Raw genomic sequence first — 54,713 nt, 5'->3', positions numbered from 1 at the left:
AGCACCTGCACCCGCGCTTCCACACCAAGACCGTGCAGAGCGGGCTGCTCATCGCGGCCAGCGGCGGCGCCCCCGTGGCGGCCGTGGCCGACGGCCGGGTGGCCTTCGCCGACTACTACCAGAGCTACGGCCCCATGGTGATCCTCGAACATGGCGGTGGCTGGTTCACCCTCTACACCCACCTGCTGGGTCTCCAGGTCGCCAAGGGCCAGGTGCTCAAGGCCGGTGAATCCGTGGGCGCCGTCGGCGATACCGTGGATGGCCCCCGTCTCGGCTTCGAGATCCGCCATCAGGCCCAGCCCCAGGATCCGCAGAAGTGGCTGAAGCGGAAGTACCGGTAATGCTCCGGGGGTTCCGCGCTGCGCGCACACCCCCGGACCCCCGCGCTCGGCCCGGCTGAGCCGTGCCTCGCTTCCGTTCTCCCGAAGGTTCCGCGCTGCGCAGGGCCTACCGCACCACGCTGCTGGCGTTGAACAGGGGCACGTAGATGGCCAGCAGCAGGGCGAGGACGACCACGCCCATGAAGAGGATGAGGATGGGGCCGATGAGGCTGGTGACGGCGGTGGTGGCCTTTTCCACTTCCTGGTCGAAGAAATCGGCCACGTGGTCGAGCATCTCGGGGAGGGCGCTGCTCTGCTCGCCCACGCGCACCATCTCGACCGCCAGGGGATCCAGGATCTTCGCCTGCTCCAGGGCCAGGTTCAGGCTGCTGCCGGCGCGCACCTTCTCGGTGACCGTGGCGAGGCCCGCCTTCATGCGCTCGCTGGGGCTGGTGCGCTGCACCACCTCGAGGGCCTGCACCACGGGCAGGCCACCGGAGAGCAGCACGCCCATGGTCCGGGAGAACACGCTGGAGTGGTACATGCGGTAGAGGGTGCCGATCTTCGGTATCACCAGCAGCAGGCGCTCCGCCAGCTTGCGCCCGGCTTCGGAAGCTGCCATCCAGCGGATGAGGACGGCCAGCCCGGCGAGGACGAGGCCCTGCAGCCAGAGGGTGGAGCTGACCACCTTGCCCATTCCCAGCAGGATCCGCGTGAACAACGGCATTTCGATATCGCCGCCCGCATAGAATTCCGCGAAGCGGGGCAGCACCACGTTGAAGATCACGCCCAGGGCCAGGATCAGCACCAGCACCAGGAAGGCCGGATAGAACAGGGCCTCGATGATGCGACGACGGCTGTGCTGGGCGAACTTCTGGAACGACAGCCAGCGGGCCAGCACGTCCGGCAGGGTGCCGCTGCGCTCGCCCGCCACCACATTGCTGCGGTAGACCGGCGGGAAGGTGCCGGCCTGTTCCAGGGCATCGGAGAAGGACATGCCTTCGCGGACCAGCGCCACCACCTGGGCGAGGCCGCGACGCAACTGGGGATCCTTGCCGTGGCCCACCAGCAGCTCCAGCGACTGGAGCAGGGGAATGCCGGCCTTCAGCAGGGCCAGCAGCTCCTGGTTGAAGAGCACCAGGGACTCGGTCTTCAGCTGCCCGCGGCTGCGGAAGGCCGTGTCGGTGCGGGTGATTTCTAGCGGGAAGCCACCTTCGGCCAGCACGCGGGTCCTCAGGGCCTCGACGCTCTCCGCTTCGAAGTCCCGAACAAGGACTTCGCCGTTGGAATGGGTGAGCCGGACCGTGAATCGCATGGGCACCTGGGACCTTTGAGGATAGCGGGTTGCGCGTCTGGAGTCTGGAGTCGGGAGGCTGGAGACCATCGGCAGGATCCGGGTAGCCTCAAGCGATGCCCCGGAGGCCTCGTGCCACGTCGCCCGTTGTTCCTGCTGCCCGTCCTGACCCTCGCCCTGGCGGCCCAGGCGCCACCCGCCGCGCCCCTGCGCACTGGCGTGCCGGAACCGGCAGTCCTGGATCTGCGCGCCGTGGAGGGGGTGTTGCTGGTGCCGAAGGACAACCGCGATGCGGCCCAGGTGGAGGCGGCCCGCCAGCACTGGATGCCTCTGGTGGTCGAACTGAAGGGAGCCCCCGCTGTGCGGCTGCGGCTACCCTCCGGCGAGGGACGGCTCCCCCTCCTGCTGGCGGCGGCCCAGGCCTTGAAGGCCCAATCGCCGGACCAGCACCTCTACGTGGCCTTCGATCCCGCGGCAACGCCGCTTCTGGATGAAACCGCCTGGGGCGCCGTGGATGGCGGGGCCCTGGTGCCGGCGGATTTGAACCTGGATCCCTCCGCTTGGCGAAGCCAGCTCACCCGGGCCCAGGATTCGTTCCCGGGCCGACCCTGGACCCTCTGGCTGCCTTCGGACCCCGGGGCCCTGGTGTCGATCCTTCTCGGCGATGGCGGGCGGGTGGTGGTGCCCGCCGGTGGCCCCGGAGCCCGGCTGGCCGAGGCGCTGCCCGCAGGCTTCACGGAGGTGGAGGGCGGCCTGGGCGACCTGACCCTGCGGAACCGGGCCGGGGCCATGCGGCGCTGGACCTTCGCCGAGGGCGTCTGGTCGGCCGTGCCCCTGCCCAAGGACCGGACCGAGGTGGCCGTGAGCGCCGCGGATGCCTACGACGTGGGCGCCCTGCTGGCCAAGGTGCGGGCCACCCAGCTGCGGTCCCGGGCCGCGGCGCGGACGATCCAGGCGAAGGCGGAACTGGATCTGCATCTACAAGGCCCCACGGGAGGCGGGGGCGATCTCGGCTTCAGCTTCGGCTATTTCGAGAAGGCCGGCGAGTGGCCGGAGCTTCTTCAGAAAGCCGTCCGCTTCAACGGAGTGACCGCCAAGCTCGATGGCGAGGTGCAGCTGCCGCTCATCGAAAGCCGCCAGTCCATGTCCCTGCCCGTGGCCCTGGGCATGACGGAACGCTACCGCTACCGGGACGGCGGTCCAGCGGGACCGGGCCGCCGGCGGCTGCGGTTCGAGCCCGTGGATGGGGACCCGCTCCTGTACTCCGGGGATCTGGAGGTGGATGAGGCCACCGGGCGGATCCTGGTGGAGCACCGGGAACGCACGAACCTGCCCGGCACCGTGAAGAGCGAGCGGGAGATCCTCACCTACGGCGAGGCGATGCCGGGCCTCTGGCGGCCGGTCGGCGTGCAGACCTTCGAGCGGTGGGTGAGCGCGAGCGGCGTGGTGCAGGTGCAGCGGCGCTTCACCTACCGGGATTTCCAGGTGAATGGGGAAGGCTTCGAGGCCGCCCGCGAGGCGGCCCGGGCTTCCAGTTCCACCATGGTCAAAGTCACGCCGGACGGGGCCCGCTACTTCACGAAGCAGACCGATGGCACGCGGAAGATCGAGGAGAAGGCCAAGAGCAGCGGCCGGGCCCTGGCCGGGGTGGTGCTGGTGGATCCGGGCCTCACGCCAGCGGTGGTGCCCCTGGGTGGACTCCTCTACTTCGACTACAACGCCTTCGGGAAGGGCGTGCAGCTGAACGCCCTGACGGCCATCCTCTTCAATACCGCCAGCCTGGCGATCCCCCGGGGCCTGGGCAGCTTCGACGTGAGCGCCGATGCCACCACCCTGCTGATCAAGAGCACCGAGCGCCCCGTGGTGAACGGGCGCCTGTCGGATCAGGAGGGCGTCGGCCGCCGCTTCGGGAAGGTGGGACTGGAACTGGGCCGGGACCTGGGTCTGGGCTTCCGCCTGGAGGGCCGAGGCGATTTCCAGTACGACGACTTCGGCGAAGGGGACAGCAAATACCGCACGCCGGGTTTCCAACTGCCACCCTCGGGCCTGACGCGCATCGGCACGCTGCAGGGCTCCTGGTTGTTCCGGGGGTTCCAGGTGCGGGCCTACCACGGCTGGGGTCGCCGTCCTGAGGGCACGTACGGATTGGCCTCGGCCCCGCAGGAGGTTCCCGAGGACGGCGCGTTCCGACGCTGGGGCGCCAGCCTGGGGCTGGACCGGGAGGTGGTCCCCGGCTTCTGGTTCCATGGCGAGGCCGGCTGGGCCTCGGGCCGGGCCTTCGACCGTTTCATGGCCCTGGACTCGGGGGGCATGGGCGGAGGGGTGCGCATCGCGGGCATCCGGGCCAATGCCATCACGGCGGACCGGCTGACCTACGGGAAGACCGCGCTCGCCATCCCCACGGGGCCCAACCTGCGCCTGTCCCTCAGCCTCGAGTACGCCCGCGCCCGCAGCCTGGACGATCAGAAGACCTATGGCATGAGCGGGGTTGGCATCACAGGCGACCTGCCGGGCTTCTGGGTCTTCACCGCCGTGCGCGTGGATCTTGGCGTGGGGGTGCAGAGCGACATCGCGGGGGTCCGCACCGTAAATGGGTATGTGGCCTTGCTGAGAGTGTTCTGAAACACTTAGACCTAAAGATCTATATCTTTAATTGATTGAACTTAAATGTAATTTTTTATATTGCGAAGACAACCCTCCGGGACCATGATGGCTGTCCCGATGCCTATCTCAGGGGCATTGATTCGGAGGCGAACATGCTCAAGTGGCGCACGACCTTCCTGACGTTGGCCGGCCTGGGTTTGGCCCTTCTGATGGCCTGCAGCGGATCTTCCAGCTCTGGTGGCGGCAGCGGCAGCATGAATGTGCACCTGGTGGACGGTCCCATTTCCGGCTACCAGGAGATCAACGTCAACATCCAGACCGTGGAGATCAACAGCAACGGCAGCTGGATCACCCTCGGCACGCCCAACAAGACCCTCAATCTGCTGAGCCTCGTGGGCGGTGTGGACGAGACTCTGGTCGCGGGCGCCACCCTCCCGGCGGGCCACTACGGGCAGATGCGCCTGATCCTCGGTCCCGGCAACACCGTGAAGCTGGCGGATGGCACCGTCGTACCCTTGAAGGTGCCGTCGGGCCTCCAGAGCGGCATCAAGCTGATCGTTAATTTCGATGTGGTCGCCGGCACCACGAAGGATGTGTGGATCGACTTCGATGCGAGCCACTCCATCCAGGTCGTGCAGGCCGGCATGTCGGGCCAGTACATCCTGCGGCCCACCATCTGGGCTTTTGACAAGATCGCCACGGGTTCCATCCACGGAACGCTGACCGATGCCACCACCTCGACGGGATTGCCGGGTGCCACGGTCTACGCCGAAACCCTGGATGGGTCCGGGAAGGCCCGGATCGCCCGCAGCACGGTGACGGATGCCAACGGCGCCTACACCTTGGATCTGCTTCCTGTGGGCACCACCTACTACGTGGTGAGCCAGCCGCTCACCGGCTCGGCGGCGCCCTTCACGGCGTATGACGCCAAGGCCAGCGAAGCCTTCGCCCTGACCGACACGACTCCGATGTTCACCTACAGTGCCGCGTTCACCGCGAACGCCTCGACTGGCGGTGTGGGGGGCGGCCTCACGCCGGTGGCCACCAGCAGCCAGAACGACCAGGTCAACCTGCTCCAGTCGCTCGTGACGTCCTCGGGCACCTTCAGCTTCATCGTGCGCACGACGATGGCCACCGTGGGCACCTCCACGGAGACCTACGCGTTCACCACCGTCCCGATCGGCACCTTCAGTGTCCAGGCGGTGCGAGCCACCTTGAACCTGGATGGGACCACCACCACGACCACCTCGACCGTCCAGCCGGCCACGGTGACCGCGAGCACGACGACGACCGTGAACCTGGGGCTCTGAGCCCCACTGCACCAAGGTCCGGAGGCCCTGGCACCAGGGCTTCCGGGCCTTGCTCTGTCTGCGGCCGGCCGCAGCAAGAGCTGTATCTGCTTTGAAGACACGCCCGGGTTGGGAGTAGCATGGGCCCAACCGATCTCGGCCCATCTGATGACGAGCCCCCTTCCCAGGGTGGCCCCAGCCAATACCTGATCCGCCGGGGTCGTTTCCTGAACCCGGAGCGTGCAGATGCTGGATGTGGCCTTGGTCCTCGCGTCCTCCGGATGCTGGTTCGCAGGGGCCCTGCTGTCCGCCTCCTCGCGGCCACCCGAGCGCCTGGCCACGGGCCTCGGCCTCCTGGGCAGCCTCCTGGCCCTGGGGGCAGCGCTCCACCTCCTGCTCGGGGGGGCCACCTCGGGCCTGGTCTTCCAGGTCTGGGGCCTGCCGGCCCGGTTGGAGTTGGATGCCCTGTCCGCGGCCTTCCTGCTCCCCCTCCACCTAGTCGGGGGGCTCGGCCTGATCTATGGACAGCGCTATTGGCCGATCCAGACGCCCTGGGGCTCGGGCCGTTCGCTGCGCTTCTTCTATGGGTTGCTCGTGGCGGCCATGACGCTGCTGTTCATCGCCCGGCATGGGCTGGTGTTCCTGGTGGCCTGGGAGCTTATGGCGGTGTCGGCCTTCTTCCTGGTGGGCACTGAACATGAGCGGCCGGAGGTCCGACGGGCCAGCTGGGTCTACCTGGCCTGCACCCACACCGGCACCCTGCTGCTGACGGCCATGGTGATCCTGATGGCCCAGCGGATGGGCGGGCTATTGTGGATCGCCCTGCCGACTGCCACCTCGCCGTTGTTCGAGGGCGGCATCCTCCTCCTGGCCCTGGCGGGATTCGGCTTCAAGGCGGGAGTGCTGCCTCTGCATTTCTGGCTGCCCTCGGCGCATGCCAGCGCGCCCAGCCACGTCTCCGCCATCTTGTCCGCGGTCATGCTCAAGACGGGCATCTACGGCCTGCTCCGCGTATCGAGCCTGCTGCCGGGGATTCCCCGGGGCGTGGGCGGCGCGCTCCTGGCCCTGGGCGCCCTCACGGCCGTCTACGGCGTGGGGAACGCGCTGGCGCAGCGGGACTACAAGCGGCTCCTGGCCTATTCCAGCATCGAGAACCTGGGGATCATCCTCATGGGCGTGGGCCTGGGCTGGACGGGCCGGGCCACGCACGACCCGTGGCTGACGGCCCTGGGCTTCGGCGGCGCCCTCTTCCACCTCTGGAACCACTCGCTCTTCAAGAGCCTTCTGTTTTACGGGGCGGGAGCCATCCTGCACGCCACGGGCACCCGGGACATGGAAGCGCTGGGCGGCCTGGCCCGGCGGATGCCCCGCACGGCCCTGGTGCTCTTCCCAGCGGTGCTGGCGGTGACGGCGCTGCCTCCCTTCAATGCCTTCCTCAGTGAATGGTTCCTCTACCGGGGCCTCTTCAGTTCCCTCGCCCGGGGCTATCCCTGGTCCGCGGCCCTGGGCCTGGTGGCCCTAGCCTTGGCGGGGGGCCTGGCGGCGGTGGCCTTCGCACGCTTCTTCGGCACGCTGTTCCTGGGCTCGCCCCGCAGCGAGGCCGTGGAGCATGCCCACGACCCCGCCGCCTCCATGCTGCTGCCCATGGCTGTCCTCGCAGGGCTCTGCCTGGCGGTGGGGCTGGGCTCCTTCCTCCTGCTGCCCCTGCTGGACCGCGCTGTCGCCGTGGTGGCCCCCGGGACGCCGGCCCTGCTTGCGCCGGGCCTTCGCGCGGACCTCCACCTGCTCGCCGGCGTGGAACTGGGGCTCCTGGTGCTGGTCGGGGTGGGCCTCGCCTGGCTCCGCCGACCGGAAAGCCAGATCCCGGACGCCGCCCAGGCGGACCTGCCGACCTGGGGCTGCGGTTACGCCGCGGCCGCGGTTCGGGCTCAGTACACCGGCAGCTCCTTCGCGGATGCCTGGGCTCCGATCCAACCGGGGCTGCGGAGGCGGCTCCCCCATCTGCGGGGCCTGTTCCCGGGTGGAGCCTCGTTCCGGCAGGCCTTCCGCGAACCCTTCGGCGAGGTGTTCCTGGCGCCACGGGTGGCCCGCCTTGCCGAGCGCCTGCTGCGGTTCCGCCGCTTGCAACCGGGCCACCTGTCGGTCTACCTCCTCTACGTGCTGCTGACCCTCCTGGGCGTCTTCCTCTGGATGCTGCTGAGGGCGAGGCTGCTGGGATGAGCCTCTTCCTTCTCGCCCTCCTGGCCGCGGCGGCCTCCGGTGTGCCGGGGCTGTTCCTGCGGCGGAGGGGCGGGGAGGTGGCGGCCGGGTTGCTGGGCCTGGCGGCCGTGGCGGGTCTGTGGGCTTCGCTGCGGGTGCTGTCAGGCGGCCCGGGTGGAGCGGTCACCCTGCGCACGACATCGCTGGGCTCTTCGGGGCTCCTGGTGCTCGATCCGCTGGCTGCCTTCTTCTCGGTGCCGGTCCTGCTGCTCTCTGCCTGTGGGGCGCTCTACAGCCTGGGCTACTGGGAGGGCCGCCGGGGCAACACGCCGGCCCTGCGTCTGATCTACGGGCTCCTGACGGCCTCGCTGCTGATGCTGGTGATGGCCTCCCACGCCCTGACCTTCCTGCTGGCCTGGGAGGGCATGGCCATCGCCGCCTTCCTGCTGGTGATGGCCGAGGATCGCGAAGCCGAAACCCGGCGGGCCGGCTGGATCTACCTGGTCGCCACCCACACCGGCACCCTGCTCCTGTTCGCGGCCTTCGCGCTGCTGGCCAAGGTCCAGGGGCATTCGGCCTTTGCGGCGCTGCCGGCGGGCCTGGCCGCCACCCGTGGCGGCACGGCCCTGTTCGCGCTGTTCCTGCTGGGCTTCGGCTTCAAGGCCGGCGTCCTGCCGCTGCACTTCTGGCTGCCGCCGGCCCACGCGGCCGCCCCCAGCCACGTCTCCGCGCTGATGTCCGGCGTGATGCTCAAGATGGGCATCCTCGGGATGGTGCGGTTCCTGTCCTGGGTACCGGATCCGCCCATCTGGTGGGGCGGGGCCCTGGTGGCGCTGGGCGCCCTGTCGGGCGTCCTCGGCGTGGCCTTCGCCCTGGGCCAGCACGACCTGAAGCGCCTGCTCGCCTACCACTCCATCGAGAACATCGGGATCATCCTGCTGGGCCTGGGACTCGGCGCCCTCGGCAAGAGCCTGGGGAACCCGGTGATGCAGACCCTCGGCTTCGCTGGGGCCCTGCTCCACGTGCTGAACCACAGCCTCTTCAAGGGGCTGCTGTTCCTGTCGGCGGGCTCGGTGCTGCACGCCACGGGCACCCGCGATCTGGAGCGGCTGGGGGGGCTCGGCCAGCGCATGCCCTGGACCTCCGGGGCCTTCCTCGCCGGTTCCTGGGCCATCTGCGGTTTGCCGCCCCTCAACGGGTTCGTGAGCGAATGGCTGATCTACCTGGGGGCCTTCCGGGGGCTAGGACCGGATCTGGGGCCTGGCCGACAGGGCTGGCCCGTGGTGATCCTCCTGTCCCTGGCCCTCATCGGGGCCTTGGCCCTGGCCTGCTTCGCCAAGGCCTTCGGTGCGGTCTTCCTGGGCCTGCCTAGAACCGGGATGGCGGCCCGAGCCCACGAAGCCCCGCGCACGATGCTCCTGCCCATGGGGCTGCTGGCCCTCGCCTGCCTGGCCATCGGCGTGGCGCCCATCCTCTTCGCACCCGCCCTCGGCCGCGTCGCCGATGCGATGGGCCCCGCGACCGGCGCGGCCCTGCCCGCCCTGGCCGGCCTTCCCATGATCTCCATGGTGGCCCTGGCCCTGGGACTGCTGGCCCTCCTGCTCTGGCGCTGGCTCCGCCCCATGCCGCGGGGGGACGACCGGCCCACCTGGGATTGCGGCTACGCGGCGCCGGAGGCCCGCATGCAGTACACGGCCTCGTCGTTCGCCGGTGGCCTGGTGCGAGGGCTCCGCTGGGCCTTGCGGCCCGTGGTGCATCTCCCCAGGGTGTCGGGCTGGTTCCCGCTTCCCACGCGGTACGAAAGTCATGTGCCCGATCCGGTTCTCGATCGCACGGCGGTTCCCGCGCTGCGACTTGCCGTCCGCGGTGCTTCCCTGCTCCGCGTGGCCCAGGGCGGGGCGCTGCCCGTCTACCTGCTGTACGTCCTGCTCACCCTGCTTGCGCTCCTGGTCTGGATGGTGGCCTGACATGATTCGATCCCTGCTCCCGACGATGCTCCAGTTCCTGCTGCACGGACTCACCGTGCTGCTGCTGCCGCCCCTGATCCCCGGCCTGATCGCCAAGACCAAGGCCCTGATGGCCGGGCGGAAGGGACCGCCCGTATTCCAGCTCTACTACGACCTGGCCAAGCTCGCCCGCAAGCAGGCGGTCTTCAGCCGCACCACCACCTGGGTGTTCCTCGCCGGTCCCGTGGGGGGCGTGGCCGCGGGCCTGGCCGCCTCCAGCCTCGTCCCCTTCGGGCATACGCCCGCGCCGGTCTCGTTCGAAGGGGATGTCATTCTCTTCGCCTACCTCTTCGGGCTGGCCCGGTTCCTCACGATCCTCTCCGCCCTCGACACGGGCTCCAGCTTCGAAGGCATGGGCGCGGCCCGGGAGGCGACCTTCTCGGCGCTAGCGGAGCCCGCGCTGTTCCTGGGCTTCGCGGCGCTGGCCAAAGCCACCTCCAGCCTGTCGCTGGGGACCATGCTGGCCTTTCCCGGAACGCTCACGGCGCGGTTCACGGGGCCCCTGATTCTCGTCCTCGCGGGTTGGGCCATCGTCTACCTCACGGAAAACTCGCGCATCCCCGTGGACGACCCCAATACCCACCTGGAGCTCACCATGATCCACGAGGTGATGGTGCTTGATCACTCGGGCCGCCCCCTCGCCCTGGTGCTCTACGGCGCCAGCCTCAAGCTCCTGGTGCTGGGCGCGCTCATCCTGACGCCGGCCCTGCCCCGCGCCCCGCACGCCTGGCAGAACTGGCTGGCGTTCTATGCGGCCCTGGCCGGCCTCGCACTGGGGGTGGGTCTGGTGGAGAGTTCCATGGCGCGGTTCCGCATGACGAAGGTCCCGCAGTTCCTGGTGGCCGGGGTGCTGGCCACCGGTTTCGCGTTCCTGTTGATGCTGGTGTAGCCATGCTCCCCGACCTGCTCATCGCCCTCACCATGCTGTCCAACTTCAGCCTCGTGGCCACCAGCCGCGTCAGCAAGGCCATCCAGTTCGCCGTACTCCAGGGCGTGCTGCTCGGTCTGATGCCCCTGGCCATGGGCCTGGGCCGCCACTTCCACATCGTCCTGCTCGCCATCGCGGCCGTAACGGTGAAGGGCTGGTTCATCCCCTTCCTGTTCCGCCGCGCCCTGCGCCAGGTCCACATCCAGCGCGAGGTCGATCCCTACATCGGCTACACCGTGTCGCTCATGCTCTGCGCTCTGGGCACGGGCCTCAGCCTGGTGCTGGCCCACAACCTCCCGCTCAAGGCGGGCACGGAATACACCCTGCTGGTGCCCGCCTCGCTGGCCACGCTCTTCACGGGCTTCCTGCTGCTGGTGTCGCGCCGGAAGGCCCTCACGCAGGTGGTGGGCTACCTGGTGCTGGAGAACGGCATCTACCTGTTCGGCCTGCTGCTGGTGGAGGACATGCCGGCCCTGGTCGAGGCGGGGATCCTGCTGGACCTCTTCGTGGGCATCTTCGTGATGGGCATCGTCATCAACCACATCCGCGTGGCCTTCGATTCCACCGATACCCGGCACCTGGCCGAGCTGAAGGACTGACCCATGGTGTGGCTCCTCATTCTCGTCCCCCTCCTGGCCGCGGTCGTGGCCTTCGCTGTCTCCTCGCCCGCCCTCCGCGCCTGGATCCTGCCGGCCGTGGGCCTCCTCCACCTCGGGATCCTGCTCGTGGCGCTGGCCGGCTGGCGGACCCTGCCGGCCACGGCCTGGTTCGGGCTCGACGCCCTGGGTGGCTGGGTGCTGCTGGTGATCAGCGTGCTGTTCTGCATCTGTGCCTTCTACGCCCCGGCCTACCTGGCCCTGCGCCCAGAGCGTGACCACCGCGTGCTCTCCACCTGTCTCCTCGGCTTCCTCGGCCTGGCTTCGCTGCTGGCCCAGGCCCGCCATCCCGGCATCGCCTGGGTGGCCATGGAGACCACCACCCTGGTCTCGGCGCCCCTCATCTACTTCAACCACAACCGCCGCTCCCTGGAGGCCACCTGGAAGTACCTGGTCATCGGCTCCGTGGGCATCGCGCTGGCGCTGCTGGGCACCCTGTTCATCGCCTACGCGGCGCACATGGGCGGACTGGAGGAACCCCTGCGCTACACGCGGCTCATGGAGAACGGCGCCCTCCTGTCCCGCCCTTGGCTGCGGGCCGGCTTCGTGCTGACTCTGGTGGGCTACGGCACCAAGATGGGTCTGGCGCCCCTCCACACCTGGAAGCCGGATGCCTACGGCGAGACGCCGGGTCTTGTCGGAGCTCTCCTGGCGGGCGGCGTCACCAGCTGCGCCTTTCTCGCCCTGCTGCGGATCTACGCGGTGGTGGCCGCGGCCGGCGAGGGGGCCTTCGCCCGCGAGCTGCTGGTGGCCTTCGGCATGCTCTCCATGGCCTGGGCGCTGGTCTTCATGGTGCGGCAGACGGACATCAAACGCCTGCTGGCGTATTCCAGTGTCGAGCACATGGGCATCCTGGTCTTCGGCATCGGCATCGGGGGCCTGGCCGCGAAGTTCGCCCTCTTCCACTTGGCCGCCAACGCCCTGGTGAAGAGCGTGCTCTTCCTGTCGGCGGGCAACATCCACCGCAGCTACGCCAGCAAGCAGCTGCCCTTCGTCACCGGCGCCCTCCGGCGGACGCCGGTGTCTGGCTGGCTCTTCCTCCTGGGGTTCCTTGCCATCACGGGCATGCCGCCCTTCGCACCCTTCCTCAGCGAGTTCAACATCGCCTCGGGAGCGCTGAGCACCGGCCACCTCCTGGGCGGATCGGCCTTTCTCATCCTGCTGGGCGGCATCTTCCTGGCCATGAGCGAAACCGTGGTCCAGGTGGTCTTCGGGACGCCCAGCGCCCAGCGGGTCCGCACCCCCTACAAGGACGCACCGGCCACCACGGCGCCCCTCATCGTCGCCCTGGGACTGGCCCTGGTCCTGGGGATCTGGATGCCGCGCCCGCTCCAGGCCATGCTCGACCACGCCAGCACCACCGTGGATGGCGTCCTGACCGCCCGGATGGAGGTGCAGCGATGAGTGCCGATCTGCCGATCCTCCGCAACGGCCAGAGCCTGCCTCTGCGAGAGGTACCCGAGTTTCCCGTGGGCGACTTCCGCGACATCATCCTGCGGCGCATCCAGGAAGGGGATCGACTCGCCTGCCTCTGTGCGGATGTCGATCTGCATCTCTACGCTGTGCTCGCTGATGATGCGGGGCACGCCCTTCGCGTCCTGCGGGCCAGGCTGGACGCCCCCCGCTATCCCGCCCTCACGCCGGACTGCCCCCAGGCCCACCTCTTCGAACGCGAGATCGCCGAGCAGAGCGGCATCATCCCCGAGGGCCATCCCTGGCTGAAGCCCGTGCGCTTCCACCTTCCCTGGAACGGCGCGCCGGATCCCTGGAGACGGGGCGGAGTGCCCGTTCCCGGTGTCGCCGATTTCTTCCGCGTGGAGGGCGAAGAGGTCCACGAGGTGGCCGTGGGGCCGGTCCACGCGGGCGTCATAGAACCCGGCCACTTCCGCTTCCAGTGCCACGGCGAGCGGGTCTTCCACCTGGAGATCGCCCTGGGCTACCAGCACCGCGGTGTGGAGAAGGCGCTGCTCGGCGGTCCCCATCCCCTCAGCCTGAAGCAGGCGGAGACAGCTTGCGGGGACAGCAGCATCGCCCACGCCTGGGCCTACTGCCGCGTGCTGGAGGGCCTGGCGGGGTTCCAGGTGCCGGCCCGCGTGGATCTGGTGCGGGGCGTGGCGCTGGAGCTGGAGCGCGTCGCCAACCACGTGGGGGACCTCGGTGCGCTGTCGGGTGATGTGGGCTTCCTGCCCACGGCCTCCTTCTGCGGCCGCATCCGCGGCGACTGGCTGAACCTGAGCGCCGAAGGCTGCGGCAGCCGCCTGGGCCGCGACTGGTTGCGCCCCGGCGGCCTGCGCCAGGAGCTGGAACCCGCCCTGGCCGCCCGGATGCGGCCGCGTCTGGAGCGCGCCTGGGCGGATACGAAAGACGCGGTGGAGCTGCTCTGGGGGGCCGCCTCCGTGATGATCCGCTTCGAGGCGGCGGGGCGTGTGGATTCCGACCAGGCCCGCGCGATCGGGCTGGTGGGCGTGGCGGCGCGGGCCTGCGGGCTGGGCCGAGACGTGCGCCACGACCATCCCTTCGGACCGTACGGGGAGCGTCCCATCCCCGTGGCGCAGGCCGAGAGCGGCAACGTGCACTCCCGGGCCTGGGTGCGCTGGCTGGAGGCGGGGGCGAGCTCAGGCTTCCTCTCCACGGCCCTGACCGCCCTGGCGGACAGCGCGGCCACACCCAAGCCGGCACCCCTGCCACCGCTCGCTCCCGTGCAGCTCTGCGTATCGCTCACGGAAGGCTGGCGCGGGGAAGTGCTCCATCTGGCCTGGACGGATGCCCAGGGCCGCTTCGCCCGCTACAAGATCGTGGATCCCTCCTTCCACAACTGGTTCGGCCTCGCCCTGGCCCTGCGCGGGGAGCAGGTCTCCGACTTCCCCCTGTGCAACAAGAGCTTCAACCTCTCCTACTGCGGGCACGACCTATGATCCACATCCTGCTCTCCCGCTGGCGCCAGGGCTACCGCACCTTCCCCTATCCCAGGGCACTGCCCGCACTCCCCGAGCGGTTCCGGGGTCGCCCCCAGATCGAGGCGGAGCGCTGCCCGGAAGGCTGCCGGGTCTGCGCGGACGTCTGCCCGACCGAAGCCATCCGGCTCGGTCCCGCCGGTCCCGAGGTGGACCTGGGCCGCTGCCTGTTCTGTCCCGATTGCGTGGAGGCCTGCCCGGAGGGTGCCATTGCGTTCACCCAGGAACATCGCCTCGCCACCCGCACGCGGGAGGATCTGGTCCTGCAGCCGGACGCGGAATACCGCCTCGCGGAGGCCCTGCACGGGGAGCTGAAGCGGCTCTTCGGCCGCTCGTTGAAGCTCCGGGTGGTGAGCGCGGGCGGCTGCAACGGCTGCGAGGTGGACGTGAACGTGCTGGGCACCCTGGCCTGGGATCTCGGGCGCTTCGGCATCCAGTACGTGGCCTCGCCCCGCCATGCCGACGGCCTGCTCATCTGCGGCCCCATCACGCGGAACATGGAGCTGGCCGTCCGCAAGACCTACGATGCTGTGGCCCACCCCAAGCTCGTGATCGCCGTGGGCGCCTGCGCCATCGCCGGGGGCCCGTACTTCCGGCAGGGGGAGCAACTCGGCGGAGCCTCGAGCGTGCTGCCCGTGGACCTCTTCATTCCCGGCTGTCCGCCGCACCCGCTGACGATCCTGGATGGCCTCTTGCGCCTGCTGGGAAGGCTGGGAGCCGAGGGTGAGGTTCGGCCGGGAATAAGCTCAAAAGTGTAACCAAAGTACACACTCCATCGGCAAGCAGGACTGGGAGGAATCCGAACGCCTGTTCAAACATTCATAGGAAAGCCTCTTGTGGATTCTATGGAGCTTCTGGGGGTTCAACCCAGGATTGTTCCCGGGACTCAATATCCCTGAGGAGGCAAACATGAGTCGATGGCGTGGAATGATCGCGATGGCCGCCGGGTTCGGTCTGGCCTTCCTGCTGGCTTGCGGAGGCTCCTCCGGTTCCGGCAGCGGATCCATGAACGTCCACCTGGTGGATGGTCCCATCAGCGGCTACCAGGAGGTCAACGTCAACATCCAGACCGTGGAGATCAGCGGCAACGGCGGCTGGATCACCCTCGGCACCCCGAACAAGACCTACAACCTGCTGAGCCTCACGGGCGGCGTGAGCGAGCTGCTGGCCTCCGGGGTCACGCTGCCGGCGGGTCACTACCAGCAGATGCGGCTGGTCCTCGGCGCGGGCAACACCGTGAAGCTGGCGGACGGCAGCGTGCAGCCCCTCACCGTGCCCTCGGGCCTCCAGACGGGCGTCAAGCTGATCGTGAGCTTTGACGTGATGGCGGGCACCACGAAGGATGTGTGGATCGACTTCGATGCGGCCCACTCCATCCAGGTGGTGCAGGCCGGAGCGTCGAGCCAGTACCTCCTGCGGCCCACGATCTGGGCCTACGACAAGATCGTCACGGGCTCCATCTCCGGGAAGCTGACCGATGCCACCACCACGGCGGGGATCTCCGGGGCCGTGGTCTATGCCGAGACCCTGGATGGTTCCGGCAACGCGCGCATCGCCCGCAGCACTGTCACCGACGCGACCGGCGCCTACACCCTGGACCTGCTCTCCGTGGGTGCCACCTACTACGTGGTGAGCCAGCCCGTGGCGGGAGCCACACCCAAGGCCTATGACGCCAAGGCCAGCGACGGCTTCGCCCTCAGTGGCACCACGCCCGTGTTCATCTACAACACGGCCTTCACTGCGGACGCGGCCACCGGTGGCGTGTCAGGCGGCCTGACGCCCGTGGCCATCAGCAGCCAGAGTGATGCGGTGAACCTCCTCCAGACGCTCGCCACTCCCACGTCGGGCAGCCACGCCTTCATCGTCGACAGCACCATGGCCATCGTGGGCACGTCCACGGAAACCTATGGGTTCGCGACTGTGCCGGCCGGGGCCTACAGCGTGCAGGCCGTGCGGACTACCCTGAACGGAGATGGGACCACGACGGTGACCACGTCCACCGTCCAGGCCGCCGCCGTGACGACCGGCGTCACCGTGACTGTCGACCTGGGCCTGTAGCAGCGCCCGGACGCGAAGAAGGGGCGCCTCGCGCCCCTTCTTCGCGTCCGGGGCCCAGGTGGCCTAGGCGTAGAACCCGCGGTACTTCATGGCCTGGGCCACGCGGTCCAGGGCCAGGATGTAGGCGCCGATGCGGGGGTTGGTCTTGTACTTGTCGGTGGTGGCGAAGGTGGCCTGGAAGGCGTGGGTCATGTAGTCCACCAGCCGCTCGTTGACTTCGCGCTCGCGCCAGTAGAAGCCCTGGCGGTTCTGCACCCACTCGAAGTAGCTGACGGTGACGCCGCCCACGTTGGCCAGGATGTCGGGCACCACGAGGACGCCGTGCTCCAGGAGGATGGGGTCCGCCTCGGGCGTGGTGGGACCGTTCGCGCCCTCCACGATGACCTTGGCTCGCACCTGCGCCGCGTTGGCTTCCGTGATCTGGTTCTCCGAAGCCGCGGGTACGAGGATGTCCACCGGATGGGTCAGGAGGGTCGCGGGGTCCAGGGGCTCGGCGCCCTTGAAGCCCACGACGGTGCGGGCCTCGGCCACATGCTTGAGCAAGGCGTGGATGTCCAGGCCGCGATCGTTCTTGATGGCGCCCTGGATGTCGCCGATGGCCACGATGCGGGCTCCGGCCTCATGTAGAAGGCGCGCGGCCTGGCTGCCCACGTTGCCGAAGCCCTGCACCGCCACTGTGGCGCCGGCGAGAGGCTTGCCCAGGCGCTGCATGGCTTCCCGGGCGGTGATGAGGATGCCGCGGCCCGTGGCCTCGGTGCGGCCCAGGCTGCCGCCCAGGCCCAGGGGTTTGCCGGTCACCACGGCATTCTCGGTCTGCCGGACGTGCATGGAGTAGGTGTCCAGCACCCAGGCCATGGTCTGGGCGTCCGTGCCCATGTCGGGGGCGGGCACGTCACGGTCGGGGCCGATGATGTCCATGATCTCGGCGATGTAGCGGCGGGTGAGGCGTTCCTTCTCACCGAGACTCAGGCGGGAGGGGTCGCACACGATGCCGCCCTTGCCGCCGCCGAAGGGCACATCCACCACGGCGCACTTCCAGGTCATCCAGGCGGCGAGAGCCTTCACCTCGTCCAGGGTCACGTTCATGTCGTAGCGGATGCCGCCCTTGGCGGGCCCGCGGGCGATGTTGTGCTGCACCCGGTAGCCCGTGAAGACCTCCCAGTGGCCGCTGTCCATGAGCACGGGCAGGCTCACGATCATGGACCGGCTGGGGGCCATGAACACCTTGAAGAGCGCGTCATCCAGACCGTACAGCTGGGAGGCGACCCGCAGGCGGGCCTGCATGGCTTCAAAGGCGTTGGTCTGATCGGTCGGCATGGAGGTCATCTCCTACGGACGTGCATCGGATGCGGGGTGGGCCTCGGCGGGCAGTTCCAGCTCGCGGCCGGCGCTCCAGAGCCCCTCCAAGTTGTAGTGCCGGCGGGTCTCCTCGTCCATGACGTGGACCACAAGGTTGCCGAAATCGAGCAGCACCCAATTGCCGTTGGTCTCGCCCTCGCGCGAGATGGGGCGTTCGCCGGCCAGCTTGAGGGCATCCTCGATGGCCTCGGCGATGGCGCGGTTCTGGCGGTCGCTGCCCCCGCTCATGAAGGCGAAGGTGTCGGTGAAGCTGGCGATGTCCTTCACGTCCACGAGTCGGATGCGGAAGGCTTTCTTGGACCGGGCGGCGTCGACGACGGTCGCGAGCCGGGAATCAAGGGTCATGCGGGCTCCAGAGCAGGCTAACGATACAGGTTTTCGGCGCGGATGGCAGCCAGAACTTGGGCCGGAATGCCGGCGGGATCCTGGGCAGGATCCGCCGCCAGACGCCGGCGGAGTTCCGTCGAAGCCAGGTCCAGTTCAGTGGGGGGGAGCCACACCAACTCGCCGGGGCCGCCGGACCAGACCGCCGCGGAATGGAGACCCGGCACCACAGGCAGGACGGCTTCCGCGCCCGGACGCAGGGCCACGGCGGCAGAGGCGAGTTGGAAGATCCGCTCGGGCCGTCGCCACCGGGGAAGGCCGGGCAGCTGGTCGCTGCCCATGACGAGGATCCAGGCCGCCTCAGGCTCCCGGGCGGCGAGGGCCTCCAGGGTGTCCACGGTGTAGCTGGTGCCGCCCCGCTCGAGCTCGGCCACTTCCACCCGGCAGCGCGGATCGAAGGCCTTCAGGGCCTCGGCCAGCAGGCGCAGCCGGGCTTCGGTGTCGGGACCACCGGGGTCGGGCTTGTGGGGGCTGACGGCGGAGGGCATGAAGCGCAGCTCATCCAGGTCCAGGTGGTCCAAGGCGAGACGTGCCAGCTTGAGGTGGCCTTCGTGTGGAGGATTGAACGCGCCTCCGAGCAGGCCGACGCGCACTACCAAACCTCGTCCTTGGGGACTGCCACTTTCTGTCCGGCCAGTATTTTCAGGGCATCGTCGACCGCGAACGCCAATTCGCGGAGTCCCTCGCCGGTGACGCCGGAGATGAAGATGGGCTCCTGGCCGCGCTCGGCGCAGAGGCTCACGAAGGCCTCGCGACGGGCGTCGTCCTGCAGGGCGTCGATCTTGGTGGCCACCAGCCAGCGGGGCTTGGCGGCCAGTACGGGGCTGAAGGCCTGCACTTCGCCCTCGATGATGCGGACGGCGTCGGCGGGCTCTTCGATGGGATCCGAGAGGTCCACCAACTGCAGGAGCATGCGGGTGCGCTCCACATGGCGGAGGAACTGGATGCCCAGGCCCGCGCCGCCCGCGGCGCCTTCGATCAGGCCCGGGATGTCCGCGATGACCCAGCTGTCCATGATGTCGCCGCCGAAGCGGTCCAGGCTCACCACGCCGAGCTGAGGTTCCAGGGTGGTGAAGGGGTAGTCGGCGATCTTGGGCCGGGCGGCGCTGAGGCGGCTCACCAGGGTGCTCTTGCCGGCGTTGGGGAAGCCCACCAGGCCTACGTCCGCAATGAGTTTCAGTTCCAGGTCGAGGTTGCGCTCCTCGCCGTCCTCGCCGGGCTGGTGGTGGCGCGGGGTGCGGTTGGTGGAACTCTTGAAGTTCGTGTTGCCCAGGCCGCCGCGGCCGCCCCGGGCCACGCAGACGGATTCGCCGTCGGCCAGCAACTCCGCCAGCACCTCGCCGGTGTCGCCATCCTTCACCACGGTGCCCAGGGGCACCTCCAGCAGCACGTCCAGACCGTCCTTGCCATGACGCATGCAGCCTTCGCCCTGGCGGCCGCGTTCGGCCGTGAAGTCGCGCTTGCTGCGGTAGGGGTTCAGCGTGTTCAAGGCGCGATTGGCCCGAAGGAAGATCGAACCGCCCTTGCCGCCGTCGCCGCCATCCGGCCCGCCCTCAGGGGCGAACTTCTCGCGGCGGAAGCTCATGGCGCCGGAGCCGCCGTGGCCGGCAGCGACACGGAGCTGAACATAGTCAAGGAACACGGTTAATCCTCAGCCCCTGGGCAGGGGAGAATAAGCACAGGCCGGGCTAGGCCCGGCCTGTGCGCGGGGGCTCCGGGGGTGTGCGCGCAGCGCGGAACCCCCGGACAACATCAACCCTCGATGGGATCGATGTGGATGAAGCGGCCGGACTGACCCTTGTCCTGGAAGCGCACCTTGCCGTCGATCTTGGCGAACAGGGTGTGGTCCTTGCCCATGCCGACATTGATGCCGGCCTTGAACTTGGTGCCGCGCTGGCGGACGAGGATGGAACCGCCGGGGACGACTTCCCCGCCGAATTCCTTCACGCCGAGGCGCTGAGAATGGGAATCACGACCGTTGCGGCTGGAACCGACGCCTTTTTTATGAGCCATGGAAGAACCTCTTCAAAATCAGGATTCGTGAATGGAGGGAAGGATGCGAGTGCGGGCTTGGCCCGGGCGAGCATCGGGGGTCCGGGGGTGTGCGCGTAGCGCGGGACCCCCGGAGAGCATCATCCCTTGATCGCCTTGATGCGGACCTCGGTGTAGTTCTGGCGATGACCCTGCGTGCGCTGGTAGGTGGTGGTCTTCTTCTTCTTGAAGATGATGACCTTCTTGGCGCGGTCGTGGGTGATGACCTCGGCCTCGACCGTGGCGCCCTGCACGGTGGGCTGGCCCACCTTCAGGACCCCGTCGTTGTCGATGAGCAGCACCTGATCGAAGGTGACGGCCTGCTTGGGATCCTTCGCCAGCGTCTCCACGCGGAGGATATCGCCCTCGGTGACGCGGTACTGCTTCCCGCCAGTCTTGATGATTGCGAACATGGAAACCTCTTCGATTGGGGCGTGTGGGCGGCAGTCCATCGGACGCGCTTGGGGAGCCCACGGCCAGGGCAAGGCCCATCAGTATGCGGGGAAAGCCCTGTCGGCTCAAGGGAAATTCCTGAAGCGAGGGGGATTGGGCTCCTCCCAGCCGGCGGGGGATGGGATGATCGGGATCCGGAGATTCCCATGGGCCGTGACTTCCAGACCTTCCTGAAGCAGCTCGAGGCCGCGGGCGACCTGAGCCGTGTGTCGCCTGAAGTCGATCCCTATCTGGAGATGGGCGCCATCGCCGACCGGGTGTCCAAGCAGCCCGGGGGCGGGAAGGCCCTGCTTTTCGACCGACCCAAGGGCAAGGCCATGCCCGTAGCCATGAACGCCTTCGGCAGTCTGAGACGCATGGAGATGGCCCTGGGCGTGGACAAGGAGGCCCGGGGCCTGGACACCATTGCCGACCGCATTGAGAAGCTGGTGCAGGAGGCCATGCCGAAGCCCGGCACCGGCTTCTTCGAAAAGCTGGCCAAGCTGCCGGTGCTGGCCGAAGTCGGCAACTGGATGCCGAAGACCGTGCGCAAGGGCATCTGCCAGGAGGTGGTGCTCAAGGGCGACCAGGTGCGGCTGACGGACCTGCCCGTGCTCACCACCTGGCCCGAGGATGGCGGCCCCTTCATCACCCTGGGCCTGAGCCACACCCGCAACAAGCAGACGGGGCACCGGAACACGGGCCTCTACCGTCTGCAGGTCTACGATGACCGCACATTGGGCTTCCACACCCAGCTGCACCACGACGGCGCCCGCAACCGCCACGGCTACGGGCGCGACGAGCGCATGCCCGTGGCTGTGAGCTTCGGGGGCGACCCGGCGCTCACCTATGCCGCCACCGCGCCGTTGCCGCCCTTCCTCAGCGAGGTCATGTTCGCGGGCTTCCTGCGGGGCGAGGGCATCGAGATGGTGCCCTGCGTGACCAACGACCTGGAGGTTCCCGCCGACAGCGAGCTCGTCATCGAGGGGTACGTGAATCCCGGTGAGCTGCGCCGGGAGGGTCCCTTCGGCGACCACACGGGCTACTACTCCCTGGCCGACGACTACCCCGTGCTGCACGTGGAAGCCATCACCATGCGGAAGAATCCCGTCTTCCCCGCCACCATCGTGGGCCGCCCGCCCCAGGAGGATGCCTACCTGGGCTTAGCCACGGAGCGGATCTTCCTGCCCCTCCTTCGCATGGTGCTGCCCGAGATCCGCGACATGCACCTGCCTGCGGCCGGCGCCTTCCACAACCTGGTGATCCTCTCCATGCGCAAGGAGTACCCCGGCCACGCGCAGAAGGTGATTAACGCCATCTGGGGCACGGGCCAGATCATGTTCACCAAGGGCATCGTGGTGGTGGACGAGGACATCGATCCCCACGACCTGAACGAGGTGCTCTTCCGCCTCACCAGCAACGTGGACCCGAAGCGCGACATGCTCTTCACGGAAGGCCCGCTGGACGTGCTGGACCACAGCGCGGACCGCTTCGCCTTCGGCAGCAAGGTGGGCATCGACGCCACCCGCAAGAACCGCCCATGGGACGGCTTCCCCCGCGAGTGGCCGCGGGACCTGGTGTTCCCCGAGGAACTCCTCGACCGCATCGGCAAGCGCTGGAAGGAATACGGACTCTGACCAGGGCCACGTCAGAGTCACCGGAGAGCAAAGCGAAGCCCGGCTGTGCCGGGCTTCGCGCGGGGGTCCGGGGGTATGCGCGCAGCGCAGAACCCCGGAGAGCATTAAAACCGGATGGTCACACCCGCCTGCAGAGCGTCCGCCTGGAAGCCGCTGTCGATGCGGGAATGCACGAACCGCAGTTCGGTGCCCACCGTGGCGTTCCACTGGTAGCCTGCACCGGCCGCCAGACCCAGCTTGGTGGTGTCGGCGGACACCTTCGAGACGGCATCCTTGGTCTCGAAGGACCAGCGCACGATGGCGATGCCACCGGTGAAATAGAGGCCTTCGGGCTTGCCCGCGAGGAAGTAGAGGTAGTCTCCGCCCAGGCTGAGGTTGGAGGCGTTCTGCTTGAGGCTGCCGAAGGTGGCTTCTGGATAGACCGAGTAGTCCAGGCGGGGCCGCAGCATGTGGCCATTGCCCAGGTCGAAGGTGCCATGGACGCCGAGGCCGGGGCCGGGTTTGTTGTCCACGAAATCCTTCAGGTCGCCGAGGGGGATGTTCACGAGACCCTGCACGCCGTAGCGGGGGGCTTCGGCGTAGAGGGACGACGCCGCGGCGGCCAGGATGGCCAGAGTCAGCGGGGACAAGATCTTCATGATTCCTCCCGGAAGGCGCAGGCCCAACATGGGCCCGTCGGATGCCCGGGGCCATGTTCCCACAAAGCGGGGGATCCCACCTCCTATCTGAAGCGCTAAAAGTGGGACTAGAAATAAAGATCTAGTTCGACTTGGATTCGAATATGAGGCGGTTATTTCCAATAAAAAGGCGCCCCTGCGGGCGCCTTTCGGGGGGAAGCGGGAAGCCTACTCGCCGTTCTCGGAGCGGCGCTCCTTGAGGCGCCCGGCCTTGCCGAGCTTCTCGCGCAGGAAGTAGAGCTTGGCGCGGCGGACCTTGCCGTGACGCAGCACTTCCAGCTTGTCGATGGTGGGGCTGTTCAGGGGGAAGATGCGCTCCACGCCCACACCGCTCGCGACCTTGCGGACGGTGAAGGAGGTGCGCATGCCGCCACCCTTGATGCCGATGACGATGCCCTGGAAGAGCTGGATGCGCTCCTTCTCCCCTTCCTTCACCTTGACGTGCACCTTGACGGTGTCGCCGGGCGTGATGCGGGGCAGGTCGGAACGAAGCAGGCTGGCTTCGAGGCGGTCGATGATGTGGCTCATGTGGGCTCCTGGGCCAGCGGTCCCACACCGAGATCGGCGGACATGGCTCGAAAGTCCCCAGACGGGGAGTCCATCAGTCTATCGAAAAGGCCGAAAAAGGGAAGGGGGCGTTCTGTGGACGCCCCCTTCCCGGGATTTGACCGAAGTCTAGAAGCGGAAGGTGGCGCCGACCTGGATCATATCGAGATCGCCTTCCCAGGCGCTGCTCTTCAGGTAGCGGACTTCGGCACCGACGGTCTTGTTGAACTGGTAGCCGACACCGGCGGCCAGGCCCAGCTTGGTGGTGGTTTCGCTGCTCGAGCCCGAGCCGAACCCGGGGATGGAGACATTGGCCTCCATCTTCCACTGCATGGCGGCAGCGCCAGCGGTGAAGTAGAAGCCCTGGGGGTTGCCGTCCACGAAGTACATGTAGTCGGCGCCGAGAGAGATGTTGGACATCTTGAGGCTGGCTGAGGCCCCACCGCCACTCACGGAGTATTCGGGGAACCAGGTGTAGTCCAGGCGGGGACGGAGCATGTGGCCCCCATGGAGGTTGAAGGTTCCGTGAGCGCCGATGTTGAAGCCCAGCTTGCTGTCCACCGCATCCTTGAGATCGCTCTGCGGAACGTTGATGCCTGCCTGGAGCCCGAAGCGGGGGCCTTCCTGGGCACTGAGGGTGGGAGCCACCAGCGCGGCGGCGGCCAGGATGAGTGCGCGGATCGTCATGAAATCTCCTTAAGGCCCATGCGGGGCCGAGGTCCATCAGGCAGGTCCGGGGCCTACCGAGACCGCGGCCGCCCGATGGGGCTATAAATGGTACCTACGCATCTTGTATCCGGAGGTCTAGTCCGGGGACAAGGAATATCGACCTGGATCTACTTCCAGCCCTTCCAGCCCTTGGGTTTGGCCCGCTCGCGGTCCTCGGGATGCTCCACCTGCCACGCGCACCACTGGGCAGGGCGGTCCAGGGCGGGCACACGCTCCCGCAGGTAGGCGCTCCAGAGGTCGGGCCGCAGCCGTTTTGTGCGGGCCATGGCTTCGCGCAGGCGCCAAAGGCGGATGGCACCGTGGTCGCCGCCCTGCAGGACCGTCGGCACGTCCTGGCCCTCGAAAGTGGCGGGCCGGGTGTAGTGGGGGTGGTCCAGCAGGCCTGTGGCGAAGCTGTCCTCCTCGGCGGAGGCCTCGTTGCCCAGCACGCCGGGAAGCCAGCGGCAGACGGCATCGATGAGGAACAAGGCCGGCAGCTCGCCGCCGCTGAGGACGGCCTCACCCACGCTCAGTTCCTCGTCCACATAGCGTTCCACGGCCCGCTGGTCGAGCCCCTCGTAGCGGGTGCACACCAGGATCAGCTGATCGAGGTGGGCCAATTCCAGCACCTTCGCGTGGGTAAGTGGCGGCGCAGCCGGCGTGAAGTGGATGACGCGGCAGGAACCTTCCCGGGGCACCGAGGCCAGGGTGTCCCGCAACACGTCAGGGCGCAGCACCATGCCGGGGCCGCCGCCGAAAGGCGAGTCATCCACATGGCCGAAGGTGTTGCCGGCGAAGGGGCGGAAGCTGTGGGTGTGGAGCCCGTGGCCCAGGTCGCGAAAGGCCCGGCCCGTGATGCCTAGACGGGCGGTCTCGAAATATTCCGGGAAGAGCGTGAGCGTGTCGATTCTCATGACCTGGCCATGGCATGGAAGGCTTTCATGAAGGTCCGGACGATGAGATCGAAGCTGAAGGCGAAGTACAAGGTGTTGGCCAGGGAACCCGCCGCCCCGATCCAGGCCCAGGTGGGACGCTCCTCCAGCAGGGCGGCCCCCAGCAGGCAGAGGGTGGCGGCGGGCAGCTGGTTGCCGAAGGGCAGGGGCACGGGGACGGCCAGCAGGAAGCCGGTCCAGGCGATGCAGGCTCCGATCCAGCGATGGTTGATGGGTCGGCGGAGGGCGCTGCGCCAGCGGAAGCGGTCCAGCTGAGTCTCAAGCTTGGCGAGGGCGTTCTTGATGCGGCCCTTGTGGATGGGCTGGGCCTGCACCCGCTGGGGCACCCAGGGATGGGGGGTGCCCCAGGCCAGCTGGACCCCGAGGGCCATGAGGCCGATGCCGCCCACCGGGGCCAGCCCGATGTTCAGTCCCGGCACCAGGCTGGGCAGGGAAAGCAGCAGCGTCAGCAGGCCGTAGGTCTGCTCTCCGGCCGCATCCAGCAATTCCCCGAGCGTGATCTCACCTTCCGCGTCCAGCAGGGCGTGGAGGGTCTCGAAAAAGGGTTTCGGCGCGGACAGCACCTGTCCAGGATGACGGGAAAAGGGTCTTCAGTCTCCGGACTTCAGAGCTCTTTCGGCTGCCCTCGCCGCTGTCCTTCCCGCACCAGCTGGCCGCAGGCGCCGGCCACGTCCTGGCCCCGGCTGCGGCGGACGCTGACGGGCTGGCCCGCGTCGACGAGCAGGCGGCAGAGGGCGCTGACCCGGGCTTCATCCGGGGGCTCGAAGCCGCTGCCCTCGTGAGGGTTGAAGGGGATCAGGTTCACCTTGGCGGGGAAGTGGCGGGCGAAGGCCGCGAGGCGACGGCCGTCTTCCAGGGTGTCCGTGACGCCTTTCAGCAGCACGTACTCGAGGGTGATGCGCTCGCCGGACTGCAGGGGGAAGGCCGCCAGCGCCCCCGCCAGGGCGTCCAGGTTCCAGACCCGGTTCACGGGCATGATCCGCGAACGGCGGTCGTCCGTGGTGGCGTTGAGGCTCAGCGCGAGCCGCGGCCGCCTGGCGAAGGTTCCCAGGCGCTCGATGCCGCTCACCAGACCCGAAGTGGACACGGTGATGCGCCGGGGGGGGATGGCCAGGCCCTTGGGGTCCGTCAGCACATCGAAGGCGGCCATGAGATGGTCGAGGTTGTGCAGGGGTTCGCCCATGCCCATGAAGACCAGGTTGACCGGGTGGCCTGCGGGGTGGTCGTGGTGGTTCAGCATGGCCACCACCTGGCCCGCGATCTCGGCGGCGGTCAGGTTGCGCACGATGCCCATCTGGCCCGTGGCGCAGAAGGTGCAGCCCATGGCGCAGCCCACCTGGCTCGACAGGCAGAGGGTGACCCGGTCGGCGTAGGGCATGAACACGCCCTCCACCTGCTTCCCGTCGACCAGTTCGAAGACGTGCTTGGTGGAGCCGTCCTCGGAGATCTGGCTCTGCACGATGGAGGGCCAGGCCAGGTCCACCTCGGCCGCCAGGCGGGTCCGCAGGGCCTTGGACAGGCTGGAGAACTGCTCCCAGCGGGTCCAGCGCTGCCGGTAGAGGCCGTCGAAGAGCTGATCCCCTCGCCAGGCGGGTTCGCCCAGGGTGGCCGCCAGCGCCTTCAGGTCCAACGCATCCAGGCCTGCGGCATTGGGGCGCTCGGCGAAACCGGCTTCCGGGGCCGGGAGATCCCAGAGTTGGGGCATCGCCTAATCCATCCGGATCTTGAAGGACTTCATCAGGCGCTTGTCGTCCTCGGAGAAGGGCTGTTCCGGGCCCTCCTGCGGAAGGGCCTGGTCGTGACCCTCGCCGCGGAGCCGGATGGGCGCCGCCTCGAGGATGAGCATGAGTCCGTAGCCCTGCGCCTGGATCTGGAAGGTGAGATCCCGGCAGTGATCATCCTCGGCCAAAGCCTTGACCAGCGAATCGCCCAGTTCGCTCACCAGGTGATGCAGGTTTTCGGGCAGATCCATGAAGCCTCCGCCTTCCAGGATACCAGCGCAGTCTTCAGCCCAGGCTGAACCAGGCCCGAACCTGCCGGGTCCACTGGGCGCGGCGCGACTCCCTGGGGAGGCCGGGCTCGGGCTCGCCGTGGGACCGCTGTTCCATCAGGTCCACGAGGCGCTCCAGGAGTTCCGGCTCGCGCTTGAGGGAGGCCTCAAAGGCCTCCTTGGGCACCTCGGCGATCTCGGCCTCCGTGAAGGCCACCACGGTGGCGTTGCGCGGGGCGCCGGTGAGCAGGCTGGCCTCGCCGAACCACTGGCCCGGGCCCAGCTCCGCCACCGGCTTCCAGAACAGGCCGGTGTAGGGGTCCAGGCGTTCCTCGGCGCGCACCACCTGGAGCGTACCGCGATGCACCGCGAAGAGAGAGGCCCCGGGATCACCTTCCCGGATGACACCCTCCCCTGGCGCCAACATCCGCAAGCGAAGTTTCCCGCGGAGGTCCTCCACCCAGTGCTCCGGAAGACCGAGCTGGCGGACGAGGTCCCGCATCAGCTCGGGCTCCGGGGCCGGTTCAGGTCGCGCCACCAGTGGGCTCGGCCCGTGGGGCCCCAGGAGGCGGAACCCCTCGCGCGGCAGCACGGTGGTGGCCAAGCGCGTGGCCTGGAAGGTGGCCTGGCGCCCATGGCGGAAGCCGAGCGCCCAGAAGCGGATCTCCAGGACCGCGCCACCCAGGTCGGAGCTGTGGACCACCACCTCGGGGCGATGGTGGGCGAGGTGCGGCAGGCCCGCCAGGGCGAGGGTGAGGCGATCGAGGGCGTGGTGGAGGTCGGGGCGCGGTTCCACGATGACCTTGGTGGTGCGCCGGTGCAGACCCGAGGGGGCGTAGAGGTTGGTCACCACGGCCTGGGCGATGGCGCGGTTCGGCAGCACGTCCATGTCGCCGTTCTCGGTGCGGAGCTGCACCGTGCGCCAGGTCATGGCCTCCACCTGCCCGATCAGCGTCTCGCGGCCCGGGCCGCCCCGCAGGTTCCCGGTGATCTCCACCCAGTCGCCCACCTGGAAGGCGGGGTCCAGGTGCAGGGAGATGCCGGCGAACAGGTTGCCGAGCACCTCCTGGAGGCTGAGGCCCACCACGGCGGCGGCGATGGCGCCGGTACCCAGCAGCTGGCCGAGGCTCACCTGCAGGATCTCGCGGAGGATGCCTCCGGCCGCCACCAGGTAGAGGGCCACCACGATGAGGTCCCGGGCGAAACCGGGTGTGGCGGTCTTCCGCTGGCTGAGCAGCGGGTCGAGCAGCAGGAACGAGACGAGCCGCACGGCTCCGTAGGCGAGCAGGGACCAGAGGAGAACCTTCGCCACCCGGTGGATGGCGGGGTGCGCGCTCACGTGCGGCAGGATGAGGGCCGCCGCCAGAAGCAGCAGGGCGAGGAAGATCCAGGCCGCGATCCGGCGTGGCACGCTGACCTTCTCCCTCAAGTCGCGGAACATGGGGGAGAGGATACGCCTATTCGAGGGCGCGGAAGGCCGCCACGGCGCGGCGGGGATCCCCCTCCCAGAACGGGCGGATGGCGGCGATTCCCGCGAGGCGGGGATGCGGGAGTGCAGCCGCGTGGGCGGGATCTACACCACCCAGGGCGAGGAGGCGCGGGCCTCCGGGAGGCAGGCCGTCCAGGAAGTCATGCAGCCGTTCCACCCCCCATGGCGCGCCCTTGCCGGGACTGGGAAAGATGGGGGAGATGAGCAGCTGGTCCGCGCGATTCCGCCAGGTCCACTGGTCTTCGTCGTGCAGGGGCCGGGAGAGGGGCACCAGGCCCTGCGGCACCTCGGGATGAGCCTCCGGGGCGTGGAGGCCGCAGCCTGCGGCGAAGGCGACGTCCAGGCGACCGGCCACCCAGAGGGCCACCTCCGGCGCAGTCGCCTGGCACCAGGCCGCCGCGTCCAGGAGGGCGCGAGCCTCCAGCTGCTTCTCACGGATGAGGAAGCCGTCCACGCCCGCGCACAGCACGGTCTTCCAGCGCTCGCGGTCGAAGCCGAGGCCCGGCGTGATGGCCAGGAGGATCATCCGAAGAGGCCCGTGAGGACGGCCGGATCCACCTTCGGAAGGCCCATGACCGCGGCGTTTTCGATCGCATGTCCCGGCCGGGCCATGCCGCAGAGGGCCACGGTGACACCGGGGCAGGAGCGGGGGAACTGGAGGGCGGCCTGCGCGGGAGTCGATCCTCCCAGGGCCGCCACGAGATCCGCGGGCAGCTGCGAGAGGATGCGGGCCTGCATGATCGAGGCGGAAGTCTGCACGGAGAAGCCCGCCGCCTGGGCCGCCTGGAGCGGCGTCATGCGTTCCCCCCGGAAGGTCTGGGTCGGGGCGAGGAAGGCCTCGGGCAGGGCCAGGTTCAAGGGGAGCTGGATCCAGCGGAAGTGGTGAGCCGGTCCACCGGCAGCCTCCGCGGCGACCAGCAGGCGCTCGAGGCTGAGGTGATCGGGCCGTCCCGGAGGCACCCGGAACCCGTTCCAGGTGGCCACGCCGTAGGCCCGGATCTTCCCGGCCGCGACGAACCCTTCGCAGGTCTCGAAGGCCTGTTGGATGGCGGCATAGAAAGCCTCGGGACCGAGCTGGGGGAGCTGCTGTTCCGGATTGTGCAGGTGGAAGAGGTCCACGGTCGCCACGCCCAGGGCGGCCCGGCTCACCTCCAGCTGGTGGGCCAGGTAGCGAGGGGTCATGGCGTGGCAGCCGTCCACGACCTCGTCGGCCCGGAGGACGCCCGGGCCCTCGAGCACCCGCCGGAACCAGGTCGCGGAGTCCTCGCCGGGACTGCCATCGCCCATGGGCAGGTAACCGGCCTTGGTGGAGATGAAAAACCCTCCCCGGGGCCGGTCCATGAAGGCCGCGCCCAGGGCCTGCTCCGAGCGGCCCCCACGGTAGTTGGCCGCGGTATCGAAGACGGTTCCCCCGGCCGCGAAGAAGGCCTTGGCGGCGGATACATAGCCCTCATCCACTACGCTGGTGGCCTCGCCGAGGTAAGTGCCCAGGCCAAGGGTGCTCAATTCCATGCAGCCTCCGGTGGGTGGCAGGGACCGGGTAGGGTGGGCCGCGGGGGATACCCGGGGGGGGATCGAAGCGAGGTTCGGCTTTGCCGGACCGAGCGCGGGGGCCCGGGGGTGTCCGCGCAGCGGAGAACCCCCGGACGACATCAACTATCCAGTTCTTCCTTCACCCCGCCGGTGCCCATGGTGACCAGGCGGTCCGCGGCGCGCCGGGCCCATTCGGAACCGGGATAGCTCTCCACCAGCTTCTGGTAGTAGCCCCGAGCCTCGTCCCGGAAAGTCTTGATGCGCTCGGTGGTGAAGGCTGTGAAATCCTTCGAGTACTGTTCCTTCTGCTCAACAGTGAGGGTCCTGAGATCCTCCTTCTGGAACTTGGCGGCATAGTCCTTCGCGTACTGGGTCGCTTCCTCCGGGGTGACCAGCCGCTGGCGCATGGCCTCGCCCAGGTAGAAATAGGCGCGCTCGCGATCCACGTAGTCCGGATAGGTCTCCAGCAGGGCCTTCAGGCGCCGTTCGGCTCCGGGGTAGTAGTAGACGTTCACGTAGAAGACGCCCACCACCAGCTCATGCTCGGCGATGCGCCGCCAGCACTGGAGCACCTTGGCCTTGGTCTCCCCGGCGTAGGGGCTGCCCGGGGATTCCGTCAGCAGTTGCTGGAAGCCCTCAAGGGCCTTGCGGGTCTCGGTCTGATCGCGCTCCGCGCTCTCGATGGCCGAGAAGTGGCAGAGGGCCCGGTGGTACAGGGCGTAGTCCCGGAGCTCATGGCGGGGGAAGTAGTTCAGGAAACTCGAGTATTCCACCTCGGCTTCGGGGAAGCTGGGGCTTCCCTGGAAGAAGAAGCTGTCGCCCAGCATGAGCTTGGCCTTGGGAAACTCGGGCGAGCCGGGGAGGTACTGCTCCAGCAGGCGCAGAGTCGCCCGGGCCTCGGTGAACTTGCCCTGCTTCATCTGCTTGTCCGCCGTGGCCAGGAGAACGGTGGAGTTGAGGGTCGTCTGGTCGACCGTCTTCGGTTTGCGGCAGCCCAATCCCAGCCCCGCGATCAGGAGGCTGAGGGAAAGGACGGTGAGGATGCGCTTCATGCGGACTCCGGAGACAGCATTTCAGACATGGCGGGACGGAGCGAAGGGTTCCAGGGACGAAGGGAAGGATTCCATGCCTGGCGCAGCTTCTCGAGCCAGGGTTCGGCCAGGGCCTGAGCTTGGGCTCGGCGTCGGTCGTGGAAGACCTCATGGTAGAAGCCGGCCAGGCGGTGGCGTTCCAGCAGGCCGGGCTTCACGGCTGCCCACAACGCCTCGGAGGCGTCGGGGTCCACCACGGTGTCCTCGCCGGATTCCAGCAGGAGCATGGGGCGATCGAGTTCCTGGCCCAGGGGCAGCAGTTCAGCCCGTCCCTCCTCCAGAGCGGCCCCGAAGGCGGCGGTGGCCCAGCGGTGGCAGAGGGGATCGGTCTCATAGCGCTGGACGAGGACAGGGTCGGAGCATACGCGGCTCTTGTCGCCATGGAGCTGGATGGGCCGGTGGGGCAGGAGCCAGCGCAGGAGGCGGGAGAGCAGGACGAGGGCCCTGGAATTGGAGCGCACGGCCAGGCTCGGGCTCGACAGGATCAGCCCATCCAGAGTGTCCGCATGCCAGAGAAGGGTGAGCAGGGAGACCAGCCCGCCGAAGCTGTGGCCCAGCACCACCTGGGGGCAGACCGGCAGAGGCGGCATGGGCACGCCGTCCACCATCCGGGCTGTGGCGCCGGTGCGCTCGGCGTCATGACGCCGCTCCTGGCGGAGAAAGAGCGCGAAGTTATCCACGAAGGCGCGGATGCCGTCCGCATCGCCCCGGATGCCACCGGACCGGCCGAAGCCGCTGTGGTCCATGCTGGACACGGACCAGCCCAGGCCGTGCAGCCAGTGGGCCGTGTGCCGATAGCGCTCGCCGTGCTCGCCATAGCCGTGGGAGATCACCACGCGTCCCTTGGGTTCGGGGTGTTCCCAGCGCGCCCAGGCCAGGTCCACCCCCCCATGGCCCGACAGGACCCCACGGATGGTGGGCTCCAGGTCGCTGGGCAGCACAGGGGTGGGATCATGCATCCGATCAGAATACCGTGGGGACGGCCCATCCCAGATTGCCTTAAACTCGAAGGTTCCCCGGAGGGCCGGGCTGGAGACGCGGACAATGGATTTCGAGACCCTGGTGCGGGCCAAGAACGAACTGGAGCCCCGGGTCCGGCAGCTGGTCGCCCACCTCGACCCCGAGCGCAAAGCCCTGGAACTGGAACAGATCGAGGAACGGACCACGGCTCCCGGCTTCTGGGACGATCCGGATGCCGCCAAGCCCCTCCTGCAGAAGCGGGGCTCGATCACCGATGACATCGCCCTGGCCAAGCGGCTGTCGGGCGGGTTGGAGGATCTGGAGACCGGGCTCGAACTGGCCAAGGAAGATGCGGACATGCTGGCGGAAGTCGAATCGGTGGAAGGTGATCTGCGCAAGGTCATCGAGGACGCCGAACTCCGCATGATGCTGAGCGGGGACCTGGACCACAACCACGCCATCGTGGCCATCGCCCCCGGGGCCGGGGGCACCGAAAGCCAGGATTGGGCGGCCATGCTGCTCCGGATGTACCTGCGCTTCTGCGAAGCCAAGGGCTGGGCCACCGAAATGATCGACTACCAGGATGGGGAGGAGGCGGGCATCAAGGGTGCCACGTTCATCGTGGATGCACCCTTCTCCTATGGCTACCTGCGGGCGGAGGCCGGCGTCCACCGTCTGGTGCGCATCAGTCCCTTCGACTCGGCCAAGCGCCGGCACACCAGCTTCGCCGCCGTGTATGTCAGCCCCGAGCTGGACGACACCATCAATGTCGACATCCCGGAGAAGGACCTCAAGATCGATGTCTTCCGCGCCAGCGGCGCTGGCGGCCAGCACGTGAACCGCACCGAATCCGCCGTGCGCTTCACCCACCTGCCGACCGGGATTGTCGTGTCCTGCCAGAACGAGCGCAGCCAGATCAAGAACCGCGCCACGGCCCTGAAGGTGCTGCAGGGCCGGCTCTACGAACTGGAGCAGCGGAAGTTCCTGGACAAGGTTGCCGCCGCCAGCGGCGACAAAGCCGATGTGGCCTGGGGCAGCCAGATCCGCAGCTACGTCCTCCAGCCTTACCAGATGGTCAAGGATCACCGGACCGGCGCCGAGACCAGCCAGACCCAGAAGGTGCTGGACGGCGACATCGATGTCTTCATCCGCACCCAGCTGCTGGCCAAGTCGCTCAAATCCGAGGGCTAGCCCCTCGTTCCGACGCCAGGGGTCATTCGCCCCTGGCGATCTTCTCCTGTTCGTCCTTCGGCAGGCGGAAGACCCAGCGGCCCGTGACGCGATCCCAGAGGTCGAAGCAGCAGAGCCAGTTCAGCAGGCCGGCGACCATCACGTAGGTGGCGCCATACTCCTGCGTGAGTGTGCGCACGGGCTCGGTGCCCGCGCCGCCGAAAGCCCAGGCGAAGGCGCCATACACGGGCCCGATGCCCAGGGTGCCAAAGGCGCCGAGGGTCGGCAGCCAGGCTCCCGCCACGGGTACGAAGACGCCGCCCTTCACGCCATCCACGGCACCGTGCTGCAGCTGGAACGCCGCCAGCAGGCAGAAGAGCACCCAGACCCCGAAGAAGATCTTGGCCCGGCCCTTCTCTCCGATCATCCAGTAGCCAGCTCCCGGCACCAGCCACTGGAACAGCAGGGGCTTCCAGGCCGCCTGGATGGCCTTCTTGCGACGGAGGGGCATGGGGAGCCTGAGCGTGGGCGTGGGTTCGGACATGGCTTCAGATTACCCCAGTCTTGGCGGTGGTCAGCCTGGTCGTGTCCTGGACGCAGGGACTGATGAGGCAGATCGACGTCCGGACGCAAAAAAAGAAGGGCCGCGATCCTGACTCCCCTCTTCCGCAACCCCTCGTGGAGTGAAGATACGGCGGCTCTTAGATCGAAGGCTGGTCCGGCATGACGAGGGTGCGATAGGTCAAATGATGTAGATACTTAAACTTGCGCAAACGCAGGCTGGGCACCACTCTTCTGGGCTCCACATCACCCCTCATGTCTCAAGGAGGTGCTCATGAAATTCCTGAAGCCCATCCTGTTCGGGGCCGCGCTCGCGGTCCTGCCCTTCGCCCTCACGGTCGGGTGCGACAAGAAGTCGCAATCCGAATCCGCGGAGACCAAGGACCTCGCCAGCAAGGCCGCAGAGGCCCAGCAGGCTGAAGGTCAGGTCCAGGGCGCCGCCAAGGCCCAGGCTGAAGCGATGGCCAGGGCGGGGTTGCAACCCAATGCCGCGGGGATCCAGTTGACCGAGTCCCAGCGCACGCTTCTCGAAGCGCGGGTCAAGGCAGAGAAGGACAACAGCACGGCCGCCCTCCTCCAGGAGATCCTGGATCGGGACAAGACCATCGGCGAGCTCACCACCAAGGTGGCCAGGCTCCAGGCCGAACTGCCCAAACCCCAGATCGCCACCGAGAAGGACAACCACTTCACCATGGCCGTGCGCTACCTCCGGGGGCGCGGCCTCTCCGAGGAGAAGGCCAAGACCCTCGCCGCCAAGGCGAACATCCTGGAAGAGCTCCAGCCAGGCTGGCAGGTCTACCACCAGTACATCGGCGGCTCATATCTCACGGCCGTCACCCAGGGCAAAGCTGTGGTCGGGCCCACGGAGTACCTGCACAACCAGCGGGCCGCGCTCCAGAAGGATCGCGACGACCTCTCCAGCCAGGTGGAAGACCTGGTGGCCCAGCGGACCAAGGTACAGGGGGAAGTGGATTCCCTGCTGACCGAGAAGACCACCCTGACGGCCCAGGTGAACGAGCTCACCGCCTTGAGCCAAGCCCAGAAGGTCAAGCTCAATTCGCTGCACTACCTGGTCGGCCAGCGCAAGCAGCTGGTCAATGAGGGCGTCATCGTGGTGCCCGTCTTCGCCAAGGACCGCATGGGGCCCAAGGCCGTCGCTTCGCGCTTCGAGAAGGACCTGCCCCTGGATGATCCGAATCCCATGGTTCAGATCCAGGCCTCCGATGTGGGCCTTGCCAAGATCAGCAAAGTGAACGTGGTTCCCGGCTCCCTGCAGAAGGACAAGGACTACACCGTGACCCTCGCCGACGATCGCAAGAACGCCACCATCCGCATCCTGGATCCCGAACGCCTGCGGAACGATCGCGTGGTATTTGCCGTGACGGATTGAACCGGGCAGGTACCTGCAGGGATCACAACAAAGAGGGGGCCAGTTGGCCCCCTCTTTGTTGAAGGTCCACCAGCGCCAGGATCAGTCTGCGGCGAAGGGGAGCAGCGCGATATTGCGGGCGCGCTTGATGGCTTCCACGAGGGCGCGCTGGTGAACGGCGCACACACCGCTGGTGCGGCGGGGCAGCACCTTGCCGCGCTCGGGGGTGAAGGCCTGGAGGGTCTTCACGTCCTTGTAGTCGATCATGGTGGACTTCTCGACGCAGAACTTGCAGAACTTGGCGCGTCGTCCCCCAAAAGCCTTCTTCTTCTTGGGCTTGCCCTTCTTGGCGTCAGCTCGGCGCTTCATCCGACCACCTCCTCAGGTGCACGATCCTTGATGCCGGCCTGGGCCTTGCGCTTGGCCTCGCGCTCGATGCGCTGCTTGGCGCGGCCCGCGGCCTTCTCAGCCTCGTCCAGGCGGACGCTCAGGTACTTGATGACCGAATCGTTGTTGCGGAAGCGGCGCTCCAGCTCGGCGATGAGGTCGGGCCCGGCGTTCATCTCGAAGAGCGTGTAGTAGCCCTCGCTGAACTTCTGGACTTCGTAGGCCAGCTTCTTGCGGCCCCACTTGTCGGTCTTGAGCAGCTCGCCACCCTGCTCCGCAATGATCCCCTCGAACTGCTTGACGAGCTCATCGCTCTGCTCGTCCGTCAGCGTGGGGGAGGCGATGAAGATGGTCTCGTAGTGACGCATCTGTCCTCCTTGTGGATGTGAAGCCCCCCACTGGGTTCCGGGGAGCAAGGAAGACGCCCTCCAGCGGAGGACGCGAACAGGTAGTTTCGCGTGGAAAGGGCCGGAATTCAATGGAAAGTCTCGAATTCTCAGCCTTCAGCGGCCGCCCAGAACGCGGTGGGATTCACCAGGTTGGCCAGGCCGCCCAGGTCCTCTGCCTGGCCGAGCAGGTCCAGGAACCGGGCGAAGGGGGCGTCCAGCCGGTCGATGACCGCCCATTCCGGATCGGTCCAGTGCTCCAGCACATAGTCCACCAGGGGGCGCTGGAAGGGGCCGATGCCCAGGCGGAGGCGGGCGATGTCCGTGGTGCCCAGGCACTCGAACACGGACCTGAGCCCGTTGTGGCCACCATCGGAGCCGTCCAGGCGGAAGCGGCCCGTGCCCAGGGGCAGGTCCTTGTCGTCATAAAGCAGCACGAGCTTCCGCGGGTAGATCCCGGCAGCCTCGGCCTGGGCGCAGGCCTCGCCGGAGAGGTTCATGTAGGTGGCGGGCACGAGGGCTTGGAGGTGGTCGGTCAGTGGATAGAGGGTGCCGGACTGGAACCGCTTCGCGGGAGAAGGGGCCAGATCGCGGCCCGCCAGCCAGCGCTGGAGCATGAGGCGGCCGAGGTTATGGCGGGTGTCCTGGTAGTCGGGGCCGGGGTTGCCGAGGGGAACGAGGGTCCACATGGGTTGAAACTATCAGGTATCGGCCGAGACACGAGGGGCCTTCAATGCTGGTGGTGGGGCTGGTTCCCGGCGGGCGCGGCCTGGCCTTCCGCTTCCGCACCCTCGGCATGGGCGCCGCCGCCAGCCGCAGCGCGGTAGACCCCGTCCACATAGTGGAGGAAGTCCACGTAGGCGGCCACGGCCTTCCGGCCGGAGGCGGGATCAGGCGTGGCCTGGCTCCGGGTGGCGCGGGCCTCCTTGAAGCGGGCCTCGAGACCGGGCTTGAGAACCCCGTGCATGAGGTCGAACACGGGCTTCATGTCGCCGGAGGCCAGGGCCTTGTCCGCGGCGGGGATGGCCGGGCCGAAATCCAGGCCCGCGGGCTTGAGGCCCGTGTAGGGGGCTCCTTCGCCAGCCCGGTGGATCCGCACCAGCGTCTCGAAGAAGTAGGCCTCGGCCAGTTCCTGGGCCTCGGGGCTGAGGGCGCCGACCTTGAGGGTGCGGGCGAAGGCGGCCCGGATCTGGGCCTCGTCCTCCGCCTTCACCCAGGCGAGCACCGGATTGACATCACCCTTCGCCAGCGCCGCCTTGGCGGCGACGACCACGGGGCCGTCCAGGGCGTCGCAGTGGGCACCCAGGGGCAGGGCGGAAAGACCGGCCAGGAGGGCTGTCAGCAGGATGGGGGAAAGGCGTTTGCGCATGGGAACTCCAATGGGGTCGCCGGTTCAGGCGGCGGGAAGGGGTTGCAGGATGGCCAGGAGGGTCGCGCACGTCTCGCTGGCGTCGTCGACGCGGCCGTGACCAGCGGCCCGGGTGTAGACGAGGTGCATGAGCAGGCCGAAAACCACGGTCAGCAGGGACTTCGGTGGGAGATCGGTCCGGATGATGCCTTCGTGTTGGGCTTCCAGGAGCGCCTCCAGGAGGAAGGCCTGGGTCCGGGCGACCACAGCCCGCAGCCGCGCGGCGGCGGCCTCCGGCAGCGCCATGGCGAATTGCTCGGAAAACATCAGCCGCCCGATTCCCCGGTGGCCGCCCACGACCTTCGCGCGAGCCTGCAGCAGGGCCTGGATGCGGTCCAGGGGAGGGATCGTTTCCAGCGGGAAGGTGCCCAGGATCAGCTCCTCCACCCGCAGGACGACGGCCTCGAGAATCTCATCGCGATTCGCGAAGTGGCGGAAGGGAGCGCCGCTGCTCACGCCCAGCTCCCCGGCCAGGGCGCTGGTGGTCAGGGCGGCGATGCCCCGGGTCTCGATGATCCGGAGTGCCGCATCCGCAATTTCGGCGCGCTTGGGGGTGAGTTCCAGGGCAGGTCGGGCCATTCCTTGAGTGTAAGTAAGCACTTACTTCTGTCAACCCCCAGAAAAACGGGCGCCACCAGGCGCCCGTTTTTCTGACAGCTGATCGCTGAAAGCTACTTCTTCTCTTCCTTCTTGCCCTTCTTGGCCACTTCGGGTTCGGCGGCGGCGGCGACCGGCGCGGCGGCTTCCTCCTCCTCGGCGGCCTTGCCGCGGACGGAGCAGACCGTCTGGTGGGCATCGCCGATGAAGGCGACGTTGGGCATGAGGGCGATCTGCTCGAAGCGGATGCTGTCACCCACGGCCAGGTTGGTCACATCCACGTCGATGTGGGCGGGGATGATGCTGGGCAGGCACTCGAGCTCGATCTCGCGGTGGGCGAAGTCCAGGACGCCACCCATGCTCTTCACGCCGATGGCGGTGCCGATGAGGCGCACGGGCACCTTCACGCGCACCTTGTGGGTCATGTCCACGCGCATGAAGTCCACGTGGCGCAGGCGGCCGGTGACGGGATGACGCTGCAGGTCCTTGATGATGACGTGGCGCTTGATGTCCGTGCCCTCGCGCTGGAGGAACATCACGGAGTTCATGCCGGAGTCGCTGGCCAGCACCCGGGCCACGGCCTTGGGGCTGATGGCGATGGCGATGGGGGCCTCGTTCAGGCCGTAGACCACGGCGGGGATCATGCCGCTCTTCTTGAGGTCGCGAACCGCGGCCTTGCCGAAGGTTTCACGCTTGGGGACGATCAGGACTTCCTGGGACATGGGATTCCTCCTACCTGGCAGCCCCGGCTTGGGCCTGGCTGCCCTCTCGTTGGTGGTGGGTCCGGGCGGACCGTACGGCGTCTCCTCATGGAGGGCCGAACCACCGATTCTGCCTCAAAAGGCCCCAAAAACAAAGGAAGTTCTTGGAGAGGGACGCTCTATGGCCTGTACCATCAGATCGTTACATCCGGGCATCACACTGCAGCCCAGAGGCCTCCCGTGTTCCACCCCATCCCCCGTCCCGAGGAACTGCTCAACCGCGAGCTGAGCTGGCTGGATTTCAATGCCCGGGTCATGGAGGAGGCCGAGGATTCGACCGTCCCCCTCCTGGAGCGGGTGAAGTTCCTCAGCATCGTGTCCAGCAACTGGGACGAGTTCTTCATGGTGCGGGTGGCAGGCATCTGGCGGCAGATCGACGCCGGCATCACCCAGCCCGGCCCGGACGGCCTGACCCCGCGCCAGCTGCTGGAGCGGGTGGCCTCGCGGATCCACGCCTACTCCGCCCGGCAGCACGAGCTCTTCCACGCCATCCTCGAGCCCCAGCTGGAGGTCGCGGGGATCCGCATCCTGGATCCGAAGCATCTGGACAACACCCAGAGTGCCTTCCTCCTCGACTACTTCGAGCGCAGCCTCCTGCCCCTGATCACCCCCCTGGCCGTGGACACGGGCCACCCCTTCCCCCGTCTGGGCAACCGCGCCCTGGTGCTGGTGGTGGAGCTGGAGCCGGACGAGGACCTGCTGGACGGGGACCTCCCGGCCTCGGAGCTCTCCTTCATCCACGTGCCCACGGGCTTGGCCTCGCGGTTCCTGCGGGTGCCTTCCGCGCCCGGAACGAACGCCTTCGTGATGCTCGAGGATGTGGTGCGCCATCACCTGTCGCGCCTCTTCCTGGGCTACACGGTGAAGAGCTGCCACGCCATCCGCGTGACCCGCGATTCCGATCTGCCGGTGGAGGAGGATCCCTCCGAGGACCTGCTCAAGACCGTGGAGGAAAGCCTGCGCGACCGCCGCCGTGGGGCCGTGGTCCGCCTCCAGTACGAGCACGGGCTGTCGGCCAAGGTGCTGGACATGCTCATCGAGGAGATGGAGCTGAGTCCCGAGGATCTGTATCCCAGCCTGGGCCTGACGGCCTTTTCGGACCTGATGCAGCTCTGCAGCCAGCTGGACCTGCCCCACCTCAAGGATACGCCCCTGCCGCCCCTGCCCGTGCCCCAGCTCGACCAGGCGGGCAGCCTGTTCGATGTCATCGCCAAGAGCGACATCCTGCTGCACCACCCCTATCAGAGCTTCGATGACAGCGTGGTGCGGTTCGTGCGCGAGGCGGCGGAGGATCCCAAGGTCCTCGCCATCAAGATGACGCTCTACCGGGTGACCGCGAACAGCCCCGTGGCGGCGGCCCTGGAGCGTGCCGCGGAGCGGGGCAAGCAGGTGGCTGCCATCGTAGAGCTGCGAGCCCGCTTCGACGAGGCGGCCAACATCGCCTGGGCGAGGCGCCTGGAGAAGACGGGCGTGCATGTGGTCTACGGTCTGCCCAACCACAAGATCCACTGCAAGGCCTGTCTCGTGGTGCGGCAGGAGGCTAGTGGCATCAAACGCTACTGCCACCTGGGCACGGGCAACTACAACGAGCGAACCAGCCGCCTCTACTCGGACCTGGGCCTCTTCACCGCCCGGCCGGAGTTCGGCGAGGATCTCTCCAACCTCTTCAACATGCTGACGGGCTATACCCGACCGCCACGGTTCAATCAGATCCTGCTGGCGCCCCAGTACCTGAAGAAGGCGCTCAAGGAGCGCATCCAGCGGGAGATCGCCCACGCCCGGAAGGGTCGGTCCGCCCGCATGGTGCTCAAGATGAACGCGCTCGTGGATCCCCAGCTCATCCAGCTGCTCTACGAGGCGAGCCGCGAGGGCGTGAAGGTGGACCTCATCGTGCGGGGCACCTGCTGCCTGCGACCCGGCGTGCCTGGGCTCTCCGAGAACATCCGGGCCCTGTCCATCCTGGACCGCTTCCTGGAGCACGCCCGGGTCTACCACTTCGCCAATGATGGCGAACCCGAGACGCTGCTCTCCAGCGCCGATCTCATGCCCCGCAACCTCGACCGCCGCGTGGAGCTGGCCTTCCCCCTGGTGGATCCCCTCCTGGCGGCCCAGGTGATGGAGATGGTGGAACTCCAGCTGCACGACACCCTGAAGGGCCGGGTGCTCGGTCCCGAAGGCGATGTGTTGCGCCGCGGCCTCGACCCCCAGGATCCGCCCCTCCGAAGCCAGCTCCGCATCTACGAGCACACCCTGCTTGCCAGCGGCGTGGGAGCTTTGACCCAGAAGCTGGGGCCGCTGGACCCGGATATTTAATATTCTCCGGGGGTTCCGCGCTGCGCGCACACCCCCGGACCTCCGCGCCGTGGCAAGGGAACCTTGCCTCGGCTTGGACTCCCCCAGCTCCGAGAGGAAACTGTGCGGCGCTGCAACGTGTCGGCCATTCATTCCCCGTGGCAGACTAATGGGCTGGAGACCCGCATGACCAAGATCAGCCGCGCCGCCCTGTTCGAAGCCCTGAATGCCTATGTCGTTCCCGGCACCAGTGCCACCCTCACGAACCTGAAGGCGGTGAAGGGCATCGACGTCACCGAGGGCAAGGTGACGGTGCTGCTCCAGCTCATGGATGCCTACCGGGACCGCGTGGCGGCCATCAAGCAGGCGCTGGAGGAGATCATCCTCAACCAGCCGGGCGTCACGGCGGCGGACATCGAGATCGGCTGGGAGAAGACCGCTCAGGTGGAGTTCAAGAACCTCATTCCGGGCATCAAGCGCTGCGTGGTGGTGGGCTCCGGCAAGGGCGGCGTGGGCAAGAGCACAGTCACCATCAACCTCGCCATCGCGCTGTCCCAGCTGGGCCTCAAGGTGGGGCTGCTGGATTCGGACATCTACGGCCCCTCCGTCCCCATGATGATGGGGCTGAAGGATTCGCCCCTGGGCACGCCGGACGGCCAGATCCTGCCTCTCGAGAAGTTCGGCATCAAGGTCATGTCCATGGGCCTGCTCATCGAGGAGGACCGGCCCGTCATCTGGCGCGGGGCCATGCTCAACAAGGCCCTCCAGCAGTTTTTGAAGGACGTGGCCTGGGGCGACCTGGACGTGCTGCTCATCGACCTGCCGCCGGGCACCGGTGACGTGCAGCTCACCCTCATCCAGAACGCCCAGGTGGATGGCGCGGTCATCGTCAGCACACCCCAGGACGTGGCCTTCCTGGATGCGAAGAAGGCCATCGGCATGTTCGGGACGGTGAAGGTGCCGGTGCTCGGCATCATCGAGAACATGAGCAGCTTCATCTGCCCCGGCTGCGGCCAGGAAACCCAGATCTTCGGCCACGGCGGCGTGAAGGCCGCCGCCATCCGCATGGAGCTGCCCTTCCTGGGCGAAGTGCCCATCGACCTTGCCATCCGCGAAGGCGGGGACAGCGGCAAGCCCTTCGTGGCGGAACATCCCCACAGTGTCCAGACCAAGGTCTTCCAGGACATGGCCGAGACCCTCAAGGGCGTGCTGAAGCTCTGATCAGGGCGCTCCGAACGCTTCCATCCGCAGGGGCCAGTAGGGACATGGACCCTCAGTTGAGCTTGCCCGCGCTCATGGCGGCGAAGTCGCCGGGGACGGGCACGGCGCCGAAGCTGGCCACCGCCGCCTGGCCTTCGCGGGACAGCACGAACCGGAGGAATTCCTTCACGGTGGGATCCAGGGCCCGGCCCGGTGCCTTGTTCACGTAGATGTAGAGGAAGCGGGTCAGCGGGTAGGTGGCCTTCTGGATGGTCTCGAGGGTGGGCTCCACGGCGTGGTCGCTACCGAAGGAGGCCACGGGCACGCCCTTCACCATGCGGTTGGCGTACTGCAGCGGGCCATAGCTGATGCCGCCGCCATCCACGGCCGGCGCCTCCACCACGGCGAACTGGTCCATGAAGGCCTTCACGGTGGGCTTGAAGTCCCCCTTCTTCATGACGTGCTCCCGGAAGAAGGCGCGGGTGCCGGAGTTCTCGTCACGGCCGTAGGCCTGGATGTCGCGCTGTTTCCAATCGCCGTTGAGGCCGAGGTCGCCCCAGCGCAGGATGTCGCGCTTGGCGCCGCCCTTGCGGGTGGTGGAGAAGATCGCGTCGATCTCCTCCATGCGGAGCTGTTTCACGGGATTGTTCGCGTTGACGTAGACCACCAGGGCGTCCACCGCCACGGGGATCCGCGTGGGGGCATAGCCGTACTTCCCCTGGAAGGCCGCGAGTTCCTGGTCGGTCATCTCGCGGCTCATCTGGCCCATGATGGCGCTGCCTTCGATCAGGGCCTTCGGGGCGGTGGCGGAGCCTTTGCAAATGAACTGGGTGGTGATGCGGGGATGGAACTTCTTGAAATCCTCGCCCCAGAGCACCATCAGGGGTTCCATGGAATCCGAGCCCACGCTTTTCAACTCTCCGGCCGCGGGGTGCTCGGCGGCATAGGCGGGCAGCGTGGCCTCCCTCGCGCCGATCGCCGCGGCCGATGGTGGCGGCTTCACGGGTGTCTCCGCCAGGGGCTGGCAGGCCAGGGCGACCAGGAGCAGGAGTGAGGCAGCGAGGGCGCGAAGCGGCATGGAAATCCTCCAAGCCCATTGCGCCATGCGGACGTGACGCACTCGTGAAACCCGGGCTCCTTCGCCGTGACGACCCAGGGAATGGAGCTATCCTGGACCATGGCCAAGTCGCAGATCCCCGAGACCCTCGCTCCGGATCTCCTGGAGCGTCTGCGCGCACGGTTCCACCCTTGGCCCCTCATCAGCGGATGGGGGCTCACCATCGAATCGGTGACTCCCGGGGGCGCCATCATGCTGCTCCAGCCCACCAAGGCCGTGATCAACGGCGCTCGCGGCAACGTGAACGGGGGCGTGCTGGCCACCATGGCGGACATGGCGAGCGCGTTGGCCCTCAGCACGGCCTTCGACGGAGCCATGCCCTTCGCCACCTCCGATCTGCACATCCGCTACCTGGAGCCCGCCCGGGGCGAGGTGCATGGTGCGGCCCAGGTGGTGCGCATCTCCGGTCGGAGCGGCATCCTGGAGTGCCGGCTCACCTGCGGCGACCACCTGGTGGCCCTCAGCACCGCCAACTTCGCCATCAAGCCCAGCATCGGCAGCTGAGATGAAGGCCGGGACGCCCTTCCCCGAGAAGCGGAACGCGCGGCAGGACGGCCCGATGCGGCGTCTGCGCTACACCCTGGCTCTGCTGGTGGCGGTCATCGTCTGCGGAGGGCTGGGCTACCACTGGCTGTCGCACCTCAATGCCCTCGACAGCTTCTACATGGCCATCACCACCCTGTTCACGGTGGGATTCCGCGAGCTGGGCGACGTGAACGCCCGGACCAAGGTCTTCACGATCTTCTACCTCGTCATCGGCCTGGGCGTGGCCACCTACGCCATCTCGAACCTGACCGCCCTGCTCCTGGAGGGGGACCTCAAGGGCTACATCATGGAGCGCCGCATGCAGAAACGCCTGGATGAACTCAAGGATCACATCATCGTCTGCGGCTTCGGGAAGATGGGCTTCCAGGCCGCCTGGGAACTGAAGAAGGCCGGCGTGCCGTTCGTCATCATCGAGCAGGATGATTCCAAGGGCCGCAGCCCCCGCTTCGCCGGCGAGTTGATCCTCTACGGCAACGCCATGGACGAGATGATGCTGGAGCGGGCGGGCATCCGCACGGCCCGCGGCCTCATCACGGCGCTTACCACCGATGCCGACAACGTGCTGGTGACGCTCACCGTGAAGCAGTTGCGGCCGGATCTTCCCGTGGTGGCCCGCAGCGCCAAGCTGGGCACCGAGCGCCAGCTGAGGGCCGCCGGGGCGGACCACATCGTGAGCCCCTACGAGATCGGGGGGCGGCGCATGGCGGGTCTGCTGCTCAAGCCCGAGATGATGAACTTCTTCGACATCGTGCTCCAGCAGGAACAGCTGGAGCTGGGCCTGGAACGCATCGCCATCGCGCCGGAATCGGCCCTGGTAGGGCAGACCCTGCGGGAGGCCCGCCTGCGGCACGCCACAGGTTCGCTGCTGGTGGGCCTGGTGCATCCGGGTTCGGGCCTGCGCTTCAATCCCTCCGGCGAGGAGCGGTTCCAGTCCGGCGACGAACTGCTGGTGATGGGACCCTCCGATGCGCTGGAGACCCTCACGCGACTGGCCAAAGGCTGAGGCCATGGAGGGGCATGCCCGCCTCCTGTTGGACCTGGCCATGGTGCTGGGGGTCGCCGCGCTGACCTCCGTCCTGTTCCAGCGGTGGAAGCTGCCCGCCGTCCTGGGCTACCTCCTGGCGGGCATGATCGTGGGCCCCCACGTGCCGGTGCCCCTGGTGGCGGACCTGAGCAATGTGCGGCTCATGGGGGAACTGGGCGTCATCCTGCTGATGTTCACCATCGGCCTGGAGTTCAGCCTGCCCCGGCTGCTCCGCGCCGGGCCGCCGGCCCTGCTCACGGGCACCCTCCAGGTGGGAACCCAGCTGGTGATCGGGTTCCTGGTGGCCCGGTTGCTGGGCTGGTCCCCTTTGGAGAGCGCCTTCTTCGCCGCCAGCCTGGCCATCGCCTCCACCATGATCCTGGCCAAGCTCTTCGACGAACGGGGCATCCACGGCGCCCTGAAGGAGACCGTGCTCGGCATTCTGCTGGTGGAGGACCTCCACGCCGTGCTGCTCCTGGCGGCCCTCACGGCGGCGGCCTCCTTGGGCGGCCCCAGCGCCGGCGCCATCGCCGGCACGCTGTTGAAGCTGGCGGTGTTCCTCGCGGTGCTGGTGGGCGTGGGACGGCTGGTGGTGCCCCTTGCCGTGCGCTGGGTGGCGGATCATGCCCGGGATGAGGTGCTGCTGGTGGTGGCGGCGGCGCTCTGTTTCGGGCTGGCCCAGCTCGCGGCCTGGGCGGGCTTCTCCGTGGCCATGGGCGCCTTCGTGGCGGGGATGCTGGTCTGCGAATCCAGCCGGGGCCGCAAGGTGGAGCACCTGGTCCATCCCCTGCGGGACCTCTTCGCGGCCATGTTCTTCGTGGCGGTGGGCATGCTCATGGAGCCCGCGGTCGTGCTGCGCGATTGGCCGCTGGTCCTGCTCTTCTCCGCTCTGGTCATCGTCATGAATGCGGTTTCCGTCACGGTCGGCGCCACGCTGGCGGGTCTGCCCCTGGCCCTCGGCGTGCGGGCCGGCCTCGCCCTGGGGCAGGTGGGGGAGTTCGGCTTCATCCTCCTCAGCGCCGGCATCGGGCTGGGCGTGGTGGATCCTTCCCGCTACGCGCTGCTGGCGGCCATCTGTGTGGCCACGGCCCTGGCCACGCCGGGACTGCTATCCGTGGGGGAGCCAGCGGCCCGGCTGGTGGAGCGTCACCTCCCCAAGGCCCTGAAGACCTACCTGGGCCTCTACCAGTCCTGGGCTGCGGCCCTCCGCGCCCCGGCCCTCCGCAAGGCCCCCGGCGCCGCGGTGCGGCGGACCTTCCTGCACCTGCTGCTGGATGCCATCCTCATCGGCCTGGTGGGCGCCCTCGCGCCGCGGGTGGTGCGGCTGGGCGCGGCCTGGCTCGAGGGCCACGCCTTGGGGCACACCATGGCCCAGGGGGCGGTGCTGCTGGCGGCGGCGATCCTGGTGGGCCTGCTGGTGCGCCGCATGCTGCGCCGCAGCCGGGTCCTGGCGGAGCGGCTGCTGGACCTGCCGGGGCCCGGCGGCCTGGGCGCCCGGCCCGACATGCGCCGGGCTTTCCGCACGGGGCTGCGGCTCGGCGTGCTGCTGCTCACGGGCCTACCCGTGCTGGCGGCCGTGCTGGCGCTGATCCCTCTGACCTCCCTCGGGGCCCTGAGCGCCGCCACGGCCCTGGCGGTCCCCCTGCTGCTCTGGCGCCGCGCCCGGGGCCTCCAGCAGGACCTCGATGCGGGGGCTGAATGGTTGGGCGAGAACGCGCAGGATCCCTGGGGCACCCCCGGGGCCTCCGTCGCGCCATCAGCCGGCGGCTGGCGCACGCTCCGCATCGGGCCCCACTGCCCCTCCCTGGGCCGGAGCCTGGCGGAGCTCGACCTGATCGGCGGTTCCAGCGTGGCCCTGGTGGCCCTCCTGCGGGAGGGGCACCTGCTGGAACCGCGACCGGAAGTCCTGCTCCAGCCCGGGGATGTGCTGGCCCTCAGCGGTTCCGGCTCGGCCCTGGATGCCACCCAGGCGGTGCTGGGGCGGGAGCAGGAAGCCGGGCCCTCCAAGGGTTGAGGGACTGTTTTCCTGGCCTGCTCAGGTCAGGGCCGCCCCTGAGGATTGATGGCTCCCGCCACAGGCTGGGTCGGAAGGCGGCCGTGGGGCAGCCGGGCCGGCATCTCCGCCAGTTCCCAGGCCGTGACCGCCATGGCCTGGGCTCCCTGAACCAGCTGGTCCGGCACGAGGTGGTCCGCGTAGTCCATCTGGCTGTGGTGGGTGCCCAGGAAGTAGTCCACCGGTTCCTGGATGGCGGCGAAGGCGGGCACCCCGGCCCGGTCGAAGGGGGCGTGGTCCGTGCTGTTCATGGTGCGGAGGGAGAGTTCCTTCACGCCCAGGTCGTTGAGGGGGGCGATGGCCTGGGCCATGAGGCCTCGGCAATTCTCGCGGCCCTGCAGCGTGAAGCCTTTCACCATGCCCGTGCCCATGTCGTCGACCAGCACGGCCTGGATGGCGTCCATGGCGTCTTTGTGGGCCTCCACGTAGGCGCGGGAGCCCAGCAGGCCCTGCTCCTCGCCGCTCCAGAGGATCACCCGCAGTGTGCGCCGGGGCTTGAGGCCCGTGGCCTGGAAGGCGCGCAGCACTTCCAGCGCGACGGAACTGCCCGTGGCGTTGTCCGTGGCGCCGGTGCCCAGGTCCCAGCTGTCCAGGTGGCCGCCCACGATGACGACCTCCCCGGGCAGCTCGCGGCCGGGAATCTCGCCCACCACGTTGGTGGCCTGGACAGGCTTGGCCGAGCAACTGCCGCCCAGGGACAGCTCGAGCTTCACAGGCTCCTTCCGCGCCAGCAGCCGCACCAGCATCTTGTAGGGTTCCTGGGGTGCGTAGGCTGCGGGGAGCGCGGGCTTTTTCGGGTCGCGCCCGGCGCCCCCGGTGGTGAAGCTGAGCCCGTTCTTGCGGCCCGACATGGACAGCGTGGCCAGGGCGCCCTCATCGAGGAGGAACTGCGTCATGGCCGCCTGTTCCGCCTGGTAGGTCTCGAGCCCGCCGCCCCGGCGGGGCAGGGGCGGGCGCTTGTCGTCGGGATTGGTGCGCAGCAGGATCCGGCCCTTCAGCTGCCCCTTGAAGGCCCTCAGCTCCTCCAGGTTCCGGGCGTCCACCAGGATCAATTCGCCCTGCACGGAGCCTCGGGTGCCCGGAGTCCAGGGCAGCTGATCCACCCGGAAGCGGATGCCGTTGTGGGTGAGCAGGCGCGCGCTGTCCACCCCGCGCGTCCAGGCCAGGCCGAAGTCGTAGGCTTCCTCGTGGACGTTCACGGCGCCGAGCCGCGTCATCTCCGCCTTGGCCCAGGCCTGGGCCTGCCGCAGCTGGTCCGAGCCGGTGAGGCGAGGGCCGATCACGTCGGCCAGGTACTCCACCCGGGCCACCACCTCCGCGTGTTCCTTGATGTCGCGTAGCAGCTTGCCGGCGGGGGTGTCCGGATAGTCCTTCAGCACCGGCACGGGCGAAGGCGCGGGGGGAGCAGCCGCAAAGGGTGACTGAGCCTGAAGAAGGGTGGCCAGGGTCAGGCCGAACAGGGCGGCGGGGATCCGCGGCATGAGAACTCCTGGAGGGAAGGGTGGATTCAGAAAACATCAAAAAGCGAGGTATGGCAAGTTGGGAGTCAGGCGGTAAGATGACGATGTTTCGGGAAATAGCGAAATGAACTCAGACCCCCTTCGTCCCCTCGTGGACACCCTCAAGACCCTGGCCCATCCCGTGCGTCTGCGCATCCTCGCGCTGCTGCACGCGGGGGAGCTCTGTGTCTGCGAGGTGGCCGAGGTGCTGGGCCTGGCGCCCTCCACTGTCTCCGAGCACCTCACCGGCCTGCGCCGCACCGGGCTCGTGCGCGAGTGGAAGGTCGGCCGCTGGGTGCATGTGGCCCTGTCCGACGAGGCGGCCACCCGGCCCCTGCTGGAGGCCCTCTGGCCCCTCATGGCCGGGGCCGAGGCCGAACTGGCCAGGGACCGGGCCCAGGCCCGCGCCCTCCGCTGCGATACCTGTACTCCTTCTGACTGTCCACCTTCACGCACCCCCAAGGAGCATGCATGACCACCCAGGCCCAGACTGAGACCTCGACCGAATCCGGCCTCAGCGAGACCACCCTCAACCTCATCGCCCTGGGCGCCGCCATCGGCTCCAATGCCGAGCGGGCCTTTCGCGCGCACCAGAGCCGCCTCACGGAGCTGGGCGTGTCCAATGAGGACATGATCGAAGCCGTGAACATGGCCCTCCGCGTGAAGGGGGATCCCCACTCCCAGATCATGGCCCTGGCTCAGACGACGCTGGTGGGCGAGAGCACCGGCAGCTGCTGCGGCGGCGCCTGCGCCTGCGAAGAAGGCGGCGGCCAGAAGGGCGACTGCGGCGACGACTGCGACTGCAAGTAGGAGGATCCATGTCCACGGGCCGGCTGTCCTTCCTTGATCGCTTCCTGACACTGTGGATCTTCCTGGCCATGGGGCTGGGCGTATTGCTGGGCTTTGCCGTGCCCGGCTTCAACCGCGCCATCAACGCATGGAATGTTGGTACCACCAGCCTGCCGCTGGCCGCCGGCCTGATCCTCATGATGTATCCGCCTCTGGCCAAGGTGAAATACGAGGAACTGCACCTGGTCTTCCGGAACAAGAAGGTGCTGGGCCTGTCCCTGCTCCAGAACTGGATCATCGGGCCCCTGCTCATGTTCGGGCTGGCCGTGCTGTTCCTGCGCGACCGGCCCGAGTACATGCTGGGCCTCATCCTCATCGGCCTGGCCCGCTGCATCGCCATGGTCATCGTATGGAACGACCTGGCCAAGGGTGACACGGAGTACTGCGCGGGCCTGGTGGCCTTCAACTCCATCTTCCAGGTGCTCTTCTTCAGCGTGTACGCCTGGTTCTTCGCCACGGTGCTGCCCGCGAAGCTAGGCCTCCAGGGCGCGGTAGTCAACATCACCATCGGCCAGATCGCGAAGAGCGTCTTCATCTACCTGGGCATTCCCTTCATCGCTGGCTTCCTCACCCGCTTCATCCTCGGGAAGCTCAAGGGCCTGGACTGGTACCACCGGGTCTTCGTGCCGAAGATCAGCCCGCTGACGCTTCTAGCGCTGCTCTTCACCATCGTGGTGATGTTCAGCCTCAAGGGCGACACCATCGTGAAGCTGCCCTTCGATGTCATCCGCATCGCCATCCCCCTGCTGATCTATTTCGTGGTGATGTTCCTGGTCAGCTTCTGGCTGTCCAAGAAGGCCGGCGCCACCTATCCCCAGAGCGCCACGCTGAGCTTCACGGCCGCCAGCAACAACTTCGAGCTGGCCATCGCCGTGGCCGTGGCCACCTTCGGCATCGCCCACGGCGCGGCCTTCGCCGCCGTTATCGGGCCGCTGGTGGAGGTGCCCGCCCTCATCGGCCTCGTCAACGTGGCCCTCTGGCTGAAGCGGAAGTGGTACCCCGAGGCCGCGGAGGAGGTCGCCAGCGCCGGCTGCTGTCCCGCGGTGGATCCCGCCAAGAGGTAGGCCATGGGTATCTTCGACGGCAGGGGCATGGTGATCCAGGGGCTGCGCTTCCTGGCGCCGAAGGATGCGCTGGCCGTGCTGAACGAGGGCGCGATCCTGGTGGACCTCCGCCTCGACGAGCTGGCGGAGATGAAGGCCTTCAAGGTGCCCGAGACGATCCGCATCCCCCACGAGGAGCTCTCTGGCTTGCTCACCGAGCTGCCCGCGGACCGACCCCTGCTCCTGGCTGACAGCTCTGGCGTTTACACCAAGGAAGCCGCGCACCTGCTGCTCGACCATGGCTTCACCCAGGTGGCCTGCCTCAACGGCGGCATGCTCCTCTGGGACCAGGAGGGCCTGCCCGTGGCAACTGATGCCGCGGCCCTCCTCTACGGGCCCTGTCCCTGCGTCCTGCGCCCCCGGAAAGGCCACCGATGATCCGCCCCGTCCTGCCCACCGACGCCCCGGCCCTGGCCGAGATCTACAACCCCTACATCCGGGACACCATCATCACGTTCGAGGAGCAGCCCGTCTCGGAAGCGGAGATGGGCGCCCGCATCGCCAAGGTGATGGCAACCTATCCCTGGCTCGTGTGGGAGGAGGACGGCGTCGTGCGGGGCTACGCCTACGGCTCCACCTGGCGCACCCGGCACGCCTACCGCTTCGCCGTGGAGACCACCGTCTACCTGGCCCGGGGCCACCACGGGAAGGGGCAGGGTGCCGCGCTCTACCAGGCACTGCTGGACGAGCTCCGGCAGCGCGGTTTCCACTCGGCCCTGGGCTGCCTGAGCCTGCCCAACGAGCCCAGCGTGCGGCTCCACGAGAAGCTGGGTTTCAAGAAGGTGGGCCACATGACCGAGGCCGGCTGGAAGTTCGGCGCCTGGGTGGATGTGGGCTTCTGGGAACGGATGCTGTGAAGGAGTCACGGTGACCTCGATCCTCTTCCTCTGCGTGGCCAACAGCGCCCGGTCCCAGCTGGCCGAAGGCCTGGCGCGCCGCATGTTCCCGGGCTTCCGCATCCAGAGCGCCGGCAGCCGGCCGAGCCGCGTGAACCCCTCCGCCATCGAAGCCCTGGCAGAGCGGGGCATCGACGCCTCGACGCACATCTCGAAGCCTGTGTCGGACATCGATCCGGCTTCCGTGGACCTGGTCATCACCCTCTGCGCCGAGGAAGTCTGCCCCGCCTTCCTAGGCAGGGCCGAGCGCCTGCACTGGCCCATCCCGGACCCCGCCAGCGATGATCCCGCGTTGACGCCCGAGGACCTGCGGACCCGCTTCCGCGCCGCCCGCGACGAGATCGCCCGCCGGTTGGAGGCGCTCGGGCGGGAGCGGGGCTGGACTTCCTGAATTTCGAAAAAAATCGAAATTAAACCTTGCATGCTATTTCGACAAATCTAGAATTAGTTCAGGAGGAGACCATGACCGGGCGTGTGGAACAGGCGGCAGAGCGACTGAAGGCCCTCGGGCATCCGGTCCGCCTGGCCATCCTGCGCCGCGTGGTGCAGGGCCCCGAGGCGGGGACGCCCGCCGGAGAGCTGCAGTCGCGCCTGGACATCCCGGCTTCCACCCTCAGCCATCATCTGGCCACCCTCGCCGACGCCGGCCTGGTGCAGGTGGCCCGGGAAGGCACCACGCTCCGCTACCGCGCCGACTTCGGCGTGCTGCACGCCCTCACCGACTACATCTGGCAGGACTGCTGCGCCGGTGGCGCCGCGGACCCGCTGCCTCCCTCGCCCTGCTGCGACAGGGACTGACCTTCCATCGTCCTGGGACGTGGATGCCTCCGGTGTCCCAGGAAACCTCCATCTGAAAGGCCCCACCATGGAACCTGAAACCCTCAAATCCGCCGTCCGCGATCGCTACGCCGGCTTCGTGACGAAAAATCAAAGCTGCTGTGGCCCTTCCACTTCCTGCGGCTGCGCTCCCGGCGACGCGAGCCTGGACGTGGGCTATGACCCGAAGGACTTGGCCGCCGTGCCCGAGGGCGCCAACCTGGGCCTGGGCTGCGGCAACCCCGTGGCCCTGGCCGCGCTGAAGCCCGGCGAGACCGTGCTGGACCTGGGCTCCGGCGCGGGCTTCGACGCCTTCCTCGCCGCCCAGCGCGTGGGACCCGAAGGCCGCGTCATCGGCGTGGACATGACGCCGGAGATGATCGAGCGTGCCACGTCTCTGGCCCGGAAGCACGGCTACGGGAATGTCGAGTTCCGCCAGGGCGACATCGAGGCCCTGCCCGTGGAGGACGCCAGCGTGGACGTGATCCTCTCCAACTGCGTGGTGAACCTCGCCCCGGACAAGGCCAAGGTCTTCCGCGAGGCCTTCCGCGTGCTGAAGGCCGGCGGCCGCCTCCACGTCTCCGACCTCGTGCTGGCTCGGCCCCTGCCCGAGGCGCTGCTCCAGGACATGGACATCTACGCCGCCTGCGTATCCGGCGCCCTGCTCAAGGACGACTACCTGGCCGCCATCCGCGCCGCGGGCTTCGAGGGCGTGACGGTGGCTTCCGAGCGGTGCTTCGGCCTGGCGGAACTCTCGCCGGAGTTGATGGAACTCGCCAAGCAGCGCTACCCGGGCATGAGTCCTGAGGAACTGGAGCACCTGGCCAGCTCGGTGCTCAGCGTCCAGGTGGAGGCCACCAAGACCGTGAAGGCGTGCTGCGCGCCTGGCTGCTGCGGGTGAGAGTGCCATGACAGATGCTTCAAAAAGCTGCGCTTGTGCCGCGCCAACGCCCGCTCCGGGCGGCGGTCTCTGGAAGTCGGGAGGGTGGCTGCTGGCCGCCCTCCCGGCCTGGATCGGCCTCTACCTCGTGCTCCACCCGGCCGCCGACTGGCTGGCCTTCCGGGCCCTGGGTCTGCGGGCCGGCAGCCGCCTGGGCGAGGCTGTGGCCTTCTTCGCCTACGACGCGCCCAAGGTGCTGATGCTCCTCGGGGCCGTGGTGCTGGGCGTCAGCTTCGTGCAGACATTCATCAGCCCCGAGCGCACCCGCGACCTGCTGGCCAAGCGTACCGGGGCCTGGAGCAACCTGCTGGCGGCCTTGCTGGGCATCGCCACCCCTTTCTGCTCCTGCTCGGCGGTTCCCCTCTTCATCGGCTTCGTGCGGGTGGGCGTGCCCCTGGGCGCCACCTTCAGCTTCCTGGTGTCGGCCCCGATGGTGAACGAGGTGGCGCTGTTCCTCCTCTTCGGCCTCTTCGGCTGGCGCATCGCCCTCCTCTACACCGTGACGGGCGTGGCGGTGGCCTTCGTGGCGGGCTGGATCCTCGGGAAGCTCCGCATGGAGCGCCACCTGGAACCCTGGATCCTGGAGATCCCCTTTGAAGCCTCCAAGGCCTCCGACGCCACCCTGGGCTTCCCGGCGCGCCTGGACCTGGCGCTCCAGGCGACGAAGGACATCGTGGGGAAGGTGTGGCTCTATGTCCTCATGGGCATCGCCGTCGGCGCGTTCCTCCACGGCTATGTGCCCGCCGAGCTGATGGCCCGCGTCATGGGCAAGTCCGCCTGGTGGAGCGTACCCCTGGCGGTCCTCATCGGCGTGCCCCTGTACTCGAACGCCGCAGGCATCATCCCCATCGTGCAGGTGCTGCTGGCCAAGGGCGCGGCCCTGGGCACGGCCCTGGCCTTCATGATGGCGGTGACGGGCCTGTCGCTGCCCGAGACGGTCATCCTGCGGAAGGTGCTGAAGCCCCGGCTGCTGGCGGTGTTCCTGGGCGTGGTGACCGCGGGCATCGTGCTGGTGGGCTTCCTGTTCAACGTAATCATGTAGGAGGTGCCATGAAGATCGAAGTGCTGGGCAGCGGGTGCGCCAAGTGCAAGCTCTTGGCGGAACGGACGGAGGAAGCCGCGAAGGGGCTGGGCCTGGACTTCACGCTGGTGAAGGTCACCGAGTACCCGGACATCGTGGCCCGGGGCGTGATGTCCACGCCAGGTCTGGTGGTGGACGGCGTGGTGAAAAGCCAAGGCCACGTGCCCACGGTGGCGGCCATCCGGGATCTGCTGCGGTAGGATTTCCTTCTGTCTCCGGGGAATCCCATGCGCATCGGCATTCTGGGTTATGGCCGCTTCGGGAGGGCGCTGGGGGCGCTTCTCCACGAGGCCGGCCATGGCTATCGGGCCTGGGAGCCGGCTGCGGAAATTCCTGTCGAACGCCGGGTGGGTGGGCTCCCGGAGCTGGCGGAAACCTCTGAAACCTTGATCTTGGCGGTGCCCATCGCCGCCCAGGCCGCGGCCCTGGCGAGCCTGCGCCCTCACCTCCGGCCGGACCAGCTGCTCTTCGACGTGGGCAGCGTGAAGTCGGGCCCCTGCACCTTGATGGACGCCCAGTTGGGAGCCGCCATCCCCCACGCGGGGACGCATCCCCTCTTC

General features: G+C 68.2%; 58 protein-coding genes (2 of these 58 only partly in view). 30 read left to right on the top strand and 28 right to left on the bottom strand.

The features are described from left to right. Positions 1-341, top strand: partial view of a murein hydrolase activator EnvC family protein gene (locus NOV65_RS08470; RefSeq protein WP_257305799.1) — the 3' end only. The gene continues 799 nt to the left of window position 1, outside the view; only the last 341 of its 1,140 coding nucleotides appear in the window; its start codon lies off the left edge, out of view; it ends in the stop codon at positions 339-341. Positions 342-447: 106 nt separating this feature from the next. On the opposite strand, the gene NOV65_RS08465 is transcribed toward NOV65_RS08470, so the two are convergent. After that, complete coding sequence (locus tag NOV65_RS08465) at positions 448-1,635, bottom strand: type II secretion system F family protein (RefSeq protein WP_257305797.1); 1,188 nt, start codon at positions 1,633-1,635, stop codon at positions 448-450. A gap of 111 nt (positions 1,636-1,746) precedes the next feature. Here NOV65_RS08465 and NOV65_RS08460 point away from each other — a divergent pair, with 111 nt between their 5' ends. The 10 genes from NOV65_RS08460 (at position 1,747) to NOV65_RS08415 (ending at position 16,308) form a co-directional block, all read left to right on the top strand. Beyond that, complete coding sequence (locus NOV65_RS08460; RefSeq protein ID WP_257305795.1) at positions 1,747-4,236, top strand: hypothetical protein; 2,490 nt, start codon at positions 1,747-1,749, stop codon at positions 4,234-4,236. 134 nt (positions 4,237-4,370) lie between these two features. Next, positions 4,371-5,528: a DUF4382 domain-containing protein gene (locus NOV65_RS08455; RefSeq protein ID WP_257305793.1), complete on the top strand. Its 1,158-nt coding sequence runs from the start codon at positions 4,371-4,373 to the stop codon at positions 5,526-5,528. A 225-nt stretch (positions 5,529-5,753) separates the two neighbouring features. Then, positions 5,754-7,727, top strand: a complete 1,974-nt coding sequence (locus NOV65_RS08450) for a proton-conducting transporter transmembrane domain-containing protein (protein WP_257305791.1) — start codon at positions 5,754-5,756, stop codon at positions 7,725-7,727. Next, entirely contained in the window at positions 7,724-9,673 is a 1,950-nt protein-coding gene (locus NOV65_RS08445) for a proton-conducting transporter transmembrane domain-containing protein (protein ID WP_257305788.1), read from the top strand. The genes NOV65_RS08450 and NOV65_RS08445 overlap by 4 nt, the downstream gene beginning before the upstream one ends. Positions 9,674-9,698: 25 nt before the next feature. Then, on the top strand, positions 9,699-10,601 hold the full coding sequence (locus tag NOV65_RS08440; protein ID WP_425250846.1) for a respiratory chain complex I subunit 1 family protein: 903 nt from the start codon (positions 9,699-9,701) through the stop codon (positions 10,599-10,601). Between the two features lie 2 nt (positions 10,602-10,603). Further along, positions 10,604-11,239, top strand: coding sequence for a hypothetical protein (locus NOV65_RS08435; RefSeq protein ID WP_257305785.1), 636 nt, complete (start codon positions 10,604-10,606; stop codon positions 11,237-11,239). Between the two features lie 3 nt (positions 11,240-11,242). After that, positions 11,243-12,700 (top strand): proton-conducting transporter transmembrane domain-containing protein, encoded by a 1,458-nt coding sequence (locus NOV65_RS08430; protein WP_257305783.1) that lies wholly within the window; start codon positions 11,243-11,245, stop codon positions 12,698-12,700. Then, entirely contained in the window at positions 12,697-14,211 is a 1,515-nt protein-coding gene (locus NOV65_RS08425; RefSeq protein ID WP_257305781.1) for a hydrogenase large subunit, read from the top strand. Before NOV65_RS08430 ends, NOV65_RS08425 begins: the two co-directional genes overlap by 4 nt. After that, complete coding sequence (locus NOV65_RS08420) at positions 14,208-15,008, top strand: NADH-quinone oxidoreductase subunit B family protein (RefSeq protein WP_257305780.1); 801 nt, start codon at positions 14,208-14,210, stop codon at positions 15,006-15,008. Before NOV65_RS08425 ends, NOV65_RS08420 begins: the two co-directional genes overlap by 4 nt. Before the next feature lie 151 nt (positions 15,009-15,159). After that, on the top strand, positions 15,160-16,308 hold the full coding sequence (locus NOV65_RS08415; RefSeq protein ID WP_257305778.1) for a DUF4382 domain-containing protein: 1,149 nt from the start codon (positions 15,160-15,162) through the stop codon (positions 16,306-16,308). Between the two features lie 63 nt (positions 16,309-16,371). Here NOV65_RS08415 and NOV65_RS08410 read toward each other — a convergent pair whose 3' ends face one another. The 6 genes from NOV65_RS08410 to rplU form a co-directional block, all read right to left on the bottom strand. Next, positions 16,372-17,625 (bottom strand): Glu/Leu/Phe/Val family dehydrogenase, encoded by a 1,254-nt coding sequence (locus NOV65_RS08410; RefSeq protein WP_257305776.1) that lies wholly within the window; start codon positions 17,623-17,625, stop codon positions 16,372-16,374. Between the two features lie 12 nt (positions 17,626-17,637). Continuing rightward, positions 17,638-18,012 carry a ribosome silencing factor gene (gene rsfS / locus NOV65_RS08405; protein ID WP_257305774.1) on the bottom strand — a complete coding sequence of 125 codons (375 nt, stop codon included), beginning with the start codon at positions 18,010-18,012 and terminating at the stop codon, positions 17,638-17,640. Positions 18,013-18,029: 17 nt separating this feature from the next. Beyond that, positions 18,030-18,644: a nicotinate (nicotinamide) nucleotide adenylyltransferase gene (gene nadD, locus NOV65_RS08400; protein ID WP_257305772.1), complete on the bottom strand. Its 615-nt coding sequence runs from the start codon at positions 18,642-18,644 to the stop codon at positions 18,030-18,032. Continuing rightward, on the bottom strand, positions 18,644-19,693 hold the full coding sequence (gene obgE, locus NOV65_RS08395; RefSeq protein WP_257305770.1) for a GTPase ObgE: 1,050 nt from the start codon (positions 19,691-19,693) through the stop codon (positions 18,644-18,646). The genes nadD and obgE overlap by 1 nt, the downstream gene beginning before the upstream one ends. A 110-nt stretch (positions 19,694-19,803) precedes the next feature. Then, entirely contained in the window at positions 19,804-20,064 is a 261-nt protein-coding gene (gene rpmA, locus NOV65_RS08390; RefSeq protein ID WP_243303256.1) for a 50S ribosomal protein L27, read from the bottom strand. Positions 20,065-20,183: 119 nt separating this feature from the next. After that, positions 20,184-20,495: a 50S ribosomal protein L21 gene (rplU, locus tag NOV65_RS08385; RefSeq protein WP_257305766.1), complete on the bottom strand. Its 312-nt coding sequence runs from the start codon at positions 20,493-20,495 to the stop codon at positions 20,184-20,186. A gap of 186 nt (positions 20,496-20,681) precedes the next feature. On the opposite strand from rplU, the gene NOV65_RS08380 reads away from it, so the two are divergent. After that, the gene (locus tag NOV65_RS08380; RefSeq protein WP_257305763.1) at positions 20,682-22,151 is read left to right on the top strand and encodes a menaquinone biosynthesis decarboxylase; all 1,470 of its coding nucleotides are present in this window, start codon (positions 20,682-20,684) and stop codon (positions 22,149-22,151) included. A 104-nt stretch (positions 22,152-22,255) separates the two neighbouring features. On the opposite strand, the gene NOV65_RS08375 is transcribed toward NOV65_RS08380, so the two are convergent. The 12 genes from NOV65_RS08375 to NOV65_RS08320 all read right to left on the bottom strand — a co-directional run bounded on the left by NOV65_RS08375 (position 22,256) and on the right by NOV65_RS08320 (position 32,097). Next, complete coding sequence (locus NOV65_RS08375; protein WP_257305761.1) at positions 22,256-22,789, bottom strand: porin family protein; 534 nt, start codon at positions 22,787-22,789, stop codon at positions 22,256-22,258. 207 nt (positions 22,790-22,996) lie between these two features. After that, a complete protein-coding gene (rplS, locus tag NOV65_RS08370; RefSeq protein ID WP_257305759.1) occupies positions 22,997-23,356 on the bottom strand; it encodes a 50S ribosomal protein L19 in 360 nt (119 codons plus the stop codon). Between the two features lie 147 nt (positions 23,357-23,503). Continuing rightward, the gene (locus NOV65_RS08365) at positions 23,504-24,061 is read right to left on the bottom strand and encodes a porin family protein (RefSeq protein WP_257305757.1); all 558 of its coding nucleotides are present in this window, start codon (positions 24,059-24,061) and stop codon (positions 23,504-23,506) included. Between the two features lie 149 nt (positions 24,062-24,210). Beyond that, on the bottom strand, positions 24,211-24,996 hold the full coding sequence (gene trmD, locus NOV65_RS08360; RefSeq protein WP_257305755.1) for a tRNA (guanosine(37)-N1)-methyltransferase TrmD: 786 nt from the start codon (positions 24,994-24,996) through the stop codon (positions 24,211-24,213). Further along, on the bottom strand, positions 24,993-25,598 hold the full coding sequence (locus NOV65_RS08355) for an exopolysaccharide biosynthesis protein (RefSeq protein ID WP_257305753.1): 606 nt from the start codon (positions 25,596-25,598) through the stop codon (positions 24,993-24,995). Before NOV65_RS08355 ends, trmD begins: the two co-directional genes overlap by 4 nt. A 41-nt stretch (positions 25,599-25,639) precedes the next feature. After that, entirely contained in the window at positions 25,640-26,740 is a 1,101-nt protein-coding gene (gene rlmN / locus NOV65_RS08350; protein WP_257305751.1) for a dual-specificity RNA methyltransferase RlmN, read from the bottom strand. Between the two features lie 3 nt (positions 26,741-26,743). Next, the gene (locus tag NOV65_RS08345; protein WP_257305749.1) at positions 26,744-27,007 is read right to left on the bottom strand and encodes a hypothetical protein; all 264 of its coding nucleotides are present in this window, start codon (positions 27,005-27,007) and stop codon (positions 26,744-26,746) included. Between the two features lie 34 nt (positions 27,008-27,041). Next, complete coding sequence (locus NOV65_RS08340) at positions 27,042-28,436, bottom strand: mechanosensitive ion channel family protein (RefSeq protein ID WP_257305746.1); 1,395 nt, start codon at positions 28,434-28,436, stop codon at positions 27,042-27,044. A 46-nt stretch (positions 28,437-28,482) separates the two neighbouring features. Then, positions 28,483-29,040, bottom strand: coding sequence for a thiamine phosphate synthase (locus tag NOV65_RS08335; RefSeq protein ID WP_257305744.1), 558 nt, complete (start codon positions 29,038-29,040; stop codon positions 28,483-28,485). Then, positions 29,037-30,026: an aldo/keto reductase gene (locus NOV65_RS08330; protein ID WP_257305742.1), complete on the bottom strand. Its 990-nt coding sequence runs from the start codon at positions 30,024-30,026 to the stop codon at positions 29,037-29,039. Before NOV65_RS08330 ends, NOV65_RS08335 begins: the two co-directional genes overlap by 4 nt. A 140-nt stretch (positions 30,027-30,166) precedes the next feature. Beyond that, positions 30,167-31,099: an outer membrane protein assembly factor BamD gene (gene bamD / locus NOV65_RS08325; protein WP_257305740.1), complete on the bottom strand. Its 933-nt coding sequence runs from the start codon at positions 31,097-31,099 to the stop codon at positions 30,167-30,169. Further along, entirely contained in the window at positions 31,096-32,097 is a 1,002-nt protein-coding gene (locus tag NOV65_RS08320; protein ID WP_257305738.1) for a lysophospholipase, read from the bottom strand. The genes bamD and NOV65_RS08320 overlap by 4 nt, the downstream gene beginning before the upstream one ends. A gap of 85 nt (positions 32,098-32,182) precedes the next feature. Here NOV65_RS08320 and prfB point away from each other — a divergent pair, with 85 nt between their 5' ends. Next, on the top strand, positions 32,183-33,289 hold the full coding sequence (prfB, locus tag NOV65_RS08315) for a peptide chain release factor 2 (protein WP_257305736.1): 1,107 nt from the start codon (positions 32,183-32,185) through the stop codon (positions 33,287-33,289). Between the two features lie 22 nt (positions 33,290-33,311). Here prfB and NOV65_RS08310 read toward each other — a convergent pair whose 3' ends face one another. Continuing rightward, the gene (locus NOV65_RS08310) at positions 33,312-33,812 is read right to left on the bottom strand and encodes a DUF6677 family protein (protein WP_257305734.1); all 501 of its coding nucleotides are present in this window, start codon (positions 33,810-33,812) and stop codon (positions 33,312-33,314) included. A gap of 291 nt (positions 33,813-34,103) precedes the next feature. On the opposite strand from NOV65_RS08310, the gene NOV65_RS08305 reads away from it, so the two are divergent. Next, positions 34,104-35,219 carry a hypothetical protein gene (locus tag NOV65_RS08305; RefSeq protein ID WP_257305732.1) on the top strand — a complete coding sequence of 372 codons (1,116 nt, stop codon included), beginning with the start codon at positions 34,104-34,106 and terminating at the stop codon, positions 35,217-35,219. 81 nt (positions 35,220-35,300) lie between these two features. On the opposite strand, the gene rpsR is transcribed toward NOV65_RS08305, so the two are convergent. The 6 genes from rpsR to NOV65_RS08275 all read right to left on the bottom strand — a co-directional run bounded on the left by rpsR (position 35,301) and on the right by NOV65_RS08275 (position 38,698). Next, positions 35,301-35,567, bottom strand: coding sequence for a 30S ribosomal protein S18 (gene rpsR / locus NOV65_RS08300; protein WP_257305730.1), 267 nt, complete (start codon positions 35,565-35,567; stop codon positions 35,301-35,303). Further along, positions 35,564-35,953, bottom strand: coding sequence for a 30S ribosomal protein S6 (gene rpsF, locus NOV65_RS08295; protein WP_257305728.1), 390 nt, complete (start codon positions 35,951-35,953; stop codon positions 35,564-35,566). The genes rpsR and rpsF overlap by 4 nt, the downstream gene beginning before the upstream one ends. Before the next feature lie 128 nt (positions 35,954-36,081). Then, positions 36,082-36,660 (bottom strand): aminoacyl-tRNA hydrolase, encoded by a 579-nt coding sequence (gene pth / locus NOV65_RS08290; protein WP_257305725.1) that lies wholly within the window; start codon positions 36,658-36,660, stop codon positions 36,082-36,084. Positions 36,661-36,701: 41 nt separating this feature from the next. Next, complete coding sequence (locus NOV65_RS08285; RefSeq protein WP_257305723.1) at positions 36,702-37,340, bottom strand: DUF6448 family protein; 639 nt, start codon at positions 37,338-37,340, stop codon at positions 36,702-36,704. Positions 37,341-37,364: 24 nt separating this feature from the next. Then, complete coding sequence (locus NOV65_RS08280) at positions 37,365-37,958, bottom strand: TetR/AcrR family transcriptional regulator (protein ID WP_257305721.1); 594 nt, start codon at positions 37,956-37,958, stop codon at positions 37,365-37,367. 92 nt (positions 37,959-38,050) lie between these two features. Beyond that, positions 38,051-38,698, bottom strand: a complete 648-nt coding sequence (locus tag NOV65_RS08275) for a 50S ribosomal protein L25 (protein ID WP_257305719.1) — start codon at positions 38,696-38,698, stop codon at positions 38,051-38,053. Between the two features lie 219 nt (positions 38,699-38,917). Here NOV65_RS08275 and ppk1 point away from each other — a divergent pair, with 219 nt between their 5' ends. Both ppk1 and NOV65_RS08265 read left to right on the top strand, forming a co-directional pair. Continuing rightward, complete coding sequence (gene ppk1, locus NOV65_RS08270; RefSeq protein WP_257305718.1) at positions 38,918-41,050, top strand: polyphosphate kinase 1; 2,133 nt, start codon at positions 38,918-38,920, stop codon at positions 41,048-41,050. 165 nt (positions 41,051-41,215) lie between these two features. Continuing rightward, positions 41,216-42,250 carry an Mrp/NBP35 family ATP-binding protein gene (locus NOV65_RS08265; protein WP_257305717.1) on the top strand — a complete coding sequence of 345 codons (1,035 nt, stop codon included), beginning with the start codon at positions 41,216-41,218 and terminating at the stop codon, positions 42,248-42,250. Positions 42,251-42,302: 52 nt separating this feature from the next. Here NOV65_RS08265 and NOV65_RS08260 read toward each other — a convergent pair whose 3' ends face one another. Next, positions 42,303-43,307, bottom strand: a complete 1,005-nt coding sequence (locus tag NOV65_RS08260) for a PstS family phosphate ABC transporter substrate-binding protein (RefSeq protein WP_257305716.1) — start codon at positions 43,305-43,307, stop codon at positions 42,303-42,305. Positions 43,308-43,406: 99 nt separating this feature from the next. Between NOV65_RS08260 and NOV65_RS08255 the strand changes: the two genes are divergently transcribed. From NOV65_RS08255 to NOV65_RS08245, 3 genes are read left to right on the top strand one after another with little or no spacing between them, the layout of a single operon-like run. Beyond that, complete coding sequence (locus NOV65_RS08255; protein WP_257305715.1) at positions 43,407-43,850, top strand: PaaI family thioesterase; 444 nt, start codon at positions 43,407-43,409, stop codon at positions 43,848-43,850. 55 nt (positions 43,851-43,905) lie between these two features. After that, positions 43,906-44,895, top strand: a complete 990-nt coding sequence (locus NOV65_RS08250) for a potassium channel family protein (protein ID WP_257305714.1) — start codon at positions 43,906-43,908, stop codon at positions 44,893-44,895. Next, positions 44,858-46,930 carry a cation:proton antiporter gene (locus NOV65_RS08245; RefSeq protein ID WP_257305713.1) on the top strand — a complete coding sequence of 691 codons (2,073 nt, stop codon included), beginning with the start codon at positions 44,858-44,860 and terminating at the stop codon, positions 46,928-46,930. The genes NOV65_RS08250 and NOV65_RS08245 overlap by 38 nt, the downstream gene beginning before the upstream one ends. Positions 46,931-46,956: 26 nt before the next feature. On the opposite strand, the gene NOV65_RS08240 is transcribed toward NOV65_RS08245, so the two are convergent. Further along, a complete protein-coding gene (locus NOV65_RS08240) occupies positions 46,957-48,450 on the bottom strand; it encodes a M20/M25/M40 family metallo-hydrolase (protein WP_257305712.1) in 1,494 nt (497 codons plus the stop codon). 103 nt (positions 48,451-48,553) lie between these two features. On the opposite strand from NOV65_RS08240, the gene NOV65_RS08235 reads away from it, so the two are divergent. The 11 genes from NOV65_RS08235 to NOV65_RS08185 form a co-directional block, all read left to right on the top strand. Further along, positions 48,554-48,943, top strand: a complete 390-nt coding sequence (locus tag NOV65_RS08235) for an ArsR/SmtB family transcription factor (protein WP_257305711.1) — start codon at positions 48,554-48,556, stop codon at positions 48,941-48,943. Next, complete coding sequence (locus NOV65_RS08230; protein ID WP_257305710.1) at positions 48,940-49,278, top strand: carboxymuconolactone decarboxylase family protein; 339 nt, start codon at positions 48,940-48,942, stop codon at positions 49,276-49,278. Before NOV65_RS08235 ends, NOV65_RS08230 begins: the two co-directional genes overlap by 4 nt. An 8-nt stretch (positions 49,279-49,286) precedes the next feature. Further along, positions 49,287-50,381, top strand: coding sequence for an ACR3 family arsenite efflux transporter (gene arsB / locus NOV65_RS08225; RefSeq protein ID WP_257305709.1), 1,095 nt, complete (start codon positions 49,287-49,289; stop codon positions 50,379-50,381). 3 nt (positions 50,382-50,384) lie between these two features. Beyond that, on the top strand, positions 50,385-50,798 hold the full coding sequence (locus tag NOV65_RS08220) for a rhodanese-like domain-containing protein (RefSeq protein WP_257305708.1): 414 nt from the start codon (positions 50,385-50,387) through the stop codon (positions 50,796-50,798). Then, on the top strand, positions 50,795-51,277 hold the full coding sequence (locus NOV65_RS08215) for an arsinothricin resistance N-acetyltransferase ArsN1 family B (protein ID WP_257305707.1): 483 nt from the start codon (positions 50,795-50,797) through the stop codon (positions 51,275-51,277). The genes NOV65_RS08220 and NOV65_RS08215 overlap by 4 nt, the downstream gene beginning before the upstream one ends. Positions 51,278-51,287: 10 nt before the next feature. Continuing rightward, positions 51,288-51,707 (top strand): arsenate reductase ArsC, encoded by a 420-nt coding sequence (locus NOV65_RS08210; protein WP_257305705.1) that lies wholly within the window; start codon positions 51,288-51,290, stop codon positions 51,705-51,707. A 71-nt stretch (positions 51,708-51,778) separates the two neighbouring features. Continuing rightward, positions 51,779-52,114, top strand: coding sequence for an ArsR/SmtB family transcription factor (locus NOV65_RS08205; RefSeq protein WP_257305704.1), 336 nt, complete (start codon positions 51,779-51,781; stop codon positions 52,112-52,114). Positions 52,115-52,181: 67 nt separating this feature from the next. Continuing rightward, positions 52,182-53,033: an arsenite methyltransferase gene (arsM, locus tag NOV65_RS08200; protein WP_257305703.1), complete on the top strand. Its 852-nt coding sequence runs from the start codon at positions 52,182-52,184 to the stop codon at positions 53,031-53,033. A 7-nt stretch (positions 53,034-53,040) separates the two neighbouring features. Then, a complete protein-coding gene (locus tag NOV65_RS08195) occupies positions 53,041-54,114 on the top strand; it encodes a permease (protein ID WP_257305702.1) in 1,074 nt (357 codons plus the stop codon). 8 nt (positions 54,115-54,122) lie between these two features. Beyond that, positions 54,123-54,353: a thioredoxin family protein gene (locus NOV65_RS08190; protein ID WP_257305701.1), complete on the top strand. Its 231-nt coding sequence runs from the start codon at positions 54,123-54,125 to the stop codon at positions 54,351-54,353. A gap of 27 nt (positions 54,354-54,380) precedes the next feature. After that, on the top strand, positions 54,381-54,713 hold the start of the coding sequence (locus NOV65_RS08185) for a prephenate dehydrogenase/arogenate dehydrogenase family protein (protein ID WP_257305699.1). 717 nt of this gene lie beyond the right edge of the window; only the first 333 of its 1,050 coding nucleotides appear in the window; it begins with the start codon at positions 54,381-54,383; the stop codon falls past the right edge of the window.

Source organism: Geothrix campi (genome assembly GCF_024609265.1).
Lineage (GTDB): Bacteria > Acidobacteriota > Holophagae > Holophagales > Holophagaceae > Geothrix > Geothrix campi.
The sequence above is the reverse complement of the archived record's forward strand: the minus strand, read 5'-3'. Positions and strand labels throughout refer to the sequence as shown.

Excerpts from the sequence above, each read along its gene's own strand:
- NOV65_RS08465 (WP_257305797.1), bottom strand. The coding sequence starts at position 1,635 with ATGCGATTCACGGTCCGGCTCACCCATTCCAACGGCGAAGTCCTTGTT.
- NOV65_RS08455 (WP_257305793.1), top strand. The coding sequence starts at position 4,371 with ATGCTCAAGTGGCGCACGACCTTCCTGACGTTGGCCGGCCTGGGTTTG.
- NOV65_RS08450 (WP_257305791.1), top strand. The coding sequence starts at position 5,754 with ATGCTGGATGTGGCCTTGGTCCTCGCGTCCTCCGGATGCTGGTTCGCA.
- NOV65_RS08445 (WP_257305788.1), top strand. The coding sequence starts at position 7,724 with ATGAGCCTCTTCCTTCTCGCCCTCCTGGCCGCGGCGGCCTCCGGTGTG.
- NOV65_RS08440 (WP_425250846.1), top strand. The coding sequence starts at position 9,699 with ATGCTCCAGTTCCTGCTGCACGGACTCACCGTGCTGCTGCTGCCGCCC.
- NOV65_RS08435 (WP_257305785.1), top strand. The coding sequence starts at position 10,604 with ATGCTCCCCGACCTGCTCATCGCCCTCACCATGCTGTCCAACTTCAGC.
- NOV65_RS08430 (WP_257305783.1), top strand. The coding sequence starts at position 11,243 with ATGGTGTGGCTCCTCATTCTCGTCCCCCTCCTGGCCGCGGTCGTGGCC.
- NOV65_RS08425 (WP_257305781.1), top strand. The coding sequence starts at position 12,697 with ATGAGTGCCGATCTGCCGATCCTCCGCAACGGCCAGAGCCTGCCTCTG.
- NOV65_RS08420 (WP_257305780.1), top strand. The coding sequence starts at position 14,208 with ATGATCCACATCCTGCTCTCCCGCTGGCGCCAGGGCTACCGCACCTTC.
- NOV65_RS08415 (WP_257305778.1), top strand. The coding sequence starts at position 15,160 with ATGAGTCGATGGCGTGGAATGATCGCGATGGCCGCCGGGTTCGGTCTG.
- NOV65_RS08410 (WP_257305776.1), bottom strand. The coding sequence starts at position 17,625 with ATGCCGACCGATCAGACCAACGCCTTTGAAGCCATGCAGGCCCGCCTG.
- rsfS (WP_257305774.1), bottom strand. The coding sequence starts at position 18,012 with ATGACCCTTGATTCCCGGCTCGCGACCGTCGTCGACGCCGCCCGGTCC.
- rpmA (WP_243303256.1), bottom strand. The coding sequence starts at position 20,064 with ATGGCTCATAAAAAAGGCGTCGGTTCCAGCCGCAACGGTCGTGATTCC.
- rplU (WP_257305766.1), bottom strand. The coding sequence starts at position 20,495 with ATGTTCGCAATCATCAAGACTGGCGGGAAGCAGTACCGCGTCACCGAG.
- NOV65_RS08380 (WP_257305763.1), top strand. The coding sequence starts at position 20,682 with ATGGGCCGTGACTTCCAGACCTTCCTGAAGCAGCTCGAGGCCGCGGGC.
- NOV65_RS08375 (WP_257305761.1), bottom strand. The coding sequence starts at position 22,789 with ATGAAGATCTTGTCCCCGCTGACTCTGGCCATCCTGGCCGCCGCGGCG.
- rplS (WP_257305759.1), bottom strand. The coding sequence starts at position 23,356 with ATGAGCCACATCATCGACCGCCTCGAAGCCAGCCTGCTTCGTTCCGAC.
- NOV65_RS08365 (WP_257305757.1), bottom strand. The coding sequence starts at position 24,061 with ATGACGATCCGCGCACTCATCCTGGCCGCCGCCGCGCTGGTGGCTCCC.
- trmD (WP_257305755.1), bottom strand. The coding sequence starts at position 24,996 with ATGAGAATCGACACGCTCACGCTCTTCCCGGAATATTTCGAGACCGCC.
- rlmN (WP_257305751.1), bottom strand. The coding sequence starts at position 26,740 with ATGCCCCAACTCTGGGATCTCCCGGCCCCGGAAGCCGGTTTCGCCGAG.
- NOV65_RS08345 (WP_257305749.1), bottom strand. The coding sequence starts at position 27,007 with ATGGATCTGCCCGAAAACCTGCATCACCTGGTGAGCGAACTGGGCGAT.
- NOV65_RS08335 (WP_257305744.1), bottom strand. The coding sequence starts at position 29,040 with ATGATCCTCCTGGCCATCACGCCGGGCCTCGGCTTCGACCGCGAGCGC.
- NOV65_RS08330 (WP_257305742.1), bottom strand. The coding sequence starts at position 30,026 with ATGGAATTGAGCACCCTTGGCCTGGGCACTTACCTCGGCGAGGCCACC.
- bamD (WP_257305740.1), bottom strand. The coding sequence starts at position 31,099 with ATGAAGCGCATCCTCACCGTCCTTTCCCTCAGCCTCCTGATCGCGGGG.
- NOV65_RS08320 (WP_257305738.1), bottom strand. The coding sequence starts at position 32,097 with ATGCATGATCCCACCCCTGTGCTGCCCAGCGACCTGGAGCCCACCATC.
- prfB (WP_257305736.1), top strand. The coding sequence starts at position 32,183 with ATGGATTTCGAGACCCTGGTGCGGGCCAAGAACGAACTGGAGCCCCGG.
- NOV65_RS08310 (WP_257305734.1), bottom strand. The coding sequence starts at position 33,812 with ATGTCCGAACCCACGCCCACGCTCAGGCTCCCCATGCCCCTCCGTCGC.
- NOV65_RS08305 (WP_257305732.1), top strand. The coding sequence starts at position 34,104 with ATGAAATTCCTGAAGCCCATCCTGTTCGGGGCCGCGCTCGCGGTCCTG.
- rpsR (WP_257305730.1), bottom strand. The coding sequence starts at position 35,567 with ATGAAGCGCCGAGCTGACGCCAAGAAGGGCAAGCCCAAGAAGAAGAAG.
- rpsF (WP_257305728.1), bottom strand. The coding sequence starts at position 35,953 with ATGCGTCACTACGAGACCATCTTCATCGCCTCCCCCACGCTGACGGAC.
- pth (WP_257305725.1), bottom strand. The coding sequence starts at position 36,660 with ATGTGGACCCTCGTTCCCCTCGGCAACCCCGGCCCCGACTACCAGGAC.
- NOV65_RS08285 (WP_257305723.1), bottom strand. The coding sequence starts at position 37,340 with ATGCGCAAACGCCTTTCCCCCATCCTGCTGACAGCCCTCCTGGCCGGT.
- NOV65_RS08280 (WP_257305721.1), bottom strand. The coding sequence starts at position 37,958 with ATGGCCCGACCTGCCCTGGAACTCACCCCCAAGCGCGCCGAAATTGCG.
- NOV65_RS08275 (WP_257305719.1), bottom strand. The coding sequence starts at position 38,698 with ATGTCCCAGGAAGTCCTGATCGTCCCCAAGCGTGAAACCTTCGGCAAG.
- NOV65_RS08265 (WP_257305717.1), top strand. The coding sequence starts at position 41,216 with ATGACCAAGATCAGCCGCGCCGCCCTGTTCGAAGCCCTGAATGCCTAT.
- NOV65_RS08260 (WP_257305716.1), bottom strand. The coding sequence starts at position 43,307 with ATGCCGCTTCGCGCCCTCGCTGCCTCACTCCTGCTCCTGGTCGCCCTG.
- NOV65_RS08255 (WP_257305715.1), top strand. The coding sequence starts at position 43,407 with ATGGCCAAGTCGCAGATCCCCGAGACCCTCGCTCCGGATCTCCTGGAG.
- NOV65_RS08250 (WP_257305714.1), top strand. The coding sequence starts at position 43,906 with ATGCGGCGTCTGCGCTACACCCTGGCTCTGCTGGTGGCGGTCATCGTC.
- NOV65_RS08245 (WP_257305713.1), top strand. The coding sequence starts at position 44,858 with ATGCGCTGGAGACCCTCACGCGACTGGCCAAAGGCTGAGGCCATGGAG.
- NOV65_RS08240 (WP_257305712.1), bottom strand. The coding sequence starts at position 48,450 with ATGCCGCGGATCCCCGCCGCCCTGTTCGGCCTGACCCTGGCCACCCTT.
- NOV65_RS08235 (WP_257305711.1), top strand. The coding sequence starts at position 48,554 with ATGAACTCAGACCCCCTTCGTCCCCTCGTGGACACCCTCAAGACCCTG.
- NOV65_RS08230 (WP_257305710.1), top strand. The coding sequence starts at position 48,940 with ATGACCACCCAGGCCCAGACTGAGACCTCGACCGAATCCGGCCTCAGC.
- arsB (WP_257305709.1), top strand. The coding sequence starts at position 49,287 with ATGTCCACGGGCCGGCTGTCCTTCCTTGATCGCTTCCTGACACTGTGG.
- NOV65_RS08220 (WP_257305708.1), top strand. The coding sequence starts at position 50,385 with ATGGGTATCTTCGACGGCAGGGGCATGGTGATCCAGGGGCTGCGCTTC.
- NOV65_RS08215 (WP_257305707.1), top strand. The coding sequence starts at position 50,795 with ATGATCCGCCCCGTCCTGCCCACCGACGCCCCGGCCCTGGCCGAGATC.
- NOV65_RS08205 (WP_257305704.1), top strand. The coding sequence starts at position 51,779 with ATGACCGGGCGTGTGGAACAGGCGGCAGAGCGACTGAAGGCCCTCGGG.
- arsM (WP_257305703.1), top strand. The coding sequence starts at position 52,182 with ATGGAACCTGAAACCCTCAAATCCGCCGTCCGCGATCGCTACGCCGGC.
- NOV65_RS08195 (WP_257305702.1), top strand. The coding sequence starts at position 53,041 with ATGACAGATGCTTCAAAAAGCTGCGCTTGTGCCGCGCCAACGCCCGCT.
- NOV65_RS08190 (WP_257305701.1), top strand. The coding sequence starts at position 54,123 with ATGAAGATCGAAGTGCTGGGCAGCGGGTGCGCCAAGTGCAAGCTCTTG.